Here is a 52,659-nt window from a genome sequence, read left to right as displayed (position 1 = left end):
ACAAAATCCCATTGATGGTGCGACGATCATCTACCCGTGGAACACCACGAGGCTTATTCGGCAACAAAGGCGCGATAATATTCCATTCCAAATCAGTCAGCTCATGGCGGCGACGGGTCATCATTAGGCTCCCAAATCAATGGCAGCCTTGAATCACCGTCAAACCCAAAGGGGAAGCCCGTTTATGAGTTTACGGCCTAGTGGCTCGACCCTAAAAGTTGGGTGGCTTGGTATCCTGTGCGACTGCCTGCCGCACAAGCCGGTTCAGGTGTTGAACTGCCGGTAGCAGGTGTCGGCGATGCGGCGCAGCATGTCGCGCGGGATCTCGCCGGTGACAGCATAGGAGAGCCGGTCGTCGATCCAGTAGAAGGTCTCCACCGGGCCGTTGCTGGCGAAGCGGAAGCTGGTGACGTCGTTTTCGCCGCTCTGGCCGACCATGACCGTCAGCCGCTTGCCGGTCGCATCCTCATACATCAGAAGCGCGCCGGCCTTGCCGTTGACCGGCACCAGCCGGCCGCCGACGAGGTTGAAACCCAGGCCGGAAAGATCGGGGGCGGCGAATTTGTGGCCGAGGCGTTTGCCGAGCCAGGTGACCAGATGGTCCTTCTCATTGGCCCGGACCTCGACCGGATGGCGCACTTCGCTGGTATAGATCAGGAAGGCGGAACTGGCCTCCTCGTGCAGTGCTGCCTGCTCGACCGGGAGATGTGCCGGTGAAGCAGGCAGGAAATGGCCGGTGGCGACGCCGGCAAGGAACAGGCAGAGACCGGCGGCAATGGCAGCCGGATAGCGCAGCCATCCGATGCGGGCCGGCTGCGGTGCGTCGGCAAACATGGCGGCATCGTCGGGTCGTGTGGTGCGGTAGGGCGCAAACATCGCCTGGATGGCGCGGTTCTGTGCCTGCCAGTCGCGCACCCGGGCGAGATCTTCTGGATGTTCGCGCAGCCAGCGTTCGACGCGCGCCATGTCCTCGGCCGACAGCTGTGCATCGGCATAAGCGTGCAGCACTTCAGGCGAAAGGGGGGTGTCGGCGTCGGTCATTCGGGTCTCCGGAGAGGAATCACATTGTCGCCGGCGAGATGCCGGCCGAGCTGTTCGCGGGCGCGGGCCAGCCGCGACATGACAGTACCGATCGGCACTTTCAGCATGTCGGCAACCTCGGCATAGGCATAGCCCTCGATCACCACCAGCATCAGCACCGCCCGGTGCTCGGATGTCAGTGCATCCAGCGCGCGGGCGAGACGGTCGCGCTGCAGCGGATCGCCCGTCGGCTCGGCCGCCGGCAGGCCCTCCGCCTCATCGATCTCGGCGGATGGAAAGCGGCGCAGCCGGCGCGCGCCGTTGCGATAGAGATTGGTCATGATCGCCAGCACCCAGCCGCGCAGGTTGACGCCCGACCAAGTGGCGCGGTTGATGAGAACCCGTTCGATGCTGTCCTGCAGCAAGTCCTCGCCGTCGGCATCCGCGCGCGTCAGGCTGCGCGCATAGCGCCGGAGGTCCGGCAGCAGGGCCATCAGCCGGCCTTCGAAACTGTCGGGGGCCGGCGCGCTGGCGCCGGCTGGATCGGATGTGGGTTTACGGCCGAGCGGCATCCCAGACGCCCTTGAAGCCATCACCCGTTGCGTCGCCTTGTTTCTTGTCCTTAACCCAATAATAGAGCGGCATGCCGTTCTTGGCCCATTGCTTCGAGCCGTCCTTGCGTTTGATGATTGTGTAGCCGCCGTCGGCCTTGTCGCTCGCCTTGGCCTTGAAGGGCGGCCAGTATTCTGCGCACTCGCCGTTGCAATTCGACATGCCGTCCTTGTCGTTCTTGAACGTATAGAGCGTCATGCCTTTTGCGCCGGCGAGCACATCGCCCTTGTCGGTCTTGACGGTTGTCACAGCCGGCGCGGCGAAGGCTGCGGAGGCGCTGGCGGCGAGCAGGATCGGGATCAGAATTCGGACACGCATCATGGTCTCCTCGGGTTGGATGCCGCGCCTATTGCTGCGGCTGGACATGAGACACACGGCGCGCCCGGTTTATTCCATCGGCCGGCCGAGATTTTTTCCGACACATGAATTTCGCTGTTGCGGGCTTCAGCCGAATTGATTGGACGCTGTCACGCGCATTTCTTTATCTTCGCTACGCGGGGGCCTCATGAAACTCGAAATCTTTCTGTCATTGCTGCTGTTTGCGGCCACGACATCGGTGACGCCAGGGCCGAACAACATGATGGTGCTGGCCTCCGGTGTCAATTTCGGATTCCGGCGCACCATACTGCATATGCTCGGCATATCCGGCGGCTTTTTCGTATTGCTCCTCTGCGTCGGCTTCGGGCTTGGGGCACTGCTCAAAGCTGTCCCGGCGCTGTTCGTCGTGCTCAAGATCGCTGGCGGTCTCTATCTGCTCTGGATCGCCTGGAAGATAGGCACGTCTCGATCGCTGGGCGAGGGCAAGACGGGCGCGCAGCCGATGTCGTTTCTGGCCGCCGCTGCGTTCCAATGGGTCAATCCCAAGGCGTGGGTCATGGCCATCTCGTCGATGACGACCTATACCGATCCCAACCGCTATGTGCTGACTGTGTTTCTCGTCGCGCTCGCCTTCGTGGTCGTCGGCATTCCGTCCATATCGCTCTGGGCCGGTTTCGGCTCGGCGCTGCGCGAATGGCTGTCGCATCCGGCGCGGCTCAAATGGTTCAACATCATCATGGCGGTGCTTCTGGTGCTCAGCCTCTGGCCGATGCTAAAATAGCCTCGCATCTCACCTTCACCGTCATTCCTCTCGAATGTTCCCATAATCAAAGAACCCCGCTAATCCCAGACTTTTTCGTTCCTGCGCATCTCCGCAAGTTCACCAGTTAGCACTTGAAATTATATATCCATTCGGATATATAATGCCATGAGTAAAAAGCAAATTCAATTTCTTGGCGATAGCCTATCAAGAATTCGGGATTTTTCCGAAGAGGCTTGTAGCGTTGCTGGACAAGAGCTTAGACGTCTTCAATTCGGTGAAGAGCCACACGATTGGAAGCCATTCAAAGCAGCCGGCTCGGGCGCGCGCGCGATACGAATTTGGGATGCGGAAGGAACATTCCGGGTAATCTATGTCGCGTCGAGCAATGATCGCGTCTACGTTCTCCACGCCTTTCAAAAGAAGACGGAGAAGACAGAAAAATACGACGTAGACTTGGCACGTCAGAGATACAAGCAAATTAAAGGTGCGTCATGAAAGAGCAAGTTTTTGACAACGTATGGGATGCTCTTTGCAATACGCGCGAAGAAGCCGAACATATGACCTTGAAGTCCGATCTCCTAATCGAGGTCGAACGTGCTGTTAAAGGATGGAACGTCACGCAATCCGCTGCGGCAGAACGTCTCGGTATAACGCAACCACGTTTGAATGATTTACTGCGAGGACGCATAAACAGGTTTAGCCTTGAAGCGCTTGTCGATCTTGCATCGCGGGCGGGGCTTAAGGTTAAACTGTCGGTCTCTGCTTGAGCACTTCGGCCCATGCGCGAGGATGCGCTAGTGGTGAGATTGTGCAGGGCGCTGAGGGGGAACGCGATGCCGCACGACGGGTCGAACTACGGATAGCAGCGGGGCCGATCTCTACACAAGCGACAAAAACCGCTTGCCAATTCCCGCAATATGTTCTTTCTTTGTTCCGAAAGGGAGAGAACGATGCTCAGCTATCTGTCGATCGGCGCCAACGATACCGAGACATCTGGCCGCTTCTATGCCGCGCTGCTCACGCCGCTCGGCTATGAGCAGACGCGGACCGAGCGGCATTTCGGTTTTTTCATCCCCGGCGTCGCCGACCCGGACAATGGTCCCGGTACGATCTGGGTCGGGCCGCCTTTCGACGGCGGGCCGGCGACCTCCGGCAATGGCATGATGCCGGCCTTCCAGGCCGGCACGAGGGCGCTGGTGCGCACGTCCTACGAAGCCGGCATGGCGGCGGGCGGTACGGACGAAGGCGAGCCGGGGCTCAGGCCGCATTATGGCGAGAATTTTTATGTGGCCTATCTGCGCGATCCCGTGGGCAACAAGCTGGCGGTGTTTTGTACGGCGGCGGGCGAATAGTCGCTTGCCTGGGGCAGGCATCCGAGATAATGTGGTCACATGTAGTTACAAGGACGTGTTGAAATGAGGTCAGTCCCCATTCGCGAAGCGAAGGCGAAGTTTTCTGAGTTGGTCGACGCTGTCGAAGCGGGCGAGCAGGTGACGATCACGCGGCATGGCGAACCCGCAGCCGTGCTGGTGTCCATCGAAGACGCGAAAAAGGTTCGGCGGCAACGCAGATCGGTTGCCGATGTGCTCCTGTCCTTTCCCGGTGGCATCGAATTTGAGCGTGACCAGACCCCGATCAGAGATGTCGACCTGTGAGCGAGCGTTATCTGCTCGATACGTCCGCGATATCCATTCTGGCTCTGGACAGGCCGGAACTCGTCCAGACGTTCCGCGACTGGATCGCGGCGAAACAGGACGAACTTTATGTTTCGGTCGTGACGATCATGGAAATTGAACAAGGTATCAGGACGTTATCGCGAAGAGGGGCTTCTCGAAAAGCGGCGAATTTGGCCGCATGGTTGTCCAATCTCGAAGATGCAATGGACGAAAATGTATTGGATGTCACAAAGGAGATTGCGAAATCGGCAGGTCAACTGGCTGATCGCACCGAGGCCGAGGGCTGGCATCCAGGCTATCCCGATGTGCTCATCGGCGCAACTGCTATCGTCCACGACTTTTCAGTCCTGACGCATAATGTCAGGCATTTCGAGGCGATGAAGGTTCCATGCTTCGATCCCATCGCGTCGCTTCCTGTCTAAATGCCTTGTCAATTGATCTCGAATCCTGCCAAGTCCGACCATGCAATTTTCGACCCAACAGGATGAGGCGCTTCAGGCGGTGTCGCGCTGGCTGAAAGAGCCGCGCAGCCAGGTGTTCCGCCTGTTCGGCTATGCCGGCACCGGCAAGACGACGCTTGCCAAGCATTTTGCCGAACATGTCGATGGCGGCGATGTGCTGTTTGCTGCCTTTACCGGCAAGGCAGCACAGGTGTTGCGATCGCGAGGCGCCTCGAACGCCAAGACAATCCATTCGCTGATCTACCGGCCGCGCGGCGAGGAGGAAGTCGAGGACGAGGTCACCGGCAAGACCAATGTTTCGCCGATGTTTTCGCTCAACCGACAGAGCCCGGTCGCCAAGGCGCCGCTGATCGTCATTGACGAATGTTCGATGGTCGACGAGGCGCTCGGCAAGGACCTTCTGAGCTTCGGCACCAAGGTGCTGGTGCTCGGCGACCCCGGCCAGTTGCCGCCGGTTTCGGGCGGCGGCTTCTTCACCGAGCAGGAGCCGGATTACCTGCTGACCGAAATCCATCGCCAGGCGCGCGACAACCCGATCATCCAGCTTGCCATGCATGTGCGCGAAGGCAAGGAGGTCATGTATGGCGATTACGGTACGGCGCAGGTCATTCCGCGCAGTGACGTGACGCAGGATCTCGTGCTCGGCGCCGATCAGGTTCTGGTCGGCACCAACAAGACGCGCAAGCGCTACAATCAGCGCCTGCGGGAACTCAAGGGCTTTCCCAACAGCTACCCGGCCGCCGGCGACAAGCTGGTCTGCCTGCGCAACGACCAGGTCAAGGGGCTGCTCAACGGTTCGCTCTGGCAGGTGCTGTCGGCCTCCAAGGAAACGACGAAGCCGGGGATCAACCTGCTCGTGCGGCCGGAAGACGACGACATGGATCGCGGTGCGGCCAAGATCAAGGTGTTGAAGGCCGCCTTCGAGGAGATCGACGGCGAGATACCCTGGAACATGCGCAAGCGTTACGACGAGTTCGACTATGGCTATGCGCTGACCGTGCACAAGGCACAGGGCTCGCAATGGAACAATGTCGTGCTGTTCGATGAGGCCTGGGCCTTCCGTGACACGCGCGAGCGCTGGCTCTACACCGCCGTGACACGGGCGGCAGAACGGCTGACGATCGTCCGCTGAACCTGTTCCAGCTATATCGGTTTACGGCCCGTGGCTGTGACGACCTTGTCTCTAGGAGCTCTCAGTGCCGATCAGTCCGAGCAGCACGGCCTTGGCGACCGCCTGGAAACGGTTGGAGGAGCCGAATTTGCGGATGATGCCGGCTTCGGTGGCCATGATGTCGTCCATCGGGCGTCTGAGCGCCGTGGCAATCCGCATCGGCGTATAGCCTTCGGCCATCAGTTTCAGGCACTCGAACTCGATCTCGGAGAGGAAGGGCGTGCGCGGCTGGCGGTTGTCATTGTTCTCGGCGCCGGCGTCCGAGCCCTGTTCGAGGATTTCGTTGATCTGCTGCAATTGCCGCCTGAGCAGGGATTCGTCGGCCAGCAATTCCTTCCTGCGGTCGAGCATTGCCTTGTGGAACATCCGGTCGCAGTCATCCTGCGACGCAGCCTGTTCCAGTTCAAGCAGCAGTTCCTGGATCTGCACGATCGGCATGCCGGTTTCGCGACAGAGATTGATCAGCGCCATCAGCTGGACCTGGCCGGGAGGGTAGACCCGCATGGCGCCGGTGCGGATCGGCTTCAACAGCCGCTTCTCCTCGTAGAAATGCAGCGTACGGTGGGTGACGCCGAAAAAATTGGCCATGTCGGCGATCGGGATCGGTTTGGCGGGCAGACGTCGCGGCAATGGCACCGCCGGAAGAAAATGGCTCTCGGCGCCATCATGGGATTGTTCCGAAAAAGCACTCGTCGGATTGTCCGTCGATCGGTGCATGCCCTTGCCGCCCTCCAGTCCCTCGAGGCGTCCCTGTCGATGGCGATCGGCAAAATCATACGTCTCAACATGCCAGCGCTCTGCCGCGCTGCTGTCTCTTGCTGCCGTCGCCCTTCGTCCCCAATCGCATTGTTTATAAAATGGGACCGAACATCAAGGGGATAGATCAAATTCCATCAGCGATGAGGCGATTTTACACTAATTCTGAGAGGAAGTCGCGCCAGCCTGCTGTCGGATATGGATTTCGGCCGGCAATTCCGGGTGGGTTCAACCGATTTTCCATTCGCCGGCGAACAAAACGGTTGCGCGCGACTCTATCAAAAAACGCGATCGATGCATGACGAAATATGGTTGGCGTTGATCATTCCGATCGGCTAGTGAGGTATGGTGTTGCCTTTCCGGACCGTGCCATGCCCGCCAAGCTTTCCGTCAATCTCAACGCAATCGCCATGCTGCGCAACCGGCGCGACCTGCCATGGCCAAGCGTCACAGGCTTTGGCCGCATCGCGCTTTCGGCCGGTGCTGCTGGGCTGACCGTGCATCCGCGGCCTGACGAGCGGCATATCCGCTTCACCGACGTGCCGGCGCTCAAGATGCTGATAAAGACGGAATTTCCGGACCGGGAATTCAATATCGAAGGCTATCCGACGGAAGACTTTTTGCGGCTGGTCGAAACCCACAGGCCCGACCAGGTGACCCTGGTGCCCGACGATCCGTCGCAATCGACATCCGACCATGGCTGGGCTTTCGCCGAGAATCGTCACCGGCTGACGGAAGTCTGTGGCCGCCTGAAGCGTGGCGGCATGCGCGTGTCGCTGTTTGCCGAAGGCGATGCAGATGCCGACGAGGTGTCGGTGGCGAAAGCCGTCGGCGCCGACCGCATCGAACTGTTCACCGGGCCCTTTGGCGGCTGCTACGACGACCCCGACGCTGCCCGGGCCTGGGTGGAAAAGCTCGGAGCCACGGCCGACCGCGCGAAGACCGTAGACCTCGAGGTCAATGCCGGCCACGATCTGACGGTCGCCAATCTGCCGGCGCTCATGGCACGTATTCCGCATCTCGCCGAAGTCTCCATCGGCCATGGCCTGACCGCGGATGCACTGGAATATGGCATGGCGGAAACCGTGCGGCGGTTTCGGCGTGCGCTCGGCGAAATATTCTGAGGCGCTTGACCGTCTCAACAGAGACGGACGAGGGCAGAATGACAGCACCCAATACCAGGACGATCGCGATTTGCGGGGCAGGCATTGCCGGCCTTGCGGCGGCGCTATTTCTCTCTCGCGCCGGCCACCGGGTGACGATCTATGAGCGTTTCGACGCGCCTGCGCCGGTGGGCTCCGGGCTTATCCTGCAGCCAACCGGGCTTTCGGTGCTGGCGGCACTTGGCCTGCTGGACAAAATAATCGGGCTCGGTCATAGGATCGACCGGCTGCGCGGCACCGATGCTGAAAGCGGCCGTACGGTGCTCGATGTGCGCTACGCCGCCGGGCCGAAGCGGCGGTTCGGGCTTGCGGTGCAGCGTGCGGCGCTGTTCGACGTCCTGCATGATGCGGTGCGCGCCGCCGGTATCGAGATCAGGCCGTCATCGGCGGTGAGCGGGGTGGCGGATGTGACCGGCCGGCCGACGCTCATGCTGGAAAATCGAATGGCCGCAAGCTGCGACCTGCTCGTCGATGCGACTGGGGCGCGCTCGCCACTGGTGGCGAACCTGCTGCCGAAAGCGGGCGGCCGGGAACTCGCCTATGGCGCCTTCTGGGCGACGCTGGATGCCAGCGGTTTCGATTTCGAGCGGCATTCGCTCGTGCAGCGCTATGACCATGCCGAAGTCATGATTGGTGTGCTGCCGGTCGGAAGGCTCGATATGGCTGCACCGGAAAAGCTCGCCTTCTTCTGGAGCCAGAAGACGGGCGAAGCGGAGGCGCTGAAAACGGCGGGCCTTGCGGGCTGGAGGGCCTGCGTACTCAGCTACTGGCCGGAGCTGACGCCGCTTCTTCAACAGATCGATGATTGGAACGCGATGGTGCTGGCGCGCTACCGGCACCAGACGCTGGTCCGGCCGGCGGTCGGCCGCGTCGTGTTCATCGGCGACGCTGCCCATTCCACCAGTCCGCAACTGGGGCAGGGCGCCAATATGGCCCTGCTCGATGCGGCGGCGCTGGCAGCGGGACTTGCCAGGCATGCCGATCTCGATGCGGCGACGACGGCTTATTGCCGATTGCGGCGCTGGCATGTGCGGCTGTTCCAGGGGCTTTCCCGGGTTTTCACACCGTTCTATCAAAGCGATTCGCATGCGCTGTCGGCCGTCCGCGATCAACTGGTGGCGACCGTCGCCAATCTGCCGCCGATGCCGCGCATTCTGGCTTCGATCGTCTCGGGCATGCTGGGCGATCCGCTCGCCGGGACGGATATTGCCGAATTCGACTGGGAGGATGAGGCAGAGACGTCGCGTGCCATTCGCCTCGCATCCGGTGCGCCGAACGGATGACGCCCGGCTTTCGCCGCATGCCGCCGGCGGGATACTGCACAGAATCCAAAGCATGTGATGGTCGGCGCTGCCCTTCTGCCGCCGCCTTGATTATTGTGCCAAGTCGGGATCAGGACAGTCGAAATCGCTTGCCGTGAATCGCTTTTTACGGAAAAATTCGCTTGGTCAAATCAATTGTAAGGTTAAGATATGTTAAAAGCCCACAGGGCGGGGCTTCTACAACAGAAGAAAATGTGTGGCGGCGATTTTCAGTAATCGCGCGTCGCTGAAATACTATTTCCGATGGCGCTATTTAAGTATTTGCCGTTGTAATCCCAGTTCGGCGTCGAGGAAAATTTGCAGACTGCGCCGCCGCTTTGCTTAATATTCGAATTTTATAATTAAATCACGTGCCGTTCGGCTGACGGAAATGGCTTTTCTTTTTCAAAGAGCAAATTTATAACGAAAATGTGATCGACGGTCATAATTTCAGCAGACCTACATTTCAGGAGTTTTTTGCCCCATGCTGAGCTTGCCAGTTCGAAATCGGCGCAAGAAGCAGCCTTACCTCGCTATTCGATCCAGGCTTTTCAGTCGACAAATTGTCAAGCAATCGCAGTTGTTTCTTCCCGAGGTGCGCAACTTCATGCAGGCGGAGGGCATTGCCCATGGCGGTCCGGCCTTCTTCCGCTACAACACCATCAGCCCGACCGGGGAGATGGATATCGAATTCGGCCATTTCACCGACAAACTCTATGCGGGTGGCGGGCCGATCCGGGCCGGCATCCTGCCGGGCGGATCATTCATGTCCGTGACTTGGGAAGGGCACTACAATAAATTGTCCGATGTCGACGCCATGCTGATGGGTTGGGCCGATATCAAGGGCGTCGAATGGGACTGCGCCTCGACGGAAGTCGGCGTCTTCTACGGATGCCGAATCGATATTTTCCACAAGACCGAACTCGACGATCCGGCCCCCGAACAATGGCAAACGGAAATCGCCATCATGCTGAAAGGCGACGCCGGCGAAAGCTGACTACTGGCCAGGCGGCGTCAGTGCCTTGTCGTTGGTGCATTTGGACATTTTGAGCTGCTTGAAGCCGTGGATCACGACGACGCGACTCGCCTCAGCATTGGTCTCGACGTCCAGGCAGGCGCAGGCATAGCCGTAATTGCCGTTGGTGGCGACATAGTCGCCGGCGGAGATGTCGCCGATCATATCCATGCCGTCGGCCTGATAGCCGCCCTGTTGCATCAGCGTCCAGCTGTCATCTTTGTCGAGGAGCCACCAATTGCCGGGTGTCGGGTTTTCGAGCCAGCCGCAGCGAGTCTCCGCGAAAGCGCCTTGCGCGGAGACGAGCACCAGGAATGCACCGAAAAACAGAACCGCCAACGACTGCATAAACATACCCTCGATGAGGGGTCGATTATGCATATTTCCGTTGGCGTTCCAACGCGCTGTTGTCTTTAAAGGCGAAGCGTGCTGCGGCGTCGCAGTGGATCGCGGTGGAATCGAAGCCGGGCAGCGGCAAGTTGGCCGGATCGAGCGTCAGGCAGATTTCGGTGCAGCCGAGAATGACGCTGTCGGCGCCGGCGGCCTTCATGTCTTCGATGATCGCCAGCAGGTCGTCGCGTGACGACGGCAGCACCTGGCCGGCGCAGAGTTCGTTGAAGATGACGTCATGGACGCGGGTCCGGGCGGGTTCTTCCGGCACCATGACCTCGATGCCAGCCGTCCGCATGGCACGATGATAGAAGCCGTCTTCCATCGTATAGCGGGTAGCCAGTAGCAGCGGGCGGCACTTGCCGGCGGCCTTCAGCGCGGCGGCCGTCTCGTCGATGATGTCGACGAGCGGCACGGAAAGTTTGGCGCTGACGTCGTCGGCGACTTTGTGCATGGTGTTGGTGCAGATCAGCACGCAATCGGCGCCGGCGGTTTCGAGGTTCTTGGCGATGGCGCCAAGGCGGGCGCCGGCTTCCTGCCATTTGCCGGCCTTCTGCAGGGCGACGATGTCTGCGAAATTGACGGAGTGAAGCAGGATCTCGGCCGAGGCCAACCCGCCGAAGCGGTCGCGCGCCAGGCGGTTGAGGGTCTGGTAATAGATCGCGGTGCTTTCAAAGCTCATGCCGCCGATCAATCCGATGGTCTTCATATCCGTTCATCCTGCTGGTGTTTCAACGGTGATAAGAATGGCATAACCCGGGCGAAGATTATTTGCAAAGATTTGCGGATATTGGTGGTTTTCGCGTGATGTCGGGCGCACAATGTTGTTTCAGCGCCGTATTTTTGCGCGCAGGTAAACGGAGGCGAATGAATCCATGCTTGATGATCGTGATCGCAAGATTCTTGCTTTGCTGCAGACGGATGCGGCCACGCCGGTCAGCGACCTGGCGGCCGCGGTCAACCTTTCCGTCTCGGCCTGTTCGCGGCGTATCCTGCGGCTCGAAGACGAGGGCTACATTATCGGGCGCCGCGCGGTGCTCGATCGCAGCAAGCTCGGCCTGCCGACCACGGTGTTTGCGCTGGTGAAAACGTCGAGGCATTCCGACGACTGGGTCGACGCCTTTCGCCGGGTGATCGCCACCATCCCCGAAATCGTCGAGGCGCACCGGCTGACCGGGGTCTACGACTATATCCTCAAGATCGTGCTGCCGCGGGTCGAACATTACGACGTCATCTACAAACAGATCATCCGGCAGGTCGAAATGTTCGACGTCTCTGCCTCGATCTCGATGGAGGCGCTGAAGGATGCGGCGGTGATCCCGACGAACTATGCCCAGTGATACCACCGGCGTTCCGGCGGTGTCACTGGGCCGCCGTTAGGCCGATTTGCGTTCGCTGTCGAGCGAGCGCATGTCGGCATAGCGGTTGCCGGCGACGGCGTCCTTCGGCACGGCGGCTTCGAGCGAGGCGAGATCTTCCGCCGTCAGGGCCTGGTCGAGGGCGCCGAGCGATTCTGCGAGTTGCGTGCGCTTGCGGGCGCCGACCAGCGGGATGATGTCGTCGCCCTGGGCGGCGACCCAGGCGATTGCCGCCTGTGATGCGGTCATGCCGCGGGCCTGGGCGACCTTTTGCAAGGCGTCGGCCAGCGCCAGGTTGCGGTCGGCATTCTCGCCCTGGAAACGCGGGCTGTGGGCGCGGAAATCGCCCTGGCCGGTGCTGCCCTTTTGCCAGCTGCCGCTCAGCAGGCCGCGCGACAGCACGCCATAGGCGGTGACGCTGATGCCGAGTTCGCGCAATGTCGGCAGGATGTCGTCTTCGAGGCCGCGCGACATCAGCGAATATTCGATCTGCAGGTCGGCGATCGGATGGACTTTGGCGGCGCGGCGGATGGTTTCGGAGCCGACTTCCGACAGGCCGATATGCTTGACATAGCCGGCCCTGACCATGTCGGCTATGGCGCCCACGGTGTCCTCGATCGGCACGTTCGGATCGAGCCGGGCAGGGCGGTAGACGTCGATATAGTCGACGCCGAGGCGGACCAGCGTATAGGCGAGCGCCGTCTTGACCGCAGCCGGCCGCGCGTCAAAACCGATCCAGCCGGCAGAGGGGTCGCGCTGGGCGCCGAACTTGACGCTGATGTCGACTTTGTCGCGATCCCCACCCTTCAGCGCTTCGGCGATCAAAAGTTCGTTGTGGCCCATGCCGTAGAAATCGCCGGTGTCGAGCAGCGTCACGCCGGCTTCCATGGCGGCGTGGATGGTGGCGATGGATTCGGCGCGGTCGGCCGGTCCATACATGCCCGACATGCCCATGCAGCCAAGGCCGAAGGCGGAGGTTCTCGGGTCGTTCTTTCCAAGAGTCGTGTATTTCATCATCTCTCTCCTTGGTACCCGCCGGGTCTCGCCGGCGGGATGGGCAGGCTTTTACCGCATCCGGGCTTGTGCGATAATTCGGCGCAGATCGAATGACCTGTACGGAAAACCGCACAATGAGCAATCTGCCGCTGGCCGACCTCGAAGCCTTTGCCGCCGTCGCCGAAAGCCGCAGCTTTCGCCGTGCCGCCTCCACCAGGGCCGTGTCGGCCTCCGCACTCAGCGAAGCGGTGCGGCGGCTGGAGGCGCGGCTCGACACGCGGCTCTTGAACCGCACGACCCGCAGCGTCACGCCGACCGAAGCCGGCCAACTATTGTTGGAACGGATCGTTCCCATGCTGGCAGAAATTTCCGGCGCCATCGACCAGGTCAAGGATTCTGGCGACCGGCCGGCGGGGCGGCTGCGACTCAACGTGCCGACCATTGTCGCGCGCGAATTCATGCCCGGCATCGCCATTCCGTTTCTGGCGCAGCATCCCGACATCATACTCGAAGTCGAGGGCAGGGACAGATTCATCGACGTGTTTGCCAAAGGTTTCGATGCCGGCATCCGCTATGACGAGAGCCTGGAACTCGACATGATCGCCGTGCCGATCGGACCGCGCCAACAACGTTTCGCCGTCGTCGCCTCACCGGATTATCTGGAGCGCCATGGGGTGCCGCTTCATCCGCGCGATCTCCTGAAACATCCCTGCATCCGCCATCGCTTCGAGAGCGGCCGGCTCAACACCTGGGAATTCGAGAAGGATGGCGAGGTGCTGCGCATCAATCCGCAGGGTCGGCTCATCGCCAATACGTTCGGCATAGAGGTCGGCGCGGCGCTGGGCGGCCTGGGGTTTGTCGCGACCTTCCGCGATTCACTGGCGCCGTTCATCGAGCGCCGCGAACTGGTGGAGGTGCTGGCGGACTGGCAGCAGCCGTTTTCCGGGCCGTATCTGTACTATCCGAGCCGGCGGCACATGCCGGCGCCGCTGAGGGCTTTCGTGGATTTCATCAAGGCCAATCCGTGGGGGTGAGCGGGGGGCTATTGCATTTGGCAAGACCCTCTCTGGCCTGCCGGCCATCTCCCCCACAAGATTCCATGAGGGTGGATAGCGCCACGGCTTGTATCAAAGTCGTGTTTGCAATCCCAACTTTGGAGGGCCTCATGGATATGATCGCAGAGAACCCCGATCGCGCGGGCGCTATCCGCACTGATCTTGGCGCAATTTTCGTCTCATTGGAACTGTCGCGCGCCAAATGGCTGGTGACATCGCTTTTGCCGGGTGGCGGCGAGAAGCTGTCGCAGCACACAGTCAAGAGCGGCGATCTGGCAGGACTTTTGGATCGTTTGGCGACGCTGGTGGGCAAGGCGCGGGCGCGCAGCGGGCTGACCTTTCCCGTCATCGTCATTCAGGAGGCTGGTCTCGACGGCTTCTGGATCCACCGCGCGCTTGAGGCGGCACGGATTGAGAGCCATGTGGTCGATCCGGCCTCGATCGCTGTGCCGCGGCGCCGCCGCCGGGTGAAGACGGATCGGATCGACGGTGAGACGCTGGTGCGCGCACTGTTGGCCTTCAAGCGGGGTGAGCCGCGGGTCTGCTCGATGGTGCGGCCGCCGACACCCGAACAGGAGGACCGCCGCCGGCTGGTGCGGGAGTACCGGGAACTGATCAGCGAGCGGGTGCGCTGCATCAACCGCATCAAGGGCCTGCTGTTCACGCAAGGGATCTTGGACTACCGACCCTTGCGCCACGACCGGAGGCAGTGCCTGACGGCGCTGCAGAGCGTCGATGGGCGTCCGCTCGGGCCGCATCTGAGGGCCGAGATCGACCGGCTGCTCGACCGGCTCGAACTGCTCCTCAAGCAGATCAAGGCGCTGATCGCAGAGCTCAGGGCGTTGACAGCCGAGGCGAAAGCCGCGGAGGCCAAGGCTATCAGCATCAATGCCGACGCCACGATGATGGCGCAGCTTGTCCAGATCCGGGGCATCGGCCAGGTCTTTGCCGCCGTGCTCGTCACCGAGGGCCTGTTCCGACAGTTCGACAACCGCCGGCAGGTGGCGGCCTATGCCGGGCTGGCGCCATCGCCCTGGCGTAGCGGCACGATCCATTACGAGCAGGGTGTCTCCAAGGCGGGCAACAGCGGCTGCGCACGACGCTGATCCAACTGGCCTGGCTATGGCTGCGCCATCAGCCGACAACGGCGCTCGCCGGCTGGTTCGAGGAGCGGGTGCACCACAACGGTGGCCGCGTCCAGAAGGTGATGATCACCGCGCTGGCGCGCAAGCTCTTGGTGGCACTGTGGAAATACGTCACCCAGGGCGTCATCATCGAGGGCATGGCCATGACCGCCACCTGACGTCGCCCAACGCTTTCTCCGATGGCCTGATCCGCTTCGGAGACATCCGGGTGAACGAACCGCTCCCCCCTTTGGCAACCAAAGGCCGGCCACAAGATTGGTTTCGTTCTCCCGAGCCCTGGCCGCTCTGTAAGCGGAAGATTGGTACGGCTGCCTCATGGACCCCGATTCCAGAGGCGGCGACCGGATGTGAGGTTATGCGCGGCACGGTCCGCCGACGCGCATGGTGATCACGGGCTCACCTGGATTTGTCGCCGAAACGATCCCGCCAACGGCAAGCGGACCTATTGCTCGAGGTACTCAACGCCGCCCCCACCCAACGGGCAGCGCGGCATCGTGCTCGACCGCCGCAAGGGCAAGCCGCTACGCGGCCGGCCGATGGCCGACCCTTGCCCCGCTCTGCGCGCGATGCCATACAAAACCGTAAGGTCGGGACGAACAGGAAGGCCAACCCGTCGAACAAACAGGAAATCCCTAACTCATACCTTGACAGCAAAATCCTCATGTGAGGGGGGAGAAGACTCGCGGCACGCTCCCTGCCTCAATTGGGGCACGGGCGTCATAGCAAGTTAAGTCCCTCCCCCTTTGTTGGGGGGCAACCTGCGGCCTCGCAGAAGCCCTGATTTGGGCCGGGCGGATGCCACTGTCTTCTCCCCCCTTGTGGGGGAGATGGCCGGCAGGCCAGAGAGGGTCTTGCTAGATGCGTTCCAAGCGTTAGCTTTCCCGAAAACCCGATGAATTCGGTCTTGACCCCTGCCGCGAGCAGGAGTATTCCAATGCGAACCGTACGGTACGGTACGTACAAGGCGCCGCCATGCTGACCATGAATGACAGTCCCGATCCCGACCAGTTTTCGCCGCGCCAGGCGGCCGTGCTCGAAGAGGCGTTGCGCCTTCTCGTTTCGGGCGGCGAGAAGGCACTGACCACGGCCGGCGTGGCGCGCGCTGCCAATTGCTCGAAGGAGAGCCTCTACAAATGGTTCGGCGACCGCGACGGGCTGATGGAGGCGATGATCGCCTACCAGGCGTCGAAGGTGAAGACCGGCGAGGCCAATGCCGGGGTGCTGACCCGCGACACGTTCGAGCGCCTGCTCGACGATTTTGCCATAGCGCTCCTCGAAGTTCTGGCCGGCGACGTGTCGCTGGCGCTCAACCGGCTCGCCATCGGCCAGACGAGCCGCGACGGCTCCGAGCTCGGTGAGATCCTGCTAGAACGCGGCCGCCGCCAGATCGGCCGCCGCGCCACGGCGCTGCTCATTGCCGGCCGGCGGGCGAGGCTGATAGAGTTCGACGATGCCGCCGAGGCCTATGAGACGCTTTATGGGCTGATCGTGCGTGATTGGCACGTGCGCATGCTGCTCGGCGAGGACATGTCCGAGCGCGCCAAAAGTTTTGGACCGCGGGCGAAGAAGGCGGTTGCCGCCTTTCTTCGGCTCTACGGGACCGATAAGGGGATGGCCGGCTGACGCCTGCCACAACATTCAACAAGACAGCAAAGGGAAGGAACCACAATGCGCGTCTATTACGATCGTGATGCCGATCTCAACCTCATCAAGGCCAAGAAAGTTGCCGTCATCGGCTACGGCTCGCAGGGCCGTGCRCATGCGCTCAACCTCAAGGATTCCGGCGCTCAGAACGTCGCCATCGCGCTGAAGACCGGCTCGGCCACTGCCGCGAAGGCCGAGGCCGATGGCTTCAAGGTGATGAGCGTTGCCGAAGCCGCCGGCTGGGCCGACCTGATGATGATGGCGACCCCGGACGAGCTGCAGGCCGACATCTACAAGAACGAGATTGCCCCGAATATCCGTGACGGCGYTGCCATCGCCTTTGCCCATGGCCTCAACGTGCATTTCGGCCTGATCGAGCCGAAGGCCACCGTCGATGTCGTCATGATCGCGCCGAAGGGCCCCGGCCACACCGTGCGCGGCGAATACCAGAAGGGCGGCGGCGTGCCGTGCCTGGTCGCCGTGCACCAGAATCCGTCGGGCAATGCGCTGGAACTGGCTCTCTCCTACGCCTGCGGCGTCGGCGGCGGCCGTTCGGGCATCATCGAGACCAATTTCAAGGAAGAATGCGAAACCGACCTGTTCGGCGAGCAGGTCGTGCTTTGCGGCGGTCTGGTCGAACTGATCCGCGCCGGCTTCGAAACGCTGGTCGAAGGCGGCTACGCTCCGGAAATGGCCTATTTCGAATGCCTGCACGAAGTGAAGCTAATCGTCGACCTGATCTATGAAGGCGGCATCGCCAACATGAACTACTCGATCTCCAACACGGCCGAATGGGGCGAATATGTCTCCGGCCCGCGCATCATCACCGCCGAGACCAAGGCCGAGATGAAGCGGGTGCTGAAAGACATCCAGACCGGCAAGTTCACCTCCGAATGGATGCAGGAATACCGTTCCGGCCTCGCCCGCTTCAAGGGCATCCGCCGCATGAACGACAATCACCAGATTGAAGAAGTCGGCGCCAAGCTGCGCGGCATGATGCCCTGGATCGGCAAGAACAAGCTGGTCGACAAGGCCCGCAACTGAGCCAATAGCGAATAGTTTTTAGCGAATAGGGCCGGGGTGGGCGACTTCCCCGGCTTTTTTGCTGGCGGTGGGGTCGCTTGGCGGCGCGCAATTGCGTATGGGGTTGTGCATGAAAGCACTGCACCCCAAGCGCATATCGGCGAGCAAGGACCTGCACGACGCAATTGCGGATGTGTACCAGGCATTTTCCGGCTATCCCGCGCCTTCATCGTGGCATGCGTCTCCGCTCAGAGATATCGAAGAGATAAAGAAAAACCTGTCGTCGGCGCGGCTTCATCAGCTGTCACCCGATGCGGTTGACCTTTACGCGGGCGCTGCGATGACAACGGTGGGAGACGTTGATGACTACAAGCATTTCTTGCCGCGCATAATCCAGCTTGCCTGTTTTCGCGGTTGCGGTCAGCCAGGGCTGGATCCTGAAATTATTGCCGGTAAGCTGGAATACGGCGGTTGGCGTAATTGGCCTGCGGGAGAACAGGCCGCGATCGAGCGGGTTTATGATCGTGCATGGGCGCGGGCTCGGCTGCTTCACCCTGATCGGGAAGAGGTTGATGGTTGGCTATGCGGAAATGCAAGGATCGGCAATCGGCTCGACGATGGCTTGCAGGCGTGGATCACCGATCCAAGCACGGATTCGATGGTCCAACTCGCTTATTTTCTTATGGGCGCAAAGAGCATCGCGGAGGCCGATGCGTTCTGGGAGAACGTATCGTCAGAGGTACGCCACCAAATCATTGACTGGCTGCTGAGCGAGGCCGTTGAAACGTCATTGATCGAGGCCGTATCGGATGTGGCCGAGAGCGATCTTTGGCGTTTCGATAGTATCGATTCCAGCATCTCCCTGTTGAAGCAGGCGCGCTGGCGCGAGTGATTAGGCCTTTGATTTCGCTGATCACTGCGTGCGCGCCGGCATCCAGACCGACATGTTCAGCGGCTTTGTTTGCGTTCGTGGCGCCCACCTGAGGCAAAGAGAAAAATGCGAGGCGCAAAACCGCGCGAATAGTTTTTGGCAAATAGAGCTCGGAGAGGGCGACTTCCGCGGCTTTTTGCTTCGCGTGCCGCTCGGCAATTTGATAGATTGTCGGAATGCCTGACGTGCCAAAAGACATTGCTCATGCGAACGCCGCGCTGGCAGATGCGTTGGCGGAACTTTACGCGGCCTTTGCCATCTACCCGGCGCCGAGAAAGCTGCATGTCTCGCCATTGCGCAACGCTGCCAGTATTCTCAGGGATCTGAAATCCGCGCCGCTCAAATCGCTGCGGGCCGTCGCGATCGGGCCGTTCGCGACGTATGCCATGACGACGGTGGGAGATGTCGCGGACTACAAGCATTTCCTGCCGAGGATCATTCATTTGGGGATCGTCGGCGGCCAGGGCGAGCCCGGTTTGGAAGCCACTGCGATTGCTGAGAAGCTCGATGATGGTGATTGGCTGGGTTGGCGCAAACAGGAACGATCAGCCATCGTCAAAGCCTATGAGGCTGCCTGGGCGCGGCTTCGATTTTTCCATCCGGAGGATCGCGACGCCGAGGATTGGCTGACCGGCATGGCGATGCTCGGGATCGAAATCATAACCAAGCTCAATGTCTGGTCCGACGACGACGCACCGGCGTCGATGGCGCAGTTTGCCCAGTTCATTGCGCRCATRCACGACCTGAACAATCCGGAGGAGTTTTCCATGGAAATCGCGCCGGATATCCGCCAGGCCATGCTGGATTTCATCTGCGGAGGCAAGGCCGCGGCGGCGTTGCGTCGCGCCGTGGCCAGCGCCGATCCTTCCGACATCTGGCTGTTCAAGGATGCGGAGAAGGCAGTCGCCTTGCTTCGGCGCTCGATGAAATAGGCGCTACTTCGCTGCCTCCTCATCCAGCGCCTTGACATCCGTCACCGCGGCCTTGCGTGCCGCCTGATCCACGCCGGCCGGCCCCTTTTGCTTGGCGAAGGCGATCAGCGCCGAGAGCGTGGTCTCGTCGCAGCCATCTTCGCCGAGACTGGCGATCCTGGCTTTGCGACCGGCGGTGAGCATGGCGTCGCAGGCGCCGGGGGCGAAGACGAATTGTTGCAGGATGCCGCCCAGCGTCAGCGGGTCCTGCAGGCGCGGGTCGTCGCGGATGGCGTCGAGCGTGGCCTTGCCGAATGTGTCGATATCGCCGTCCTGCTGGATCTGGGTGACGTCGAAGATCAGTGCGAATTCCGGCTTGTCGGCGCCTTCGGGCTTGGTCGCCATGATGTCGAGCGCGTAGCGGGTGAGTTCGGCCGGCGAGACGACTTTTCGGACGACGTCGACCTGGTGATAATTGTTGACCAGCGCCCAGCGGGAATTGATGTCGCCCAGTTGCGCCAGGGCATTGATGCCTGATATCGCCGAGAGCTTTTGCCGCTTGGTCTTGGCGGCCTTGCTTTGCTTGAGCATGCTGGCGCGGACGCGGTTGACGATTTCGGGCGAGACCAGTTCGGAATTCTGCGCCCTTGGCTGGGTCTGGTTGCCAGAATCCGTCGCCGTCTCGACTGGTCCCTTGGCGTCGACCCAGGCGACCAGCGCCTGCCGCACTTCGGGACCGAAGTAGCTGTTCGGCTGGCCGGAATAGAAGCCTTCGGTTTTCAGCTTCATCGCGATCGCGGCCTTGATCTCGTCCGGCAGGGCTTTGCCGATGGAGATCAGCGTGCTGTCCTTCAGGCCGGCCGGGGCAACGCGGAAGGCCTTCATCACCGCATCGGCCACTGCCGGCGTGCCGGCTTCCATCGCCCGGCTGCCGAAGGTGAACATGCTGCCGAGCTGGACCGTAGCCACGGTGTCGATGCCCATCGGGCTCGGCGTGCCGTCGTCAGAATTGATATAGAGCACCAGCGGCGTGGTGACGCCCTCATCGAGCGTCATCAGCTTGTTGAACGTGTCGAAGATGAAGGCATTGGCGAGGTTCCGCTGTGCCTTGAGCGAGCCGTGTTTCGCCGCTTCGCGCCAGGCATGCAGCCGCTCCCGGTCGTTCTTGGGTGTGCCGAGACCATCGCTATAGGCATTGCCGAGCAGCCGCATGGCGTCGACATTGCCGAGATTGGCGGCGTTGATCAGGTCATTGGTCGCCGCCTGGTCGTCCTGCGGATAGACCATGCCCTTGCGCAGGAGTTTGGCCTTGAGCAGGAAGGCCTCGGCCTCCTTCTTCTGCATGCCCTCGGCGATCAGGTTTTTCAGATCGTCGTCCGACAGGCCGCCCGGCTGTGGATCGGGCGGGAAACTGCTCGAATCGAGATTGGCATATTGCGAACCGGCATAGAGCCAGAGCGCCTCGCGATTGCCGGCATCCGTCAATGGCTTGAGCAGCACGCGCGCGCCGTCGAGGTCCTTGAAATCGGAATTGTCGGAGAGTTTCAGCCTGGCGAGCGCCAGCGCCGCATCGGTCTCGCCGGCTGCTGCGGCGTCCGTCAACGTTTCGATCAGGCGGTCGTGGGTTTCGATACGGGCCTGGTAGTCGATAAGCAGGCTGGCGAGCCGCACCATGTCTTCCAGCCGCCAGGACCGGCCGAGCGCCTGGATCGCCTCCTGCGGCTGGCGGCCGACGAGCTTGCCGTCGAGCAGGATATCGGCGAGCACGCCAGCGGCGCCGGCGGTATATTTCATCTTTTCGTCGCGCAGCAGAGCCAGCGCCCGCTTGAGGTCGGCCGGGCCGCCTTCGCCATGGGCCAGCATGCCGGCATAGTAGGGCACCGCATATTGGTCGTTGGCGATGTGCGCTTCGAGCAGTTTGCGCGCTTTTAGCGGGTCCTTGGCGGTGCCGCGGCCGTAGCGCAGCGCCGTGATATAGCTATGCGAGACGAAGTCGTCGCTGGTGCCGGACTTCGAGGCCTTGTCGACGGCAGCGAAGGCGATGCGTTGCTCGGCGGGGGAGAAACTGTCGTCCTCCAGCGTCGTCTCGGCTGCATAGAGGCCGAAATATTGGTGCGCATTGCTCTCGTATTTCGTCTCGGCGATGCCCTGCGGCGGCGCGCTTTCGACACGGCGCGCCATCTTCACCGCCGCGTGCTGGTCGCGGCGCAGGAGCGGACCGTCATGGTATTGCGTGGCGAGCATCATCAGCGCGTCGAGATGGCCCTGTTCGGCGGCTTTCTTGAGATAGGCCAGCGCCTCGTCGCGGGTGACGAAGGGGGTGGGCGGGTCGTTTTCGTCCGGATGCAGCTTGAAGAAATGGAACATCAGATATTGCGCCTCGGCGCTGCCCTGGTCGGCCAGCATTTTGACCTGCGGCACCAGCAGCCATTGCTGGCTGGGTTTGCCGAGGGCGGCGCTGACGCGCAACCATTGCAATTGCAGCCGCTTTGCGTTCGGCGCGCCCGCCCAGGCCTGCTGGCAGGCAGCCTGCAGTGCCTCGATCCTGCTCGTATTGAGATTGTGGGAGAGGAGTTCGCCGAACTGCACCGGCGGCGCCTTGGCCTGAGGGTCGAGCGGCACCGCCGCTCCGTTGTCGCAGGCCTCGATCGCAGCGCCCAGCGTGTCGGCGGCGACATCTTTCCGGGCATCGGGCGTCGCGGCAAGCGCGAAGGCCGGCAGCAGCGATATGCCTGACAACAGCAGGATGCGCATCGAGCTCAGCATGAACGTCTCCTCAAGGCACTGACCATGGATGTGCATCGCGCAGGTCGTTGGCGCGGCGGGATCAGTGTGCTGTCGATGAGACGGGCGGGTGAAGGGGATTATTCAACGGTTGTACACGGCTTCTTTCCGGGCCAGTTGGGTGACTTGACTCTTGCTTGCAGGATCTTGTTGGTGTCCGCCTCCGGTCGCCTTTCAGGTGCAGGGCGCTGACGCGCTGCGGGATTGAAGATGGACGAGCAGGGTCGGCCTATCCTCGTCCTGCCCGGCTTTTCGACGAAGCGGGAAACGACCGCCGGCGGACATGGGCTTTATTTCAGTTTGAGTGCCGAGCGGAACGTCACCGTCAGCAGCTTGTTGCCCCAGGAGTCGCAAATCTCGAACGCCTGCCGGCCGATGATTTCGCCACGCTCGATCTTGTCCGCAAGGACTTTGCGCGCGGCAAGGACAGCCTCGTCCCGCGCCAAGGTCACGTTGCGCAATTCGCGGCCTTCCGGATCTTTGATGAGACGGTCTCCGTCTCTGGTGTGAAAATAATATCGCGGCATGCATGGATCTCCGGACGGGTAACCTGCGACCGACAGTTTTGTTTCTTAGATTTTCGAGGAGGACTGTGCTGCGCCGCTGGATGTTTCTTTGGTATCTGTCGAAAATCGTAAATAGAACGGTAAATGCATAAATTTGTCGTATTTATTGTAGAATATTTATGCCACTTCCGGATTGTATAGGTTTTCTATTCCGTTTTTTGCGTTGACAGCCCAGCGCCTTCCGGGACAGATGCCTGCTGCGTCGCAGCATTGCTGCTGCATTGCGGCGGCGCCCYGGCACTCGGATTTCGACTTTGCTCTCGTGGGCAGTTGGCACGGACATGAACCAGACCGCATTGCACTACCGGCTCAAGCGCCGCATTCTCAGCCTCCCGGCGCAAGTCGCCTCATGGGCCCTCAGTGCGCCGGCGATCGATCGGCGGCTGAGCGAACAGTATGAAAGGGCGCGGGCGGACCACAGGCATCAGCTGCCGGCGCTTTCGCCGGCAGATGCGGCCATCGTTGCCGGGCTCGAAGAGAAGGGCGTCCACATCACCTCGCTCGACGCACTTTGCCTGCCCGGCACGGAAGCGATGTGGCAGCCCGCCAGGAAAATCGCGGCCGCCTATGGCGAGCGCTCCGCCCGCGGCGAGTTCGCCACGCAATATACAGTGCAGGTGGGCGCCGATGACCTGATGCGCCATCCCGACATTCTCCGCTGGCCACTCGCCGACCGCATCCTCGACATTGTCGAGGCCTATCTCGGACTACCCGCCGGCTACGACCTGCTGAATTTCTTCTACACCGTCGCTGATGGCCGACAGGTGGCGGCGCGCCGATGGCATCGCGACGTCGAGGATCGGCGGATGGTCAAGGTGATCGTCTATCTGCACGACGTCGACCTCGGCACTGGCCCGCTCGAAATCCTGCATCGCAGCTTTCCCGGTTGCCAATGCGCCAAGGGCGGCAATTTTCCCGTGCTGACCCAGGAAATGCTGGAGGAGCGGCTCGGTGCGCCGCTGGCCGCCGGCGATGTGACCGCCTGTACGGGCAAAGCCGGCACGGTGATCTTCACCGATGTGGCGCGCTGCTATCACCGCGGCCGGCCGGCAACGGTGCGCGACCGCTGCGCGCTGTTCTACAATTTCTTTTCGCGCGCGCCGCTGAGGCCCTTCTTCTGCGAACGGCATATGCTGTCGCGCTCACAACTGCAGCAGGTTGCCGAAGGTCTGCCCGCCCGCGCCCGCGACAGCCTGCTCTGGCGCTCAAGCCTGCCCTGGCCCGCCCGGATGGTGCCGCGCGCGCCGCTGTGATCAGGGCTTGCTCTGCGGGCGGGTGCGTGAGCCGGATTGTTGACAGGTAGGGCGCGCCGCGCCCGGCTGGCGCTGGGTGGGGCGATCGTGTTTGCGCCATCATGCTGCGCACAATCTCATTGTTGCAGCACGATTTCGCAAGGATCGACGTAAGCCTCGCTCGCATCCCGTCGCTGCGGTCTTCCTGATTGCGAAACCGGCGAGTTTATAATTCTTGCCATTTGGTCAATGGTAAGTTAGCTTTTACTAAAGTCCTTACGCTACAGCCTGTTCTTTCTGCACAATGAGGAGGTTTGGGAGCCAAGACAGTGTCGACGTGCCCGGGGGTGGCGTTCGACGGCAGCGGGAGTGCATTCTCCCCGAGAGTGGGTCATTGCCGTTCGATGACAGCCCCTGATTTGACCGCGCAAGAGCAATTCCCGCAAAAGCGCTGTGCGCGTTTGCGTCCGGAACTCACGTAAAAGCAGATAGATAGAGCATTTCATGCGACTCCGTTCGAGCCGCAGGCGCTTTTCTGCGCGGTTCAGTTGCCGAACCTTTCAACGCGCATCGGATCTGCCATGAAAACCTGTTTTCTTCACGTCGGGCCGCACAAGACGGGCTCATCGAGCATCCAGAAATTTCTTCGCGCCAATCAATCCGTCCTCAGGGCAAACAATCTCCAATGCATTTCCCTGATCGGCAGCCGGAAGATGCCTTCGCGGCTGTTTTTCCCCAAGCAGCGCGACAGCCTGATGTCGGGCAGGGGCAAGGGCATCGTCTGGAAAAGCATAAGGCAATATCTGGAAGACGATTGCAGCCTGATCCTTTCGGATGAGCGTCTGTCGCGCCAGCTGTCCGATCCGGATTTTCTGCCCAGCCTCGTGCGGCTGTTCTCGAAATTCGGTTTCCGGCTGGTGCTGGTGTCCGTTCACCGGGAACAGGCGAGCCACCTCAACTCCTCCTATGTGCAGGGCGTGAAGCGCTTTCTGGTGAAGGAGGATATCGACAGTTATGTCGCGTCCCATCTCTCCGACCTGCGCTATTCCCACCGGCAGATGAAGATGTTGGCGAATACCGCCGGCGTCGAACACCGGCTCATGTCGTTCGAACAGGCGCTGAAGCACTCGACGCTTGGCAACGCGTTCGTCCGCACCCTCGGCGTCGACCCGGCTGCATTCGACCATCATGAGATCAAGCCGCTCAACCCCAATCCCGGCACATTGACCGTCGTGGCGGCGGAACGCATTCGCTCGATCCATCCGCAGGTGCAAAGCGCGCGGGAAGACAATGACGCCTACAAGGCTTTCTACAGATATTTCACCAAGATCGGCTGGGAAAAGGATCCATATTTCGGCATCGGCGAGGCGCTGCAGAAAGAGATCTACGACCGGTTTTTCGAAGAAAACGACAGTTTTGCCCGGAGCACATTGGGCATGGGCTGGGAGGAAATAGCCCCCTTCCGCGCTAGGCCGGTCAATGTCCGCTCCTACGAGCGGCTGTCTGCTAGGGAGCGTGAAGAGGTCGATGTCATCGTCGACAAGATTGTGAGGGAGTTCAGTAAAGCGCCGCGCCGGCCGGTGGTGGATGATGGCGATGCGTTCGAGGTGTTCAACTGAGCGGGTGGCCCGCGAGTTCTGCGTTGTTGGCCAATGGACCCCGGCAATTGCCGTGGCCATCGGGAGACTGAGTAGGTTACCTGAACGTCAGCACGGTAATCTTCTCCTTGTCGGCAATGGCGCATCTCTTCCGCGCCGGGTCCAACGCGATCGGTGGATTGAGTGACGCCTCATGAACGATGGCGCATTCCTGCAATCCCGATGCGACATGCGGCCACGTTTTCAAGACCGCGCCGGACTGCCGGTCGATGAGCTTCGGGCAGTCATAAAAGCCCAGGACATGTGTCTCGCCAACCGGCATGATGTTTCCGAGTTTTGCTTTTGTCTCGCTGATGATCGAGGGCTCGGATTTGTTTAGACTGAGAACACGCAACTGCGTTGGTTTATCTTCGCCGTATTCGCGTGCAGTGATGAGCAGACGATCATTTCCAAGAAATGCCGCGCTGGTTTCTTCGGCTACAATATTGGGAAACAGACCTTCACCGTCCAGATGCGAGGGATCCTCGAGTGCGGTCTGGACGTCGTATACGCCGACGACGTCGACAGGATGCCACGCCCAGCCAGCACGGAGCAGATAGGCGCCGTCCGGCGATGCGGTCAGCCTCGAATGAAAGGTGTCCTCCGGCTTGCGGTTCGCCTGGGTCGTCAGCCGTTCCCCGGTAAGGAGGTCTTCCAATTCCAGGTGGCAATATTCATCCGGGCAATGCGCCAGTATGTATCTGCCATTCTTCGCACGGAAGATCGCGACCGGATATTCGTAAACCTCGGCGTGGTAATAGCTTMTGTTGATTTCTCGGATAATTTTGCCGCCGCCAATGACAATACCTTTGGTTCCGAGCTTGGTATAAATAATGCTATATTTTCCATCCGGAGACGCTGTTGCAGCGTCGACGAGGTCCCCATAGGAAATTCTGGTCCCGGTGGTTTCTCCGTTCAGCCCGCGTCGCGTTCCGCCACTAACCCAATCAACCAGATCGTCTCCGTCCCAGACCAGCGAGCGCACACGCTGGGCAGGGAGGGTTGTTTCTTCGCACTCCGGCATGTTCATTTCTGACATCCTGACCTGTAGTACACAACTTTTCATTCAGCCGCGATTGAGGCCGCGGCTTTGGATACACCGATCGGTGCGATGACCGCAACCGGCGGAAGCCCTTCAGGCGGTATTCGAGCCCTCACGAGTTCAAGGATGTCGCGACAACCGCAGGCCCCCCTGATATCGTTGACGATTGCAGGAACGCGCAGTGAGAGACATGAGCGGGGAACATCAGGTTATCCCATTTTCCGGACTTCGGACCGAAGGTGTCGCGATTGCCAGCAACATGGATTGATGAAGATAATAAAACAATATGATCGAGGCGTTTCCTAAAGAGGCTGTGCCATAGACCAGACTCCCTGCGGTCTCGCCCGCCGCGATCAGCGTCAACCGCTCACGCTGCCACTCTCTTATAAGCACCCCGGATGTGATCGATATAGAACTGCCCCGGCGACGGTGACTTGCACAAGGCGGCCACAGCTTCCTCGCTGACACCCTTGAACCGGCGCTCTTCGCCGTTCTTGAAGCAAATGCGGAGCTGTCCGTCATCCTGGTTGAAATAGACGGATTGGATGATCCGGGATTTTATCGGCATCTGGCGCATGCGGCTCTCCTGCTGTTGAGCGGGAGAATAGGATGGCCGGGTGAATGGCGGTTCAAGCTTGCCGCTAAAATTCTAACGATGTGCGTGATTTCGAGACATGCCAAACCGCTACACCAGCAAGCAACCCACCTCAGATACGCACCAATTCGCCCCCTCGCTTACGGCTTGAGATCCTCGAGCGTCTCCGATGGGATCAGCAGATTGTTGGGCTGGATGCCCGGATTCATCAGAAGCCGCTCGTTGATCGCTGCCGTGATGTGCTGCATGCCGAGCGAGTGGCCGATCTCATGTGCCGGCAGCGTCACCTGGCTTGCATTGAGGATGCGCTTGAGCGTGAACCAGCAGACACGCGTATTCAACCCGCCGCGGCCAACGATGTTGGACGCTTCCTTGTCGGTGATATTCGGCGAGATGAATGCGGTCACGGCGCCCGCGTTTTTCACCTCGCGCTGCAGGTCGGCAAAGCGGAACGTCGGCTGGTTGGCGAGCGGCGGTCCAAACAGCGACGAGAAGAACAGCGGCAGCCCGGCATCGATCACCGTCGACTGGCCGTCCATGATCATCGTGCCTATATCGCGCACCGCGCCAGCGGTGAAAAACAGGTTTGCCTGGGAATTGTAGACGCGATTGAGGCCCGGCAGCACCGTGGTCTGGAAGTTCGTGGCCGCCGGGCCGCCGGGACCGAGATGGAAGACATCGAGCGCGAGCGATTTCGATGCGCGCACGACGATATCGACAAAGACCGGTGAAAACCCCTCGACCGAGACGCGCAGGCGCGCATTGCCGGGGGCGCCGCCGCTGAGAGTGACGCTGCTGTCCGTCGAAGAGACGATCGAGGCGAAATTTCCGCCCTTATCTATGCTGAAGGTTGCGGCAGCACCGCCGGTGGTCTTGACCAGCAGCGTTCGCGTCTGCCCGACCGGGACCATTTGCGAGATGGGCTTGAACGGATCGCGCCTTGTCCAGTCGCCGGCATTTCCGGCTCGCGCCAGCCGCGCGGCGCTGAAGCCGGCGAAATCGACATCACCGACGATCGGTGTATTCGGCCGGATCGTGGCGGCCGCACCGAGGTCGCCGGGCGGCCCGTCTTTCTTACCGGCGGGAAGCAGCTTGTCGAGCTCGCGGATCGTATTGATGCCGACGATCGGGTCGATGCTGGTCGTACCGCGGGTGAAGATCTTGCGGTCGGTCTTGAAGTCTACGACGGCTTTGGTCGTCGCATCGCCATAGTTCTTCTCGGTCGCGGGAATATTGGCATTGGCGACCAGCCGCAGCGCTTCCTGGATCCGCTTCACATGCTCGGAGGCGGGCTCGCCAGGCTGGACATGCGAACCATCGACCTGCGCGCAACTCTGCAGCCGCTCGTTGTCGCCCAGGAGCGTAGAATTCAGAGGACCTGGCACTTTGCCCATCGACCAACTCTCCTAACAAAAGGTAGACGTCGTCTTGAAGCTCACAGTCGGGCGTAAAGCGGCCATGTGCCGCGCTTTGTCGAACGTTATTCAACGCGCCTGATGTGAGTATGCATGGTGCTGTATGCGAGTGATGGAAGCGTATGTGACGGTGGGGGATGAGTCAAGCGAGGGGGTGGGGCAGGGGAGCTCCACATTCAGGGCGAGATGTCGTGTAGGATGTGCACGTTTTCGTTGATGGGAGCCAATATGTCGGAACGCGATGATACTTTGAGGGAGATGGTCGATGGCTGGAACAGAGATATAGCGCGACGTACCGCGCTGGCGAAGGCAACCGACGCGAAGGAAATTGCCGAACTCGAAGCTCGGTTCGGCATGACCCAGCAAGAGGCGGTTATGGAAATTGTCGAGGAGACCGCATGGGGAAGGAACATATTCCCCTTCTACCAGGACTGTCCGGGTTCCTTTCAGGAAGAGTTGGAATCGCTCCGTTGGAACTGGGACGACTATGTGCGAGCTGTGGAAATTCCGATTGATCATGAAACCATAAAACAGGAGATGGCAGACATTCCCTGGGATCCAATCGAGGAATGGAGGCAGGGCAACAGGTATTGCACACATCTCATCAAAACAAGCGACCCAAAGCAGGTCGCTGTCCTGGAACGGCGGTTCGGGATCACCCAGGAGAATGCGGTGGTCCATTTCGTCGAGCAGACCGACTGGGGGATAGAGACATTTCCCCAGTACCAGGACCGTCGAGGCACGTTTCAGGAGCGGTTGGCTGCGCTGCGAGCCAAATGGGGAGGTTGGGAGCGATTTTGTAGCTGGAGTATTGAAGAGCGTGACGCGTTTTTTGAGAAGCGGTAAGCGACACAGCTGATAGCGAGGCATCTTCATGACAGACAATCCGTCCAAACGGATCGTCCTGCAACGGCTGAGGAACAGGAGACTCGAAGCCTGTGAGCTTTTGGCGGGAGGCGACGCGGCCGTGCGGCTTCAGGGATGGGCCGAATATTTTAATGGGTTTTACTTTTATTTTCCTGACGAAGGCCGCTTGGAGAGATGCCAGACCGAGACAGTAGAAGAAAATGAGGCATTCAATGCAGTTTTGGCGATCATGAACGCTGCCTGTGAAGCCACCGACGACATTGACTCGTCAGACGAGGAACTGATTTCCACTGGATGGCCCAAGCGGGTCCAGCCGGTTGCTCTTGAGGCAGTTCAAGTCCTTCTGAGGAGAGGGCGGTTCAATGAGGAAATCGAGCAGGACGAGCCGGACGAACAACGCAGGTAAGATATCTCGATCTGTTCTATTTGGGATGCGTGGGTGACTATGCGAAATTGGTGTAACGCTCGTTAATTTGCCCTTGCCGATACTGTCGCTGGCGGACACCCCCCATCGCCCGCCTCCAATCGCGGCTTCACATGCCCCTCCGCCCACGCCGCGAGCTCCCTCAATAACGGTTCCAGCGTCCGTCCAAACTCGGTGATCGAATACTCCACCTTCGGCGGCACTTGCGCGTAGACCGTGCGCAATATCACCCCATCCGCTTCCAGTTCGCGCAGTTGCGTGGTCAGCATGCGCTGCGTCAGCCCTGGCAGCAGGCGGCCGAATTCGCCGAAGCGTTTGGTTCCGTCGAGGACGTGGAAGATCAGCATCGCCTTCCATTTACCGCCGACGATGTCGAGTGCGGCCTCGACCGGACAGTTATTGTAAAAGCTGTGTCGCTGTTTGCGCGTCACGTCATGTCCTCCATTACTTACAAATACGGCAGTATAGGCTGTATTTGTGCATACTTGCAATTCTTACCGAAAGCGCCGATCCCTCCATTGCCCTCGCATATCGCCCGAACCGGGGAACCGGCTTTGGGCCAGCGGTAGGCGTCACAACAAAAGCGAAGGAATCAGACATGCAGACCCATCCCGTCATCACGCTCGAACTGGCGGCCCTCAAGCGCTGGTGCAATGGCGATCCCTCGGGCTTTCTGGAGATTTGCGCGCCGGACGTCGTCTATTTCGACCCGCTGCTCAGCGCGCGTCTCGATGGCCTCGACCGGCTGATGGCTTATTATGAGGGCATTCGCGGCAAGATTTTCGCGCCGCGATACGAGATGATCGAGCCGCTGGTGCAGGAGATCGGCGATGCGGCCGTGCTCACCTTCCGCTTCAATTCCTATGCCGGCAGCGAGGGCACGGAAATGCGCTGGAACTGCACAGAGGTCTATCGCCGCACGCCGGGCGAATGGCGGATCGTGCAGACGCATTGGTCGTTCACCGGCAAGGGCTGATGACCATAGGAAGCTGCCGTTCGACCGATCTCAATTCGCCGTGATTGCAGAGTGTTTGAGGATTTTCCAAGGGCGTTTGACAATGTCTATAAATGGCGTTCCGGAGATCCGTGAGGTGATCCGAGGCTTCGAATTGACCGAGGCGAGACCCAACTATAGCGTTGCCTGAAGAGCTGGTATGCCTACAAAGGAGCTGATTATTCCTCGCGGGTAGATCGGATGTCAGCGGGCTATCCTGACAGAATTGAAGCGACCGGGACACTGGGAAAGACTGATGCAGTGGCTGCTCCAACGTTTGGAAGACACCGACAAGCTGGCGGCGGCACTGGATCGTCTCGGAATCGCCTATTCGTGGCATAAGATCATCCCGATCGTTGGGCGCTTTACGCCCGAGCCAGTGATCGCAGACAAGAACGACGTCGTCATCTTTGGCTCTTACTCTGTCTGGAGGACGGCGAAACGCGATGGTTTGTGGCCGGGCGTGTTCAAGCTGAAACCTTTCGTCCGGCAGCGGAAATGGCATCCTTTCCTGCTCAACGGCAAGGACGCCTTGTTCCTGACCGTCGCAGAAATACCGCAGCGCCTGGCTTCCGACGGCAAGCTTTGGTTTGTCCGGCCGGTGGACGACAGCAAGGAGATGGCCGGAGCGGTACAGAGCGGGGCCGAGATCGTCGCCAGCGCGGAGCGCGTCCTCGCGCTGGCAAAACGTGAGATTCCGCGTGGCTCGTTGCGACACGACACCAAAATAATGCTCACGGAGCCTGTGAAAATCTTCAAGGAATGGCGTCTGTGGGTCGTGGACGGGAAGGTCGTGACCTGGTCGCTCTATAAAGAGGGATCGCGGGTGGTCTACCGCCATGAGGTCGACGACGATGCGCTCGCCTTCGGAAAAATGCTGGTCGAAGTTAATCCGGGATATTCCCGGGCCTATGTCCTCGACGTGTGCCGGACCGCCGACGGCCTCAGAATGCTTGAGACGAATAACATCAATTCCGCCGGATTCTACGCCGCCGACCTTATGAGGCTCGCCGCGGCGATCGATGCAATGAAAGCGGAGGGCGCCCTATCGATGCGATCCTGAGCCAGGAGCGATGGCAGTTCGAAGGGTTCGTCAAATTCGAACGCTGAGGCCGTCTGGGTATTTTGGAGTGACCCAGCGGACGGTTTTGAATGGCTCTTAAAATGATCTCCAAAAAAGGTGGGAAGCACTTCGACATGCTTTGACGAAAACCGTTTGCTGTAAAATTTTCATCAAAAACGCAGAAAATTTCCCGCCCCCAGACCGGACGGTTTCGGCCGTCGCGGAGCGTCATGCTCCCCGACGAGGGGTAACGAAACCATCCAGCGCCTGGCGGCGGGCCTCTTGTTGGCATGGATTGGGGTGGCCGTGAACCCGCTTGGCGCCACGATCGGAGATCGTCGCTAACAGCTTGTTAATATTTGACAAGGCCTGCAACCGGGCGCACAATTCAGACGTTAGGCAATGCAGATGAATCATCGTCAGGAGGAAGAACGATGATGTTGATCCAGCATTTCTCATGGTTTGATGGCGTTATTGTCGGTCTTGTCGTGGGCGTGGTCCTGCTGGGGCTCTTCACCCATGACCACGACACGGCCCAGCACTGAGCGCCGGCCGGGACCACGGAGATTTCCGCGGGCCGGCGCGGCGAAAACCTTCAGCAGCCTGCAAGGGCGCGGATCGACTGGATGAAGTCGGCGCCGCCGATCTTGGTTGTGGCTACTTCGGCGCGGCCGTTGCAGACGCGCTCGGTGGTCTTGAAGCTGTAGGACACCAGATATTTGTCTGAGCTCACCGAGGTGACGGCGGTCAGCCTGAGCGGTTCGAGCAGGTGGCCATAGTAGGCACTGAGATCGCCAGCTGAAAGCGGCCCGCTATTGCGCCTTTCCGGCACGATATATTTCGCTGCCATCGTGCCGTCGCCGGCCGCAAGCGCCAGATAGAAGGCGCGCACGGTGGTCGCGGCGGTACCGTATTCGGCGGTCAGGTCGATGGCGGGCGCGATATCGGCCACCCAGGCCACCAGCGGCTCGTGATGATGGCCGGTCTGGGCCGGCGTCGGGTTTTCCAGCGTCACCGTCACCTCCTTGCCTTTCAGCCCATTGAGCGTATCGGCCGTGCCGGCCGTGGCGGTCAGCTGCACTTCGCCGAACGGCTTTTTCGGATCGGCAAAACGGTCATTGCCGGTGAGGCAGATCGCCCGCGGCAGCGCCAGCACATAGGCCGGCTCGGGGATGTCGCCCTTTTGCACGTCCTTGTAATGCGGCGGTCCCGGAAACATGCTGTAGCCCAGCATGCCGGTCAGTTGGCGCGGCTCGGATTTGCCGAGATCGTAGCAGGACGAGGGGGCTGCTGCCTCTGCCGCGGGGGCGAGCAGGAGAAGGGCGAGGGCGGCAACAGGCTTCGTGATCCATCGGGGCATGGCAGACCTCCGTGAGCAATCTGCCTATAGAACGAGCGAAACGGGAAATTGGCTGAGCATGGCGACGAAAAAATCGCGATGGGGGCGATGGGCCACCGCATATGGTGCGCCATGACCTCATTCGCCTCCCGTGTTTATCGAAGGGCGACGCCTTCTCCCGCCGGGGATTCAGCACCTTTCCGCTCCGGCGGTTCCCGCAGCTTTGTAAGCCATTTGGGGAAGCGCTCATTCGATGTGATGACCCCGCTCCGTTTGTCAAACCGGGCCAGTTTGATAAGAATTGTCCATCGATAGAGGGGGCAGAGGGGTGGAACGACGGCTTCCAGGCCAGCTCACGGCCGCCGGCATGCTGATGCTGGCATCCGCAGGCTGTTCGATCACCAGTCTGAACCCGCCGACAAAGGCCGCGGCGGCCTTTGTCGGCGCGCAGTTCGTACCTGAGGGAAAGCGTGTCACGGCGCCGTTCGCGCAAGTCCTGTTCTGCGACAAAGTGCCTGGCGAATGCGCCGCCGCGGAAAAGCCGGTTGCCGTCGCCTTTTCCCTGACAGCGATGGCGCAAATGGCGACCGTCAACCGGGAGGTCAATGACTTCATCACGCCAAGACCAGATCCGGGCCTCGACACGTGGTCGCTCTTTCCCCAGGCTGGCGACTGCGAAGACTATGCCCTGACCAAGCGCCATATCCTTGTTGCGCAGGGGTGGCCGGCCTCCGCCCTCAGGCTGGCCATCGGTGAGACCGATGAGAAAGGGCATCTCGTGCTCGTGGCCCGCACGACCAGGGGTGATTTCGTTCTCGACAACCGCTCCGACGGGGTAACGCCCTGGGCGAGTTTCGACATGCAATGGCTGTCGGTTTCGTCATCGACCGATCCACATGTCTGGCACCAGGTGCCGCAATCCAGTAATGCGCAGCTGCTCAGCGCAAGTCTGTGATGATGCTGGCCGATGGATATGAGGGCGAGGTCATGAACCCACCTTCGATTTGCCCAGCTTGGTGCCTGGACTGTGAAAGCGATCGACGTGCTTCGCTCGAAGCCGGTCACCTGCTGCCCAGGAGCACATCCGATCGCCGTCCTCATCAGGGCCTCAGCACCCGCTCAAAGCATGGATCGACCTGATGAAATCCGCGCCGCGGCGCTTGGTGACGGTCACCTCGGCGCGGCCGTCGCAGGCGCCTTTGCTGCTCTTGAAACGATAGCTGACCGCATATTTGTTCTCAGCCAGCCGTGTCAGCGCGGTGAGCTGCAGCGGCTCGATCAGGCTGCTGTAGAAGGTGGTCATTGCGCCTGCTGACAGTGGCCCGTTTTGGCGCTTTTCCGGGACGACGAATTTTGCCGCCGTTATCCCCTCTCCGGCTTCGAGAGCGAGGTAGAAAGCCCGGATCGTCGTCGCGGCCGTGCCGTATTCCGATATCATCGCGGGAGCAGAGGCAATCGCCGTCACCCAGGCGACCAGCGGCGCATGGTGATGGCCGGTTTCGCTTGCCATCTGTTTGTCGAGCGTCACGCTCACCTCGCTGTTCTTGAGCACAGCCATCCTGCTTTCGGTCTCGCTCGTCGGGACGAGGTGGACCGTGTTGAAATGCTCCGCCGGATCGGCGAAGTCACCGCCATCGACAACGCAGATCGGCTGCGGCAGCGCCAGGATGTAGGTGCCCTCCGGCTCGTCGCCCTTCTGAATGTCCTCATAGCCCGGGGGACCGGGGAAAATCTGGTAGCTCAGCCTGCCGGTCAGCCAGTGCGGCTCGGCTTTGCGGACGTCATAGCAGGCTAGCGTGCCCGGCGACGTCTGAGGCGCCGTGGCCGCACAAACGTTGTTGGCGGATAGGATTGCCATCAAGGCGGGCATCGCTACGGTATGCGGTTTCAACATCTCTTTTCCCCCAGCGCAAACGCCTGTGGCTCGAACACCGCCCCAACTTGCAGGGTCGAGCCACTGGTCTCGACCCGTCCTTCGACCCCCCACAAGGGGCTTAACCCAACCGCACCCTCGGAGCCCGATTTGGGCAGGGAGCGTGCCGCGGGTCTTCTCCCCCCTTGTGGGGGAGATGGCCGGCAGGCCAGAGAGGGTCTTTTACCCTCTGGGGAGGAGGCTTTGCGTCACATGCTATGGCCCACCGCACAATCCCCGAAGCCATAGTGGCAGGCAATCGCGCCCAACTCACGTGAAAAAAATCGTGATCGGCAGTCATGATCAAAATAGGTCAGTATTATTGACATAATTGTCGTTTCATGGTCCTGTCAGGCAAAATCATGGTGAGGAAATAGACATGGAATGGGAAAATCTCTTTGCCTCGCGCGCTATGCGCATGAAGGCGTCGGAAATCCGCGAGCTTTTGAAACTTCTGGAGCAGCCGGATATCATCTCGTTCGCCGGCGGCATTCCGGATGCGGCTTTGTTTCCCAAGGAGGCGGTGGCCGAGGCCTATTCCGACGTGCTTTCGGGCGAGCAGGCCTCCGTGGCGCTGCAATATTCGGTCAGCGAAGGGTTTAGGCCGCTGCGTGACTGGATCGTCAAGGAAATGGCCAAGATCGGCATCGCCTGTGCGGCCGACAATGTCTTCATCACCTCCGGCTCGCAGCAGGTGCTCGACTATCTCGGCAAGCTATTACTGTCGCCGAAGGATACGGCGCTGGTCACCTGGCCGACCTATCTCGGCGCGCTCGGCGCCTTCAACGCCTATGAGCCGGCCTATGACCGGCTGACGCCGCTCTCCAACCGCGCACCGGCTTCCTATGTCGAGCAGGCCGAAGCGGCGGGCGGCCGGGTGAAGTTTGCCTATTGCGTGCCGGAATTCCACAATCCGACCGGCGTCACCATGACCAAGGCCGAGCGTGAATGGCTGCTCGACCTCGCCGAAGCGCTGGATATCGCCGTGATCGAGGATGCCGCCTACCAGGCGCTGCGCTATGACGGCGAAAGCGTGCCGCCGATCCTGGCGCTCGACCTTGCCCGCCATGGCGGCGATATCGAAAAAACCCGCACCTTCTATTGCGGCAGCTTTTCCAAGACGCTCGCGCCGGGCCTGCGCGTCGGCTGGGTTGTCGGCGCGCAGGAGGTGATCCGCAAGCTGGTGCTGACCAAGCAGGCCGCCGACCTGCATTCCTCGACCATCAACCAGATGGTGATCGCCAAGGTGGCCGAAACCGTGTTCGGCGAGCAGGTGGAAAAGGTCCGCAAGACCTACGGCCATCGCCGCACGAAGATGCTCGAAGCCCTGGCCAAGAACATGCCGGCAGGCGTCGAATGGACTGAGCCGGAAGGCGGCATGTTCGTCTGGGTGACCCTGCCCGAGGGCATCGACGGCGCAACCCTGCTCGCCCATTCGCTGAAGAGCGCCAAGGTGGCCTTCGTCCCCGGCAAGGCGTTTCATGCCGATGGCACGGGCGCCAACACGATGCGGCTGAGTTTTTCCTGCGCCTCGGATGCGATGATCGACGAGGGTATTGGCCGGTTGGGTAGGTTGATCGCGGGGGAGATGGCCAAGGCAGCGTGAGGCAGCTCGTCGAGCGGCTAAGGGGCGTTGAGAAACGCGTCCCAAGGGTGAGGGGCTGAGCATGGCAGCCTCTGTCCGGGGCGGAGAGATTCGACGGAGCAAACATTGTGATCGGGCGGACGACGCGGCGGGAGTGTCGCCCCCGATCGCCGCTCTTGACAACCCTGCAGGCCATCCCGAGTGAGGTGTTTCGGCGTTTAATCTCTTAAGTTGAATCTTTGTTGCCTAACATCAAATTTTCGCATATGTGTGAGCGCAGAGTTGGCGGGAGAGGTGGCCCAATGATTCGTCCCCCACGTCAAAACGGGATTTATCCCGACCGTGATCTGGATTGCCAGGAAGCCGTGGAGCCGGCCTTTCTTCGGCATGCCTTCGCCGGCACAGCTTTTGTGGATATTATCCGTATCGAGCGCGATGTGAACCAGGAAGCGCTGGAAGCCGGGTGGTCGGCAACGGAGGTCAATGCGGCGCTGATCGAATTAGCGCGCTGTTATTTGCGGCAAGTCAGAGCCATGCCTAATTCGACGCGATAAGGCTATGATCGGTCCTGTACGTCCAGCCTTCCATAGCCAAGCGGGATACCCTCAAAGAGTGGCGGCGCGCTCGAAATTAAGGTCGATACGCCGAGGCCCCATCCGATTAAAACACCCCCCATCAACGTCTACCCATCCAAACGACGTTGACGATGGGGGCTCTCTTGGACGTTATCATCACAGCCGAGGCGAAAAACATTCCGCCGGATATTCTGGCACTGCAGGATGAGACGAAGCCGCTGCCGCCGGATGCGGAGTTTTTCGAAGAGCAATTCACCTTTGCCGGACTGGCGTGGAACGCGTTTATCGGTCTGGTTCTTGCCGTTATCGGGCTTCTCTCACTGCTCTTTGGCGTTGTCATGGTGGTCGACTCTTTTCACTCGCCGACCACGGTTTATTCCTCGGGGGTTGATTCCAAGGTGGAATTCGGCGCGCTGGCCGTCGGCTTCGTCTTTTTTCTCGGCAGCTATCTTATGATCGCATCGCTGCTTCCCGCGGCACGGCTGGCCTGGTCGGGTCAACGCAGCCGCTACGGCATCACTCTCCTGGGCGACCACCTCATCAGTTATTCGCTGTTCAACACCACGATCATTCCGCGCGAGAAATTCAGCGGACTGGCCGGCGGAAAAATCGAATATCTGATGGGCGAAGATAAGAAATCCTTCAACCTGCCCTCTATAGTCGGCGGTCGCCGATCGCAGCTGGAAGCGGCTATTCAAAACTGGGCGGCAAAGCCGTGATGGAAGTACGAAATTTTCGTTTGGCTTGGGAGGCTAGGCCGCAGCACTCTTCGGCTTTCGGCTGGGATCATTCTCGATCGAGTCTAGGATCGCCTTCAGTCCCTTTTCGAAAATGCGGTCGAGATAGGGCAGAGCGAGAAAGGGCACTGTTTCCCCTGCAATCGGATGGCCCGCGAGGAAAGCCGGGTCAGGCAGTTGGAAGTCTGCGCGCCTGGCAGCCTCTCGCGTCGCTACCTCCGCCAGGCCTGCGCCATTCATGAAATAGCCCATCAGTCGGAAGGCGGCGGCGACGTCCTGGGGGGCGAGACCGGCGCGGCGAAAGATCGAAAATACGCGTTCGAGGACCGGCAGTGTTTCCGGTGTGTTGAAGCGCCGCGCGGCGAGCAGCACGAAGGCGCGTGGATAGGTGCGGACGATGGCCATATAATTGGCAGCGAGGGTTTCTAGGTCGCCGCGCCAGTCGTCGCTGGGCTCGGGAATGACAAGCGTGCCGATCAGCCGTGCCGCCACCGCGTCGAGCAGCGCGTCCTTGCTGGAGACATGATGATAGAGCGCCATGGCCTGGACGCCGAGGCTCTTGCCGAGCGTGCGGGTCGAGAGGTTTTCCAGCCCGTCCGCCTCGATCAGCTCCAACGCCTTGTCGACGATGAGATCGCGCGTCAGCTTGCGTCTTTTTTCCGGCATGCCGAATATTTCCTTTACAGCGTAAGAAATCTTGCTAGTTTACAATGTAAGAATCCAGGGAGGAAAGCAATGCTCGATGTGAACAAGCCGACCGTCAGTGTCGAAACAGTCGAAGTCAATGCCTGGCGCGATTTGATGGCCGCCATGCCCGAGCCGGTCGCCAAAGGGCTTGCCGCCGACTGTCGCGACGTCGGCGGGGCGCTGTCAATCAGCGCCAAGAACGTCCCTCTCGTGACCTTCAACCGGACGATCGGACTTGGGCTACAGCGACCTGCAACGCGCGCCGACCTTGCGGCGATCGCGGCGCATCTCGGGCAATTCTCCGCGACGGTGGCGCAATTGCAGATCGCACCTCACGTCCTGTCCCCGGACGTGGAGGCCGATCTCTCGGCGACCGGCTTTCGGCGCGTGCCCACCAAATGGGCCAAGATGGGGCGCCGCTCGGCCAATGGGCCTGTGGTGGAAACATCATTGCAGGTGCATCTTGCCGGTCCGGAGGATGCGGAGGCTTTCGCCGCCGCCGTCATCGGTGGCTTCGGCATGCCGCCAGCGTTCGTGTCCTGGGTCAGGAGCCTCGTGGGGCGTGACCACTGGCGATGCTATGTCGTCCGCGACGGCTCTTCGGTGATTGCGGGCGGTGCGATGTATCTCGACAGCGACTGCGTCTGGCTGGGGATGGGCGCGACCTTGCCGGACGCGCGCAAACAGGGCGCGCAAAGCCTGCTGCTGGCTTGCCGCATCGCCGATGCCGAAGCGCTCGGCAAAGCCTGGGTGTTCACAGAGACCGGCATCCTCGACGGTCCGAACCCATCGCTTGCCAATATGCGCCGGGCTGGTTTCGAGTGTCTGCATGAGCGGACGAATTGGGTGTTGGGCGGGTGAGGAAACACCGAAGTATTGAGGGAAGGGGCATGAACACTTATGTGTTCGCCCATGACCATTCGTCAACGCGTGCGAAAGCGCCCTGTTCTCGTCAACATTGACAAAATCGCCATTTTCTCGGATGTTAATGGTGCAAATTGGAGCCGAAAGCCGGTCGGTTTGTTGAAAGGAAATGCCAGCTGGCCTGCTTTGGTTTTGGAACGTGTCTTGATGTTTGACCGTTCCGCTCCAGTGCGACCAGCTTTCGGAGGCGAAATGGCCCAGCGTAAGATTGCTACCCCTTCGGAGAGTTCAGACCGTGAAGCGTCTGCTGGCGCCGATGCGCCCAAGGTCCGGAATGCGCATGGCCAGGATGAGGATTTCGTTTCCGTGGAGTACCAGCGCAAACATCGCGTCGGTCCAGATTACGATCCCAAATATTTCGACAAGCTCGATGCGCTTATCGAGGAGAATTACGGTCCTCTTGGCGAATTCAGATCTGTGAATGGTTGACAGGTTTCGTAGTCTGCGTGAAGCTCAAGCCTCCCTATGATGTCGAAAACGTCCCACTTCCCGAGAGGTGGGATTTTGTTTGGTGCGCCTATCCTCACGCCGAAAAGCCTGCCCAGCCAGGTCCCTATCCACGCCCATGCATTGTGAGGGCTGCCGGCTTCATCGTTATGAAAAACGGTGGGGAGATGCCTTGGGTGAAAATCCTGTACTGCACCAAACAGGTCGACCTGCTCGATGACTATAGTTTTATAATCGACGACCCAACGCATCTAAAGCAGTGCGGGTTGTTTTTGGAGACACTCGTGGTCACCAACAAGACGACGGGGCTTCCATGGTCTTCCTCGTTTTTTGACAGGCGACAAACGGACAATAGGGGCCCTGTGGTTGGGCRATTGCCGGACGAACTCAAGTCGAAAGTGACGGACCGTTTTCCCGGCTTTTAGATTGCTTCCATATCGGACTTAAAAAGTCGGTCGCGCCCAATCTCCCTCTCAGCGGCCACATCTTCATAGAAAAACCGACCTGCCTCGCGCCCGCACTCACTCCACAGCCGGCGGATCCACCATCAGCGCATCGGCGAAGCGACGCATCAGCCGTACCAGGTCCTGCATGTCCTGCTCGTCCCATGTCTCGAACACGGCGCGGCCGAGTTTTTCGCGCGCGGCGTCGAGTTTTTCGGTCATCGCCTTGCCCTTTGGCGCGATGACGGCCTCGCGGACCCGCTTGTCTGCTGCGCTTGCCTGTCGCGTCACCAATTCGAGGCTTTCGAGCTTGGCGACCTGGCGGCTGACGGTGGTGTAGTCGCGGCCGATGCGGTCGGCGATTTCGACCACGCCGATCGGGCCGAATTTCTCGATCCCGACAAGCAGGGGGAAAAGCGCCCGGTCGAGCGGGATTGCTGCCTGCCGGATCAAGAGCTCGTCGCGCTGCGGGCGGTTCATGACGCCGACAATGTCGAGCACTGCAAGGTGAAGCACGCGCAGTTGCTCGGATATATGTGTATTTGGCACATTTTCTGTTGACGGCATTTCTGTCTCCCTTTGTATGTGCATTATACACATAGTTTGGAGAAAGGAAATCCATCATGAAAGCCGCAATCGTCGAAGCGGCGGGCAAAACGCCCGTCTATGACGATTTTCCCGAGCCGGCGATCGCCGCGGGCGACGCGCGCGTCACGGTCACTGCCGCAGCGGTGAGCCAGGTGACGCGCAGCCGCGCCAGCGGCACGCATTATACGCCGTCCGGTGCGTTTCCCTTCGTCCCCGGCGTCGATGGCGTCGGCCGGCTTGAAGATGGCCGCCGCGTCTATTTCCTGGCGCTGAAGCCGTCCTATGGCGCCATGGCCGAGACCGCGCCGGTGTCGGCAGGGCATTGGATTGCGCTTCCCGATGCACTTGACGATGTCACGGCTGCGGCGATCGCCAATCCGGGCATGTCGTCCTGGGCGGCCTATGTCGAACGGGCGAAGCTCAGGGCAGGCGAGACGGTGCTGGTCAATGGCGCCACCGGAACATCGGGGCGTCTTGCGGTGCAGATCGCCCGTCATCTTGGTGCCAGAAAGGTGATTGCCAACGGCCGCAATCTCGATGCGCTCAGGGAGGTCGCGGCGCTCGGCGCCGATGTGACAATCCCGCTCTCGGAGGACGGCKACGCCCTCGAAGACGAATTCAAGGCGCAATTCGCCAGCGGGGTCGACGTGGTGATCGACTATCTCTGGGGCGTGAGCGCCGAGCGCTTGTTGATCGCCGGCGCCAAGGCGGGCGCCGATGCGGTGCCGATCCGCTTCGTCCAGGTCGGATCGATCAGCGGTGGCGACATCGCGCTGCCGAGCGCCGTGCTCCGGTCATCGGCGATAGAACTGATACGCAGCGGCATCGGCAGCGTTCCGCTTTCGCGCATGCTGGTCGCGATCGACGGAGTGCTCAATGCCACAGTGCCGGCCGGTTTCCGCATCGCCACGCGGACGGCTCCGTTGCAGGAGGTGGGCAGCGCCTGGCTCGAAGACGATCGCTCCCATCGTCTGGTGATGACCGTAGGTTAGCCCTCGAACCACGGCGGCTTGCGCAAAAGCGCCCTTGAATCATCGCTTGCCGGATTGCGAATCTCTCCGGTAAGACTTCGAGAAAGGTTGTTACAAAGTCGGCAGAGAGCCGATGTCGCCCGAGCGATTTCGGTCGGAACGCTTCTGGCTGCTTTGATTTATCGGTGGGGCCGTATTAACCAGGAGCCATCAGGCATTCCGCCTGCCGTTTCTGAAGGAACCGCCGCACAGCGGGGTCTATTTCCAGCGCGATTGCATGCCCATAGGCTTCGCGCGCTGCCGCCAGGTCTCCCATTCTTGCATGCAGTTCGGCGCGCGCTGCCCAATAAGGCTGGTAGATGAGAAGCCGGCTGCCGGGTTCTGGTGTCGGCAGTGCCGTGAGGCCGGCGGCGGGGCCTTGCGTTTCGGCAACGGCGATGGCGCGGTTGATGGCGGCGACCGGCGAGCCGGTGATGGCGCAGAGCCCGTCATAGAGGCGCTCGATCGCTGCCCAATCCGCGGTGCCGGTGCGGCGGCGCACGACATGGGCGGACTGGATGGCCGCTTCCAGTTGGTAGCGGTCGAAGGCGTTGAAGGCGCTGGCGCGGATGAGCAGGTTTTCGGCTTCGTCGATCAGTCCTTGATCCCAGAGGGCAGGGTCCTGATCGGCGAGCGGCACGAATTCGCCTGATGGGCTGCGCCGGGCGCCGAGGCGCGCATGCGAATAGAGCATCAGCGCCAGCAGGCCGAGCGCTTCTGGCTCGTTTGGCAGCAGGGCTGCGATCAGCCGGCCGAGCCAGATCGCCTCGTCGGCCAGATTGCGCAAGCTGGCATCGGCACCGGCCGGATCGCTCCAGCCTTCCGCATAGGCCGCATAGATCGCCTCCAGCACTGCACTAAGGCGGAGACGCATGTCGGCTCTCTCGGGCACGCGCAGGGGAATCCTGCCGCGCCGGATCCTGTTCTTGGCGCGCGCCAGCCGCTGGCCCATCGCCGCCGGCGAGACCAGGAAGGCGGAGCCGATTGCCTGGGCATCGAAGCCGAGGATGGTCTGCAGGATCAGCGGCGCTCTTATGCCGGGCTCAATCTCCGGATGGACGCAGGCAAACATCAGCGCGAGACGCGCGTCCGGAATGTCAGGCGCTTCTTTCGCCGTCGCCTCCAATTCCTCCGCCACCAGCCGCAGGTGCTCGGCGGCAAACGTGCCGACCTTTCTGTGGCGGATGGCGTCGATCATCTTGCGGCGGGCGGTGGCCAGCAGCCAGGCTTCGGGGCTTTTTGGCAGCCCCTTGGCCGGCCAATCGGCGAGGGCGGCGGCAAAGGCCTCCGACAGCGCGTCTTCGGCACCGGCTACATCGCGGGTGCGCGCCGCGAGAATGGCGACCAGTTTGCCATAGCTGCGGCGCGCCACCGCTTCAGCGGCCTGGATGGCGGACTGGTCGTCTGCTCGCGGCACGGCAGTCCCTTAATAGACCATCAGAGGACGGACCTCGACGGTGTCATGCGCGGCGCCTGGGCAGCGCGCCGCCCAGGCGAGCGCCGCATCGAGATCGGTCGCCTCGATGACATAGAAACCGCCCAGTTGCTCCTTGCTCTCGATATAGGGGCCGTTGAGAACCGAAGGCTTGCCATCCGGCGCCCGCACCACCGTGGCAAGGGAGGAATCCTGCAATCCGTGTCCCATGACGAACGAGCCGGCTTTTCTCAGCGCTTCGGAATAGGCGGCGTAGGCGGCGAAAGTCTCGGCCTTGCGTTCCTTGCCCGCATTCTTGTGTTCGGCTTCATTCCAGTAGACCAGCAGCATATATTGCATGACGTGTTCCTTTCGCTCGACAGGCGGCGCCTCAAGGCCCGCCGCGCCAAAGACGTTCGACCCGGCGGGATTTTGACAGGGCGGGGGAAGAATTTGGCGGGGTGCCAGAAGCGATCGACATTCGTCACTGTCCCATGCTAGCCATGCCGAACCCTGGAGCGTAAATCCGGGCAGATCAATGGGTTTCGGCCGATATGGGGATTTCGATGTGGACGCATGAGGAAACGATTGAAACCTCCGCCTCTGCTGCGCGGGTGTGGGCATATTTCTCCGACGTACCGCGGTGGAAGGATTGGAACGCGGGCATCGAGGCGATCGAAATCCATGGGCCATTCCAGGCAGGTACCTCCTTCAACATGCAGCCGCCCGGTCAGGACGCCTTCAACAGCACGCTCATCGAGGTCACGCCGAACGAAAGCTTTTCGGATGAGACAGTCGTTGATGAGACATGCGTCGTCGTCATTCACAAATTGCTTCCACTTGCTTCGGGAGGGACCAGAATCATCTATAGAACAGAAATTTCGGGGCCAGAAGCTGATGCCGTCGGGCCGATGGTTACCTCCGATTTTCATCAAGTCCTGACCGCCCTGAAGCAGGTCGCGGAGCAGAAGTAGCGGCTCATTCGGTCAGTCGTATTCAGGGCAGGATAGGCGTGCGGGGGGAGGGGCAACCCTCGCAAGAGGGGGCGGAGGCTGTCCGCGCCCGGGGACTTGCGCAAGGTGTGCGTGATTTTCGCCATATATTAGAAGTTGGACAGGCTCGTCATCTTGATCACGTCGAGATTCTGCGATAACAACTATTGAGGTACGTACGTCATAATGATGACATGCATTTATCCCAGTACCGAAAGCGAGTTTTCACGGGGGCAGAAATGTCAAGGCGCTGACATTTAAACCCGACCGCTCAGGGGGCTGATTTATCCGACACGCAACTTGGAAAGGCGAGACCATGAAGGCGTTCAGGCTTAATCCAGAATTTGTGATAGCGGAAGAACAGTCTCTTCGAAGCCTGTTTGAAGCCACGCATGCTCTGGCGATATTGAAGTGTCAGGACACCCTTGGCGAGCACGCGCAAGACTTTATTCGACGCTCGCCATTCTTGTGCATAGGCACACAAAATCTGGATGGAAAGGCGGATGTCAGTCCGCGTGGCGACCCCGTGGGTTTCGTCAAAATTCTCGATGAGCGCACATTGGCGATACCGGATCGACCCGGCAACAATCGCCTTGATACTCTGGTCAATATCATAGCCAATCCGAGCGTTGGGCTGATGTTCGTTATTCCAGGGTTCGACGACACATTGCGCGTGAATGGGCGGGCGACGCTGGTGAACGATCCTGATCTCTTGAACAGCATGAGCGTCAATGATCGTGTACCTAAACTTGCGATTGTGGTCGAGGTGGTTGAGGTCTTCATGCACTGCGCCAAGGCATTCCGGCGCTCTCGGTTGTGGAGCCCGGATCATTTTCAAAACCGTGCCGAGATGCCGTCGCTGATCAAGATCATTCTTGATGAAACGACTGGAGCGCCAGGCGATAAGGATGAGATGCGCAAAATGGACGACGCCTTGGAGGAAGATTACAAACGGACGCTCTACTAGAGCGTGTCGCAAAAATCTTGCAGACAGTCTAAAACGGATGCAAAATAACGTTTCGCGACAGACAGTTGCGACAGTATGCAGCGTCTTATCGCGCGGCAACAACTGCGACGCCGGCACCGACCATGACCCCTCCGGCCGTTCGGTTGACCCGGCGTACAATAGCAGGTGTTCGCAGCAGGTTGCGCGCACGGCCGGCGAGCATGACATGCCCGCCAATCACGATGACTTCGATGCTGAGGATCACGGCCGCCAGTGCTGCGACATGGCCTGGCGTGAGCGATGCCCCGACGACGTTCGGCAGCAGTGCCACATAGAACAGCGGCATCTTGGGATTACCGAGGTTGAGCGCAATTCCCGTTGCGAAGACCGGCAGCAGGCCGCGCGGTTCGGACGTGGGTTGCAGTTCGGGCACGACGGGCTCGGCGGTCCAGAGCTTGACACCCATCCAGATCAGGTAGGCCGCGCCAGCAAAGCGCAGGATCGTCATGACAATTGCCATTTTGGCGGCGATGACCGACAAGCCAAAAGCGGCCAATGTCAAAAAGATCAGGATACCGGCCACCGTTCCGGCCCCATAGGCGATGCCAGCGGCGGCGCCATGCGAGATCGTGCGGGCAACGATGGTCATGTTGTCCGGACCTGGGCTGGCGGCGAACACGAAGAAGGCCGCGGCGAAGGCAATTAAGGTCGACAAATCCATGGAATCCCCGAAAGTCACGATTGCTTACGGACCTTCAGGATACGCGCTTTTCCTCCTTGCGAAAGAGGTGCCGGGAAAAATCAGGATTTCCCGGCAACACGGAGACTGCTCGCCCCGCAACGATCAGCCGAAGCCGCCGGCGCGGTCGATATAGGGGCCGAGGAGGCTGAGGTCGGCGGGGCTGAGGCGGTCGCGGGCGGTGTTGAGCTGGTGCCAGTAGGGATAGAGCACCGGCAGTTCGCTGACGCGATCCAGCCGGCCGCGCTCTTCGTCCGTCAACTTCAACTCGGCGGCGGCGAGATTGTCGCGGAACTGCGCCTCGGTGCGGCCGCCGATGATCACCGAGGTGATGCCGGGCCTGCCGATCGTCCAGGCCAGCGCCACCTGTGCGGCCGAGACGCCGCGGCTGTCGCCGATCTCGACCAGCGTGTCGACGATATTCCACAGCCGGTCCTCGTCGCGGATCGGCGGCTCGGTCCAGCCGGCGAACTGGCGGGTGCCTTCCGGCGTCGCCTTGTTGCGGCGATGCTTGCCCGAGAGCAGGCCACCTGAAATCGGGCTCCAGACGAGCACGCCGAGGCCCTGGTCGATGGTGATCGGGATCAGCTCATATTCGGCTTCGCGGGCTTCGAGCGTATAGTGGATCTGCTGGCTGACGAAACGGGCGCGGTGGTCGCGCTCGCTCACGCCGAGCGCCTTCATGATGTGCCAGCCGGAATAGTTGGAGCAGCCGATATAGCGCACCTTGCCCTGGCGCACGAGTTGGTCGAGCGCTTCCATCGTCTCTTCGAGCGGCGTCTGCCCGTCCCATTCATGGATCTGGTAGAGGTCGATGACATCGGTCTTCAGCCGCTTCAGGCTGGCTTCGCAGGCATTGACGATGTGGTAGCGCGACGAGCCGCGATCATTGGGGCCGTCGCCCATCGGGAAACGCGCCTTGGTGGCGACAAGCACGCCGTTCTTGCGCGTGCCGCCGAGGATTTCACCGACGATTTCCTCCGAAACGCCGGCGGAATAGACATCCGCCGTGTCGATCAGGTTGACGCCTGCGTCGAGGCAGATGTCGACCAGGCGGCGGGCGCCGGCAGTGTCGAGATCGCCGACCGTCTTGGCGAAACCGACGCCGCCAAAGGTCATCGTGCCCATGGTGATGGTTGAGATTTTCAGGCCGGAGCGGCCGAGCAGACGATATTCCATCCTATCCTCCTGACAAATTCGGAGGCATTGGTATGACAATTACCGTCCGCTGCCAAGCCAAGCGAGGCCGGTCCGGCAAATAAAAAGCCCCTGCCGAAGGTGTCGGCAGGGGCCTTGAGCGCGGTGAAACGCAAGTGGATTAGTGCACGTTATCCGTGCACTTGGTAAACTCGATCTTGCAGCCGCTCGACACGTTGTTGCACTGAGCGATGGCCTTGTTTTCAGCCTGGGTGCTGTTCTCGCCCCAGTTCATGCCCCAGCCGCCGTCGCTGCCGATGGCCAGCGCGCCGCAGGCATTGCTGAACCAGATGTCCTTGCAATCGCTACCATAATTGTAGCACTGGTTCATGGCAGCGGTTTCTGCCTCGTTCTGCGAATTCATGTTGACGGACCAGCCGTAGTGTTGCGACTGCTGCGAATAGGCGATCGCACCAAACTGGTCTGCGGCCGACGCGGCGAGCGGTGCGGCGAACGGAACGAAAGCGACAGTGGCTGCGATAAGATACTTAGTCAAGGTCTTCATGATAGTCCCCCTCATCAAAGTGGTTGGCAGTTCCACAGGTATAACGAACTATGTTTCGTGAATATTCTGAAGTCCAGCATTTTTTGCCAAATTGTATGTCAAGCGTATGAAATTGATGGGGTTTCCTTAATGGAACATGCTGCAGTGCAGTGAATTTCGCTGCCTGTGATGGATGTGTGTTGGTCATGTGCGCGTCTTGGTTGCGTGTGCGCCCGGGGATCAATTCCCGACCCGCCCGATCTTCCCAGCGCTTGGTTTGATGCTATAAGCGCTTTCGCAGGCTGGAGGCGGACATGGCGGTCAGGATAGGCACATTCAACATCGAGAACCTGCTGACCCGCTTCGATTTCACCGGATTTCGCAACCAGTTGCGGCAGGATCGCGTGCTGCGCCTCTATGCGATCGGCAATGAGGCCGAATATCAGCGGCTCGAAGAGGCGCGGATGATCGCTTCGACCGACGACACGCGGCAGCTGACTGCGCTGGCGATCGCCGATACCGATGCCGACATCCTCTGCCTGCAGGAGGTCGAGAGCCTGGAGGCGCTGCACGCCTTCGAATATGGCTATCTCTACCGCATGGTCAACGCCGGCTATCGCCAGAAATACCTCATCCAGGGCAATGACTCTCGCGGTATCGATGTCGCCATCATGATGCGGGAGACAACCCGCGACGGTGAGCCGATCGAATTCGTCGATTTGCGCAGCCATGCCGCAATGACCTTCCGCCAGCTCGGCCTGTTCAACGAAGCGCTCGCCGAAACCGAGAAGCAGGACGACCGGATCTTTCGCCGCGATTGCCTGGAGGTCGATGTGCGCATCGGCGGACGGCCGCTGACGATCTATGTCGTGCATTTCAAATCCATGACCGCGCCGCCGCGCAACGGCATGGATGGGCGGACCGCAACCATGCCGCTGCGCCGCGCCGAGGCAACCGCCGTGCGCCGCATCATCGAGGAGCGTTTCGGCAGGGACGCGACGCAGCACAAGAATTTCGTCATCTGCGGCGACATGAATGATTACCAGGAGCGGCTGCTGATCGCCGGCAGCAAGCGCACCGGCTTCACCTTCACGCCGGCGCGCGAGACCGAAAGCGCGCTCGACACGTTTTCGCATGATGGTTTTGCCGAAAACGCCATGCTCAGGCGCCCAGTCGAGGACCGCTGGACGCTCTACCACAGCCGCGGGCTTGCCGAGCAGCATCTCTGCCAGCTCGACTATATCTGGCTGTCGCAGGCGCTCGCCGCCGCCAATCCGAAGGCGTTGCCGGAAATCGTCCGCAACGGACAGCCGTTCCGCACCGTCTTCCCAAAGGGGCAGGAAACCGAGCGCTATCCGCGCACCGGCTGGGACCGTCCCAAGGCCTCCGATCATTGTCCGGTCGTCATGGAACTCGATCTCACATGAGCCAGGTGTCAACGCTCGAAATCCAAGGCTTTCCCCGGGAGGGTATGATCTTTCCGGTGACATCGCTCGATCTGCATGTGCTGGAGGACAACCATCCCTGGGTGGCGGAAAACCGGGCGGAGATTGCCGTCAACTGGGAGGACGAGGTCACCCGCAACCCGGCGCTCTATGACGGGCGGATGGTGTTCCAGCGCGAGCTCCGCTTTGCCGAGGGACATATCGAGGGCAGGGCGCATATGGCGCCGTTTTCGGCCTTCATGTATTGGCGCAAGCTGGCGCGTCGCGTCGGCGGCTTTCACCTCTTCGCCCTGCCGCTGGTCATCTCCTCCGATGATGCCCTGATCGCCATCCGCATGGCTGAGACGACGGCCAATCCGGGCCGGGTCTATTGCGCCGCGGGCTCGATGGACGCCCACGATGTGGTCGACGGACGCTGCGACCTCGATCTCAACATGCGCCGCGAAGTGCTCGAAGAGACGGCGCTCGATCTCCAGGACGCCGTGCGCGACGCAAACGCTTTCGCCATCCATGCGATGAACACGGTCGTCGTCTTCCGCATCTTCCGTTTTGCGATGACGGCGGATGCAATCGTCGATAGGATCGCCCGGCACATTGCCACGGAAACCGAGCCCGAGATCACCAATGCCGTAGCGATCCGCGATGCCGACCCCTCGGCGCATGATTATGCCTTCTTCATGCCGTCGATCCTCACATGGCTGTTCGAAGGCGGGGAGTGAAATATGGCACGCGCTTACGCGATCTATGATGTGTTCACCGCCGAGGCGCTGTCCGGCAATGCGCTGGCGGTCGTCTTCGATGCCGAGGGTCTTTCGGGTGAACGTATGCAGGCCATTGCCCGCGAGTTCAATCTCTCCGAAACCGTCTTCATCCTGCCGCCGGAAAACCCGGCGCATTCGGCGCGGCTGCGCATTTTCACGCCAGGCCGCGAACTGCCCTTCGCCGGCCATCCGACAGTCGGCACCGCCGTGGCGCTGGCCGAGCGCGATGGCGCGCGCAACGAATTGGACACGGTGAGCGTGCTCGAGGAGAATGTCGGCCCGGTGCGCTGCGTCGTGCGCATGCCTGCCGGACGGGCTGCCTTTGCAGAATTCGACCTGCCGCGCCTGTCGCAGCGGCTGACGGCGACCTTCGATACGCAGAAAATCGCCGATGCGCTCTGCATCAGCGCCGCCGATATCGGCTTCGAGAACCATCGCGTATCGCTCTGGAGCGCCGGCGTGCCCTTCGCCATGGTGCCGGTGCGCAACCCGCAGGTCGCCGGCCAGATCGCCTTCGATGTGCCGCTCTGGCAGAAGGCCATGGCCTCGGCCGGCGACAGGACGCTTGCGGCCTTCGTCTATAGCCGCGGCGGCGAGGACCACAATGCGCATTTTCATGCCCGCATGTTCGCGCCCGATATGGGCATTGCCGAGGACCCGGCGACAGGTGCCGCGGTGGCGGCGATGAGTGCGGCGATCCATCATTTCGACGCGCTCGGCGACGGCCGCTATGCACTGATGATCGAGCAGGGCGTGGAGATGGGCAGGCCCTCGCACATCCACCTGCATATCGAGGCGGAGAATGGCAGGATTGCCCGCGCACGCATCGGCGGACAGGCTGCCAAGATCGCATCAGGCCAGCTTTTTCTTTGATTTTGCTGGATAATCCGGCTCTCGGAGAAAAAGTCCAGGTTTTTTGCAACAATATGACGACAGGGGCTTGCCAAGGGAAATGATCCTCTTTATATGCCCCGTCAGACGCCGACGACAACGGCTTCTTCGGGTGATTAGCTCARTTGGTAGAGCAGCTGACTCTTAATCAGCGGGTCGTAGGTTCGAACCCTACATCACCCACCATTCAGTCTCCAGAATACTGGGACTTTCAACACTTCTCGGAAGAGTCTAAACACTTCCGTGGCTTGTGCGGCCTCAATTGGCACGATGCGTGATATTCGTCTCCGTTTGCTCTCAAAAACGGGCCAAACTCCAGAGCGCGTCTCCGTCCGGCATTTTCGGTTCCCGTTGTTTTCGGCTGCTGTTCGGGATCGCCTTGGCCCCAGCGTGATGGTGCAAGTAGCAAAGAGTTCGTAGAACGGAAATCGCTCCCGATCTTGAACCTTCGACGGTTTTGGAAAACGCGAGTCGATCAGCCAAAGAGCAGTTCGTTTTGCTCCGACCATTCGATCGGCAGTTCGTTGCCACGCGTCAGTTTTCGCAGCGTCAGATCGGCTGGCTGTCGACCGGTGAGGATCGCCTCGGTGAGTTTCGGAGAAAGGTAGGCGAGGGGCAGGATGCGGCTCAGATCTGAGGCATCGATGTGCATCTATCGTGCGACGTCAGCGATGCTGCGTTTTGATCCATCGGTCAGGGCATTTAATGCCAGATGGGCTCTGGCAAGGATGTCGACAAGGGATCGATCGATGACTGGCGGGCCTGCGGTCGCGTCGCTGACAACGACGCGCATCTCGACGCCGCTGCGTTTGAAGGCAACACGTTGCTCAATGACGACCGTTGACTGATGGACGATCGTGGAAGCAGCATCGCTTTGCTCGACCGTTTCCGTCTCGGCTGGAAGAGTTGTGTGATCGAGGGCTTGGCCCCCGCTCGATATTATGCCGATCAGTTTCCCGGCATTGATTTCGTGTCTCAGTGTGCCGGTTGCAATGGTGATCCGCCGGACAATGCTTCTGATGAGTGCTCTCGAAACGGCGCCGGCCTGATCATCTTGCAGCCGCTTCTCGAGCTCTGCGGCACCGTTTAGATGCCGTTCCAAAGATTGAACATTGCCATATTGTTCAATCCATCGAGCCAGCTGAGCGCGGTTCGAAGCTCTTGGCTCCATTTTTCCAGCCAGCGATGACTCGGGCAATTTCACGTATGGCGGAC

57 protein-coding genes, 1 tRNA gene and 3 pseudogenes are annotated in these 52,659 nt (G+C 60.7%); 36 read left to right on the top strand and 25 right to left on the bottom strand.

Annotated elements, in window-relative coordinates; genetic code table 11:
• The 4 genes and pseudogenes from AC1D06_RS25205 to AC1D06_RS25190 all read right to left on the bottom strand — a co-directional run.
• Positions 1–121 (bottom strand): annotated as a pseudogene (locus AC1D06_RS25205) (IS5/IS1182 family transposase); the annotation flags it as partial.
• A 143-nt stretch (positions 122–264) separates the two neighbouring features.
• Positions 265–1,041, bottom strand: a complete 777-nt coding sequence (locus tag AC1D06_RS25200; RefSeq protein WP_477988550.1) for an anti-sigma factor family protein — start codon at positions 1,039–1,041, stop codon at positions 265–267.
• Positions 1,038–1,592, bottom strand: a complete 555-nt coding sequence (locus tag AC1D06_RS25195; protein ID WP_477988549.1) for an RNA polymerase sigma factor — start codon at positions 1,590–1,592, stop codon at positions 1,038–1,040. Before AC1D06_RS25195 ends, AC1D06_RS25200 begins: the two co-directional genes overlap by 4 nt.
• Positions 1,576–1,950 carry a COG4315 family predicted lipoprotein gene (locus tag AC1D06_RS25190; RefSeq protein ID WP_477876870.1) on the bottom strand — a complete coding sequence of 125 codons (375 nt, stop codon included), beginning with the start codon at positions 1,948–1,950 and terminating at the stop codon, positions 1,576–1,578. Before AC1D06_RS25190 ends, AC1D06_RS25195 begins: the two co-directional genes overlap by 17 nt.
• A 187-nt stretch (positions 1,951–2,137) precedes the next feature.
• On the opposite strand from AC1D06_RS25190, the gene AC1D06_RS25185 reads away from it, so the two are divergent.
• From AC1D06_RS25185 to AC1D06_RS25155, 7 genes are all read left to right on the top strand, one after another.
• A complete protein-coding gene (locus AC1D06_RS25185) occupies positions 2,138–2,731 on the top strand; it encodes a LysE family translocator (protein ID WP_477876871.1) in 594 nt (197 codons plus the stop codon).
• A gap of 147 nt (positions 2,732–2,878) precedes the next feature.
• Entirely contained in the window at positions 2,879–3,208 is a 330-nt protein-coding gene (locus tag AC1D06_RS25180) for a type II toxin-antitoxin system RelE/ParE family toxin (RefSeq protein ID WP_477988548.1), read from the top strand.
• Positions 3,205–3,480 carry a helix-turn-helix domain-containing protein gene (locus AC1D06_RS25175; protein WP_477876873.1) on the top strand — a complete coding sequence of 92 codons (276 nt, stop codon included), beginning with the start codon at positions 3,205–3,207 and terminating at the stop codon, positions 3,478–3,480. The genes AC1D06_RS25180 and AC1D06_RS25175 overlap by 4 nt, the downstream gene beginning before the upstream one ends.
• Before the next feature lie 183 nt (positions 3,481–3,663).
• The gene (locus AC1D06_RS25170; RefSeq protein WP_477876874.1) at positions 3,664–4,065 is read left to right on the top strand and encodes a VOC family protein; all 402 of its coding nucleotides are present in this window, start codon (positions 3,664–3,666) and stop codon (positions 4,063–4,065) included.
• A 63-nt stretch (positions 4,066–4,128) separates the two neighbouring features.
• Positions 4,129–4,368: a type II toxin-antitoxin system Phd/YefM family antitoxin gene (locus tag AC1D06_RS25165; RefSeq protein WP_477876875.1), complete on the top strand. Its 240-nt coding sequence runs from the start codon at positions 4,129–4,131 to the stop codon at positions 4,366–4,368.
• Positions 4,365–4,811, top strand: coding sequence for a PIN domain-containing protein (locus AC1D06_RS25160; protein ID WP_477988547.1), 447 nt, complete (start codon positions 4,365–4,367; stop codon positions 4,809–4,811). The genes AC1D06_RS25165 and AC1D06_RS25160 overlap by 4 nt, the downstream gene beginning before the upstream one ends.
• A 40-nt stretch (positions 4,812–4,851) precedes the next feature.
• Positions 4,852–5,982 (top strand): ATP-dependent DNA helicase, encoded by a 1,131-nt coding sequence (locus tag AC1D06_RS25155; protein WP_477988546.1) that lies wholly within the window; start codon positions 4,852–4,854, stop codon positions 5,980–5,982.
• Positions 5,983–6,033: 51 nt separating this feature from the next.
• Here the strand turns inward: AC1D06_RS25155 and AC1D06_RS25150 are convergent, their stop codons facing one another.
• Positions 6,034–6,738, bottom strand: coding sequence for a MerR family transcriptional regulator (locus AC1D06_RS25150; protein ID WP_477876878.1), 705 nt, complete (start codon positions 6,736–6,738; stop codon positions 6,034–6,036).
• Between the two features lie 410 nt (positions 6,739–7,148).
• On the opposite strand from AC1D06_RS25150, the gene AC1D06_RS25145 reads away from it, so the two are divergent.
• The 3 genes from AC1D06_RS25145 to AC1D06_RS25135 all read left to right on the top strand — a co-directional run bounded on the left by AC1D06_RS25145 (position 7,149) and on the right by AC1D06_RS25135 (position 10,238).
• Complete coding sequence (locus AC1D06_RS25145) at positions 7,149–7,901, top strand: pyridoxine 5'-phosphate synthase (protein WP_477988545.1); 753 nt, start codon at positions 7,149–7,151, stop codon at positions 7,899–7,901.
• A 38-nt stretch (positions 7,902–7,939) separates the two neighbouring features.
• Positions 7,940–9,223 carry an FAD-dependent oxidoreductase gene (locus tag AC1D06_RS25140; protein ID WP_477988544.1) on the top strand — a complete coding sequence of 428 codons (1,284 nt, stop codon included), beginning with the start codon at positions 7,940–7,942 and terminating at the stop codon, positions 9,221–9,223.
• Positions 9,224–9,821: 598 nt separating this feature from the next.
• Positions 9,822–10,238 (top strand): GyrI-like domain-containing protein, encoded by a 417-nt coding sequence (locus AC1D06_RS25135; RefSeq protein ID WP_477988543.1) that lies wholly within the window; start codon positions 9,822–9,824, stop codon positions 10,236–10,238.
• On the opposite strand, the gene AC1D06_RS25130 is transcribed toward AC1D06_RS25135, so the two are convergent.
• Both AC1D06_RS25130 and AC1D06_RS25125 read right to left on the bottom strand, forming a co-directional pair.
• The gene (locus AC1D06_RS25130) at positions 10,239–10,610 is read right to left on the bottom strand and encodes a DUF4087 domain-containing protein (protein ID WP_477988541.1); all 372 of its coding nucleotides are present in this window, start codon (positions 10,608–10,610) and stop codon (positions 10,239–10,241) included.
• Between the two features lie 19 nt (positions 10,611–10,629).
• Positions 10,630–11,355 carry an aspartate/glutamate racemase family protein gene (locus tag AC1D06_RS25125; RefSeq protein WP_477988540.1) on the bottom strand — a complete coding sequence of 242 codons (726 nt, stop codon included), beginning with the start codon at positions 11,353–11,355 and terminating at the stop codon, positions 10,630–10,632.
• Positions 11,356–11,521: 166 nt separating this feature from the next.
• On the opposite strand from AC1D06_RS25125, the gene AC1D06_RS25120 reads away from it, so the two are divergent.
• Positions 11,522–11,986 carry an Lrp/AsnC family transcriptional regulator gene (locus AC1D06_RS25120; protein WP_477876884.1) on the top strand — a complete coding sequence of 155 codons (465 nt, stop codon included), beginning with the start codon at positions 11,522–11,524 and terminating at the stop codon, positions 11,984–11,986.
• A gap of 36 nt (positions 11,987–12,022) precedes the next feature.
• Here the strand turns inward: AC1D06_RS25120 and AC1D06_RS25115 are convergent, their stop codons facing one another.
• On the bottom strand, positions 12,023–13,018 hold the full coding sequence (locus AC1D06_RS25115; protein ID WP_477988539.1) for an aldo/keto reductase: 996 nt from the start codon (positions 13,016–13,018) through the stop codon (positions 12,023–12,025).
• Positions 13,019–13,134: 116 nt separating this feature from the next.
• Here AC1D06_RS25115 and AC1D06_RS25110 point away from each other — a divergent pair, with 116 nt between their 5' ends.
• From AC1D06_RS25110 to AC1D06_RS25085, 6 genes and pseudogenes are all read left to right on the top strand, one after another.
• Positions 13,135–14,034 carry a LysR family transcriptional regulator gene (locus tag AC1D06_RS25110; RefSeq protein ID WP_477988538.1) on the top strand — a complete coding sequence of 300 codons (900 nt, stop codon included), beginning with the start codon at positions 13,135–13,137 and terminating at the stop codon, positions 14,032–14,034.
• A gap of 137 nt (positions 14,035–14,171) precedes the next feature.
• Positions 14,172–15,358, top strand: a pseudogene (locus AC1D06_RS25105) (IS110 family RNA-guided transposase).
• An 814-nt stretch (positions 15,359–16,172) separates the two neighbouring features.
• Positions 16,173–16,823 carry a TetR/AcrR family transcriptional regulator gene (locus AC1D06_RS25100; RefSeq protein WP_477876887.1) on the top strand — a complete coding sequence of 217 codons (651 nt, stop codon included), beginning with the start codon at positions 16,173–16,175 and terminating at the stop codon, positions 16,821–16,823.
• 45 nt (positions 16,824–16,868) lie between these two features.
• Positions 16,869–17,888 carry a ketol-acid reductoisomerase gene (gene ilvC, locus AC1D06_RS25095; RefSeq protein ID WP_477988537.1) on the top strand — a complete coding sequence of 340 codons (1,020 nt, stop codon included), beginning with the start codon at positions 16,869–16,871 and terminating at the stop codon, positions 17,886–17,888.
• Positions 17,889–17,997: 109 nt separating this feature from the next.
• Entirely contained in the window at positions 17,998–18,759 is a 762-nt protein-coding gene (locus tag AC1D06_RS25090) for a hypothetical protein (protein WP_477988536.1), read from the top strand.
• Between the two features lie 215 nt (positions 18,760–18,974).
• Positions 18,975–19,730 (top strand): hypothetical protein, encoded by a 756-nt coding sequence (locus tag AC1D06_RS25085; RefSeq protein WP_477988535.1) that lies wholly within the window; start codon positions 18,975–18,977, stop codon positions 19,728–19,730.
• A 3-nt stretch (positions 19,731–19,733) separates the two neighbouring features.
• On the opposite strand, the gene AC1D06_RS25080 is transcribed toward AC1D06_RS25085, so the two are convergent.
• Entirely contained in the window at positions 19,734–22,475 is a 2,742-nt protein-coding gene (locus AC1D06_RS25080) for a tetratricopeptide repeat protein (protein ID WP_477988534.1), read from the bottom strand.
• Positions 22,476–22,783: 308 nt separating this feature from the next.
• On the bottom strand, positions 22,784–23,020 hold the full coding sequence (locus AC1D06_RS25075) for a DUF6894 family protein (protein WP_477876892.1): 237 nt from the start codon (positions 23,018–23,020) through the stop codon (positions 22,784–22,786).
• Positions 23,021–23,340: 320 nt separating this feature from the next.
• On the opposite strand from AC1D06_RS25075, the gene AC1D06_RS25070 reads away from it, so the two are divergent.
• Entirely contained in the window at positions 23,341–24,312 is a 972-nt protein-coding gene (locus AC1D06_RS25070; protein ID WP_477988533.1) for a phytanoyl-CoA dioxygenase family protein, read from the top strand.
• A 560-nt stretch (positions 24,313–24,872) separates the two neighbouring features.
• Positions 24,873–25,910 (top strand): hypothetical protein, encoded by a 1,038-nt coding sequence (locus AC1D06_RS25065; RefSeq protein ID WP_477988532.1) that lies wholly within the window; start codon positions 24,873–24,875, stop codon positions 25,908–25,910.
• 76 nt (positions 25,911–25,986) lie between these two features.
• Here AC1D06_RS25065 and AC1D06_RS25060 read toward each other — a convergent pair whose 3' ends face one another.
• The 3 genes from AC1D06_RS25060 to AC1D06_RS25050 form a co-directional block, all read right to left on the bottom strand.
• On the bottom strand, positions 25,987–26,958 hold the full coding sequence (locus tag AC1D06_RS25060; RefSeq protein WP_477988531.1) for a hypothetical protein: 972 nt from the start codon (positions 26,956–26,958) through the stop codon (positions 25,987–25,989).
• Between the two features lie 379 nt (positions 26,959–27,337).
• On the bottom strand, positions 27,338–27,547 hold the full coding sequence (locus tag AC1D06_RS25055; RefSeq protein WP_477988529.1) for a KTSC domain-containing protein: 210 nt from the start codon (positions 27,545–27,547) through the stop codon (positions 27,338–27,340).
• Positions 27,548–27,705: 158 nt separating this feature from the next.
• On the bottom strand, positions 27,706–28,959 hold the full coding sequence (locus AC1D06_RS25050) for a hypothetical protein (protein WP_477988528.1): 1,254 nt from the start codon (positions 28,957–28,959) through the stop codon (positions 27,706–27,708).
• Positions 28,960–29,208: 249 nt separating this feature from the next.
• Between AC1D06_RS25050 and AC1D06_RS25045 the strand changes: the two genes are divergently transcribed.
• Both AC1D06_RS25045 and AC1D06_RS25040 read left to right on the top strand, forming a co-directional pair.
• Positions 29,209–29,826: a hypothetical protein gene (locus AC1D06_RS25045; RefSeq protein ID WP_477988527.1), complete on the top strand. Its 618-nt coding sequence runs from the start codon at positions 29,209–29,211 to the stop codon at positions 29,824–29,826.
• A gap of 28 nt (positions 29,827–29,854) precedes the next feature.
• Positions 29,855–30,253 (top strand): hypothetical protein, encoded by a 399-nt coding sequence (locus AC1D06_RS25040; protein WP_477988525.1) that lies wholly within the window; start codon positions 29,855–29,857, stop codon positions 30,251–30,253.
• 62 nt (positions 30,254–30,315) lie between these two features.
• On the opposite strand, the gene AC1D06_RS25035 is transcribed toward AC1D06_RS25040, so the two are convergent.
• On the bottom strand, positions 30,316–30,702 hold the full coding sequence (locus tag AC1D06_RS25035; RefSeq protein ID WP_477988524.1) for a winged helix-turn-helix transcriptional regulator: 387 nt from the start codon (positions 30,700–30,702) through the stop codon (positions 30,316–30,318).
• 167 nt (positions 30,703–30,869) lie between these two features.
• Between AC1D06_RS25035 and AC1D06_RS25030 the strand changes: the two genes are divergently transcribed.
• Positions 30,870–31,247, top strand: a complete 378-nt coding sequence (locus AC1D06_RS25030) for a YybH family protein (protein ID WP_477884223.1) — start codon at positions 30,870–30,872, stop codon at positions 31,245–31,247.
• 274 nt (positions 31,248–31,521) lie between these two features.
• On the top strand, positions 31,522–32,328 hold the full coding sequence (locus AC1D06_RS25025; protein ID WP_477988523.1) for an ATP-grasp domain-containing protein: 807 nt from the start codon (positions 31,522–31,524) through the stop codon (positions 32,326–32,328).
• A gap of 595 nt (positions 32,329–32,923) precedes the next feature.
• Here AC1D06_RS25025 and AC1D06_RS25020 read toward each other — a convergent pair.
• Entirely contained in the window at positions 32,924–33,688 is a 765-nt protein-coding gene (locus tag AC1D06_RS25020) for a hypothetical protein (RefSeq protein ID WP_477988522.1), read from the bottom strand.
• Between the two features lie 307 nt (positions 33,689–33,995).
• Here AC1D06_RS25020 and AC1D06_RS25015 point away from each other — a divergent pair, with 307 nt between their 5' ends.
• The gene (locus AC1D06_RS25015) at positions 33,996–34,622 is read left to right on the top strand and encodes a transglutaminase-like cysteine peptidase (RefSeq protein ID WP_477988520.1); all 627 of its coding nucleotides are present in this window, start codon (positions 33,996–33,998) and stop codon (positions 34,620–34,622) included.
• 153 nt (positions 34,623–34,775) lie between these two features.
• Here the strand turns inward: AC1D06_RS25015 and AC1D06_RS25010 are convergent, their stop codons facing one another.
• Positions 34,776–35,561, bottom strand: a complete 786-nt coding sequence (locus AC1D06_RS25010; RefSeq protein ID WP_477988518.1) for a hypothetical protein — start codon at positions 35,559–35,561, stop codon at positions 34,776–34,778.
• A gap of 397 nt (positions 35,562–35,958) precedes the next feature.
• Here AC1D06_RS25010 and AC1D06_RS25005 point away from each other — a divergent pair, with 397 nt between their 5' ends.
• The 3 genes from AC1D06_RS25005 to AC1D06_RS24995 all read left to right on the top strand — a co-directional run bounded on the left by AC1D06_RS25005 (position 35,959) and on the right by AC1D06_RS24995 (position 38,458).
• Positions 35,959–37,185, top strand: coding sequence for an aminotransferase-like domain-containing protein (locus tag AC1D06_RS25005; protein WP_477988516.1), 1,227 nt, complete (start codon positions 35,959–35,961; stop codon positions 37,183–37,185).
• Positions 37,186–37,466: 281 nt separating this feature from the next.
• Positions 37,467–37,718 carry a hypothetical protein gene (locus AC1D06_RS25000; protein ID WP_477988515.1) on the top strand — a complete coding sequence of 84 codons (252 nt, stop codon included), beginning with the start codon at positions 37,467–37,469 and terminating at the stop codon, positions 37,716–37,718.
• A gap of 164 nt (positions 37,719–37,882) precedes the next feature.
• Positions 37,883–38,458, top strand: a complete 576-nt coding sequence (locus tag AC1D06_RS24995) for a hypothetical protein (protein ID WP_477988513.1) — start codon at positions 37,883–37,885, stop codon at positions 38,456–38,458.
• A gap of 33 nt (positions 38,459–38,491) precedes the next feature.
• Here AC1D06_RS24995 and AC1D06_RS24990 read toward each other — a convergent pair whose 3' ends face one another.
• Positions 38,492–39,142: a TetR/AcrR family transcriptional regulator gene (locus tag AC1D06_RS24990; protein ID WP_477988511.1), complete on the bottom strand. Its 651-nt coding sequence runs from the start codon at positions 39,140–39,142 to the stop codon at positions 38,492–38,494.
• 69 nt (positions 39,143–39,211) lie between these two features.
• Here AC1D06_RS24990 and AC1D06_RS24985 point away from each other — a divergent pair, with 69 nt between their 5' ends.
• Together AC1D06_RS24985 and AC1D06_RS24980 are read left to right on the top strand one after the other, a co-directional pair.
• Positions 39,212–40,024, top strand: coding sequence for a GNAT family N-acetyltransferase (locus AC1D06_RS24985; protein WP_477988510.1), 813 nt, complete (start codon positions 39,212–39,214; stop codon positions 40,022–40,024).
• A gap of 51 nt (positions 40,025–40,075) precedes the next feature.
• The gene (locus tag AC1D06_RS24980; RefSeq protein WP_477988509.1) at positions 40,076–40,516 is read left to right on the top strand and encodes a hypothetical protein; all 441 of its coding nucleotides are present in this window, start codon (positions 40,076–40,078) and stop codon (positions 40,514–40,516) included.
• Positions 40,517–41,055: 539 nt separating this feature from the next.
• On the opposite strand, the gene AC1D06_RS24975 is transcribed toward AC1D06_RS24980, so the two are convergent.
• Complete coding sequence (locus AC1D06_RS24975; protein ID WP_477988507.1) at positions 41,056–41,544, bottom strand: MarR family winged helix-turn-helix transcriptional regulator; 489 nt, start codon at positions 41,542–41,544, stop codon at positions 41,056–41,058.
• Between the two features lie 56 nt (positions 41,545–41,600).
• On the opposite strand from AC1D06_RS24975, the gene AC1D06_RS24970 reads away from it, so the two are divergent.
• On the top strand, positions 41,601–42,557 hold the full coding sequence (locus AC1D06_RS24970) for a quinone oxidoreductase family protein (protein WP_477988506.1): 957 nt from the start codon (positions 41,601–41,603) through the stop codon (positions 42,555–42,557).
• A gap of 175 nt (positions 42,558–42,732) precedes the next feature.
• Here AC1D06_RS24970 and AC1D06_RS24965 read toward each other — a convergent pair whose 3' ends face one another.
• On the bottom strand, positions 42,733–43,992 hold the full coding sequence (locus AC1D06_RS24965; RefSeq protein ID WP_477988504.1) for an RNA polymerase sigma factor: 1,260 nt from the start codon (positions 43,990–43,992) through the stop codon (positions 42,733–42,735).
• Between the two features lie 9 nt (positions 43,993–44,001).
• Positions 44,002–44,349 (bottom strand): YciI family protein, encoded by a 348-nt coding sequence (locus AC1D06_RS24960; RefSeq protein ID WP_477988502.1) that lies wholly within the window; start codon positions 44,347–44,349, stop codon positions 44,002–44,004.
• A gap of 206 nt (positions 44,350–44,555) precedes the next feature.
• Here AC1D06_RS24960 and AC1D06_RS24955 point away from each other — a divergent pair, with 206 nt between their 5' ends.
• Together AC1D06_RS24955 and AC1D06_RS24950 are read left to right on the top strand one after the other, a co-directional pair.
• Positions 44,556–44,963, top strand: coding sequence for an SRPBCC family protein (locus AC1D06_RS24955; protein WP_477988501.1), 408 nt, complete (start codon positions 44,556–44,558; stop codon positions 44,961–44,963).
• Between the two features lie 334 nt (positions 44,964–45,297).
• Positions 45,298–45,948, top strand: coding sequence for a pyridoxamine 5'-phosphate oxidase family protein (locus tag AC1D06_RS24950; protein ID WP_477988500.1), 651 nt, complete (start codon positions 45,298–45,300; stop codon positions 45,946–45,948).
• Positions 45,949–46,033: 85 nt separating this feature from the next.
• Here the strand turns inward: AC1D06_RS24950 and AC1D06_RS24945 are convergent, their stop codons facing one another.
• The 3 genes from AC1D06_RS24945 to AC1D06_RS24935 form a co-directional block, all read right to left on the bottom strand.
• Entirely contained in the window at positions 46,034–46,648 is a 615-nt protein-coding gene (locus tag AC1D06_RS24945) for a LysE family translocator (protein WP_477988499.1), read from the bottom strand.
• Between the two features lie 123 nt (positions 46,649–46,771).
• On the bottom strand, positions 46,772–47,845 hold the full coding sequence (locus AC1D06_RS24940) for an aldo/keto reductase (RefSeq protein ID WP_477988497.1): 1,074 nt from the start codon (positions 47,843–47,845) through the stop codon (positions 46,772–46,774).
• Positions 47,846–47,984: 139 nt separating this feature from the next.
• The gene (locus tag AC1D06_RS24935; RefSeq protein ID WP_477880584.1) at positions 47,985–48,368 is read right to left on the bottom strand and encodes a DUF4189 domain-containing protein; all 384 of its coding nucleotides are present in this window, start codon (positions 48,366–48,368) and stop codon (positions 47,985–47,987) included.
• A gap of 293 nt (positions 48,369–48,661) precedes the next feature.
• Between AC1D06_RS24935 and AC1D06_RS24930 the strand changes: the two genes are divergently transcribed.
• The 4 genes from AC1D06_RS24930 to AC1D06_RS24915 all read left to right on the top strand — a co-directional run bounded on the left by AC1D06_RS24930 (position 48,662) and on the right by AC1D06_RS24915 (position 51,630).
• On the top strand, positions 48,662–49,774 hold the full coding sequence (locus AC1D06_RS24930) for an endonuclease/exonuclease/phosphatase family protein (RefSeq protein ID WP_477988495.1): 1,113 nt from the start codon (positions 48,662–48,664) through the stop codon (positions 49,772–49,774).
• Positions 49,771–50,511, top strand: a complete 741-nt coding sequence (locus tag AC1D06_RS24925) for an NUDIX hydrolase (protein WP_477988493.1) — start codon at positions 49,771–49,773, stop codon at positions 50,509–50,511. The genes AC1D06_RS24930 and AC1D06_RS24925 overlap by 4 nt, the downstream gene beginning before the upstream one ends.
• A 3-nt stretch (positions 50,512–50,514) precedes the next feature.
• A complete protein-coding gene (locus tag AC1D06_RS24920; protein WP_477988491.1) occupies positions 50,515–51,426 on the top strand; it encodes a PhzF family phenazine biosynthesis protein in 912 nt (303 codons plus the stop codon).
• Between the two features lie 128 nt (positions 51,427–51,554).
• Positions 51,555–51,630: transfer RNA gene (locus tag AC1D06_RS24915), tRNA-Lys, on the top strand.
• Positions 51,631–51,919: 289 nt separating this feature from the next.
• Here AC1D06_RS24915 and AC1D06_RS24910 read toward each other — a convergent pair.
• Positions 51,920–52,096 carry a hypothetical protein gene (locus AC1D06_RS24910; RefSeq protein WP_477988490.1) on the bottom strand — a complete coding sequence of 59 codons (177 nt, stop codon included), beginning with the start codon at positions 52,094–52,096 and terminating at the stop codon, positions 51,920–51,922.
• A pseudogene (locus AC1D06_RS24905) lies at positions 52,097–52,659 on the bottom strand (hypothetical protein); the annotation flags it as partial.

This window comes from Rhizobium sp. P2_G2 (assembly GCF_056403555.1).
This window is presented reverse-complemented; position numbering and strand designations above follow the sequence as displayed.

Coding starts and splice junctions, on each gene's coding strand:
- AC1D06_RS25175 (WP_477876873.1), top strand. CDS start 3,205: ATGAAAGAGCAAGTTTTTGACAACGTATGGGATGCTCTTTGCAATACG.
- AC1D06_RS24945 (WP_477988499.1), bottom strand. CDS start 46,648: ATGGATTTGTCGACCTTAATTGCCTTCGCCGCGGCCTTCTTCGTGTTC.
- AC1D06_RS25130 (WP_477988541.1), bottom strand. CDS start 10,610: ATGTTTATGCAGTCGTTGGCGGTTCTGTTTTTCGGTGCATTCCTGGTG.
- AC1D06_RS25190 (WP_477876870.1), bottom strand. CDS start 1,950: ATGCGTGTCCGAATTCTGATCCCGATCCTGCTCGCCGCCAGCGCCTCC.
- AC1D06_RS24920 (WP_477988491.1), top strand. CDS start 50,515: ATGGCACGCGCTTACGCGATCTATGATGTGTTCACCGCCGAGGCGCTG.
- AC1D06_RS24950 (WP_477988500.1), top strand. CDS start 45,298: ATGAAGGCGTTCAGGCTTAATCCAGAATTTGTGATAGCGGAAGAACAG.
- AC1D06_RS25045 (WP_477988527.1), top strand. CDS start 29,209: ATGTCGGAACGCGATGATACTTTGAGGGAGATGGTCGATGGCTGGAAC.
- AC1D06_RS24960 (WP_477988502.1), bottom strand. CDS start 44,349: ATGCAATATATGCTGCTGGTCTACTGGAATGAAGCCGAACACAAGAAT.
- AC1D06_RS25025 (WP_477988523.1), top strand. CDS start 31,522: ATGCAGTGGCTGCTCCAACGTTTGGAAGACACCGACAAGCTGGCGGCG.
- AC1D06_RS24990 (WP_477988511.1), bottom strand. CDS start 39,142: ATGCCGGAAAAAAGACGCAAGCTGACGCGCGATCTCATCGTCGACAAG.
- AC1D06_RS25080 (WP_477988534.1), bottom strand. CDS start 22,475: ATGCTGAGCTCGATGCGCATCCTGCTGTTGTCAGGCATATCGCTGCTG.
- AC1D06_RS24955 (WP_477988501.1), top strand. CDS start 44,556: ATGTGGACGCATGAGGAAACGATTGAAACCTCCGCCTCTGCTGCGCGG.
- AC1D06_RS24910 (WP_477988490.1), bottom strand. CDS start 52,096: ATGCACATCGATGCCTCAGATCTGAGCCGCATCCTGCCCCTCGCCTAC.
- AC1D06_RS25120 (WP_477876884.1), top strand. CDS start 11,522: ATGCTTGATGATCGTGATCGCAAGATTCTTGCTTTGCTGCAGACGGAT.
- AC1D06_RS24985 (WP_477988510.1), top strand. CDS start 39,212: ATGCTCGATGTGAACAAGCCGACCGTCAGTGTCGAAACAGTCGAAGTC.
- AC1D06_RS25030 (WP_477884223.1), top strand. CDS start 30,870: ATGCAGACCCATCCCGTCATCACGCTCGAACTGGCGGCCCTCAAGCGC.
- AC1D06_RS25180 (WP_477988548.1), top strand. CDS start 2,879: ATGAGTAAAAAGCAAATTCAATTTCTTGGCGATAGCCTATCAAGAATT.
- AC1D06_RS25075 (WP_477876892.1), bottom strand. CDS start 23,020: ATGCCGCGATATTATTTTCACACCAGAGACGGAGACCGTCTCATCAAA.
- AC1D06_RS24980 (WP_477988509.1), top strand. CDS start 40,076: ATGACCATTCGTCAACGCGTGCGAAAGCGCCCTGTTCTCGTCAACATT.
- AC1D06_RS25005 (WP_477988516.1), top strand. CDS start 35,959: ATGGAATGGGAAAATCTCTTTGCCTCGCGCGCTATGCGCATGAAGGCG.
- AC1D06_RS24935 (WP_477880584.1), bottom strand. CDS start 48,368: ATGAAGACCTTGACTAAGTATCTTATCGCAGCCACTGTCGCTTTCGTT.
- AC1D06_RS25195 (WP_477988549.1), bottom strand. CDS start 1,592: ATGCCGCTCGGCCGTAAACCCACATCCGATCCAGCCGGCGCCAGCGCG.
- AC1D06_RS25200 (WP_477988550.1), bottom strand. CDS start 1,041: ATGACCGACGCCGACACCCCCCTTTCGCCTGAAGTGCTGCACGCTTAT.
- AC1D06_RS24930 (WP_477988495.1), top strand. CDS start 48,662: ATGGCGGTCAGGATAGGCACATTCAACATCGAGAACCTGCTGACCCGC.
- AC1D06_RS25115 (WP_477988539.1), bottom strand. CDS start 13,018: ATGAAATACACGACTCTTGGAAAGAACGACCCGAGAACCTCCGCCTTC.
- AC1D06_RS25010 (WP_477988518.1), bottom strand. CDS start 35,561: ATGTTGAAACCGCATACCGTAGCGATGCCCGCCTTGATGGCAATCCTA.
- AC1D06_RS25040 (WP_477988525.1), top strand. CDS start 29,855: ATGACAGACAATCCGTCCAAACGGATCGTCCTGCAACGGCTGAGGAAC.
- AC1D06_RS25100 (WP_477876887.1), top strand. CDS start 16,173: ATGCTGACCATGAATGACAGTCCCGATCCCGACCAGTTTTCGCCGCGC.
- AC1D06_RS25165 (WP_477876875.1), top strand. CDS start 4,129: ATGAGGTCAGTCCCCATTCGCGAAGCGAAGGCGAAGTTTTCTGAGTTG.
- AC1D06_RS25020 (WP_477988522.1), bottom strand. CDS start 33,688: ATGCCCCGATGGATCACGAAGCCTGTTGCCGCCCTCGCCCTTCTCCTG.
- AC1D06_RS25140 (WP_477988544.1), top strand. CDS start 7,940: ATGACAGCACCCAATACCAGGACGATCGCGATTTGCGGGGCAGGCATT.
- AC1D06_RS25090 (WP_477988536.1), top strand. CDS start 17,998: ATGAAAGCACTGCACCCCAAGCGCATATCGGCGAGCAAGGACCTGCAC.
- AC1D06_RS25065 (WP_477988532.1), top strand. CDS start 24,873: ATGAAAACCTGTTTTCTTCACGTCGGGCCGCACAAGACGGGCTCATCG.
- AC1D06_RS24940 (WP_477988497.1), bottom strand. CDS start 47,845: ATGGAATATCGTCTGCTCGGCCGCTCCGGCCTGAAAATCTCAACCATC.
- AC1D06_RS25000 (WP_477988515.1), top strand. CDS start 37,467: ATGATTCGTCCCCCACGTCAAAACGGGATTTATCCCGACCGTGATCTG.
- AC1D06_RS25145 (WP_477988545.1), top strand. CDS start 7,149: ATGCCCGCCAAGCTTTCCGTCAATCTCAACGCAATCGCCATGCTGCGC.
- AC1D06_RS25055 (WP_477988529.1), bottom strand. CDS start 27,547: ATGCGCCAGATGCCGATAAAATCCCGGATCATCCAATCCGTCTATTTC.
- AC1D06_RS25185 (WP_477876871.1), top strand. CDS start 2,138: ATGAAACTCGAAATCTTTCTGTCATTGCTGCTGTTTGCGGCCACGACA.
- AC1D06_RS25050 (WP_477988528.1), bottom strand. CDS start 28,959: ATGGGCAAAGTGCCAGGTCCTCTGAATTCTACGCTCCTGGGCGACAAC.
- AC1D06_RS25125 (WP_477988540.1), bottom strand. CDS start 11,355: ATGAAGACCATCGGATTGATCGGCGGCATGAGCTTTGAAAGCACCGCG.
- AC1D06_RS25150 (WP_477876878.1), bottom strand. CDS start 6,738: ATGCACCGATCGACGGACAATCCGACGAGTGCTTTTTCGGAACAATCC.
- AC1D06_RS24975 (WP_477988507.1), bottom strand. CDS start 41,544: ATGCCGTCAACAGAAAATGTGCCAAATACACATATATCCGAGCAACTG.
- AC1D06_RS25155 (WP_477988546.1), top strand. CDS start 4,852: ATGCAATTTTCGACCCAACAGGATGAGGCGCTTCAGGCGGTGTCGCGC.
- AC1D06_RS25110 (WP_477988538.1), top strand. CDS start 13,135: ATGAGCAATCTGCCGCTGGCCGACCTCGAAGCCTTTGCCGCCGTCGCC.
- AC1D06_RS24925 (WP_477988493.1), top strand. CDS start 49,771: ATGAGCCAGGTGTCAACGCTCGAAATCCAAGGCTTTCCCCGGGAGGGT.
- AC1D06_RS25170 (WP_477876874.1), top strand. CDS start 3,664: ATGCTCAGCTATCTGTCGATCGGCGCCAACGATACCGAGACATCTGGC.
- AC1D06_RS25070 (WP_477988533.1), top strand. CDS start 23,341: ATGAACCAGACCGCATTGCACTACCGGCTCAAGCGCCGCATTCTCAGC.